The sequence below is a fragment of the Aliivibrio fischeri genome (genome assembly GCF_009727955.1).
In the GTDB taxonomy this organism is placed as follows: domain Bacteria; phylum Pseudomonadota; class Gammaproteobacteria; order Enterobacterales; family Vibrionaceae; genus Aliivibrio; species Aliivibrio fischeri_A.
In genome coordinates, this window is the sequence record NZ_WOBR01000010.1 from 1 (window position 1) to 57671 (window position 57671).

Genomic DNA, 57671 nt, shown 5'->3' on the forward strand with positions numbered 1-57671 from the left:
TACCTCCTTTGACATAACGCCTGCATAACACGTTTGCTACTATGCAGACTTAGCTGAATTTTAACGCCTTAACCACTGAAACTAAAGGCAAACTGACAACGCCGAGTGTAGCAAATCGTGTTGATGCATTTGTTATATTTATATCTGTAAATTAAAATATTCGTATAACAAGCAATATACATTCATAAATTGAAAGAAATTACTTTCTTATTTAATGACTATTTTTATAAATTCTATTACCTTTCACTATACTAGCTAGACCCTCTGCGATACCCTCCGCATCCCAATTTTCAGCGTAAAACTCAATGCGTATTATATTATTTTTGTTAACTTTACCCTTACTCTCTGCTTGTATATCACCACATTACTGTGATGATGATAGCTTAAATGAAGATTACGGCACACTAAAATGTACATTAGCTATTTGTGGCGACGTTGTTTTAGCCGCCGGTATCGTCTTAGTCGCGGTAGCCGCTGCTGAGGGTTCAAACAGCTCATCTAGTTCGTCTGGCTACAGCTATGAAGACCCTAATTGTGATTGCCCAAATGACTATGATAAAAACGGTAATCAATGCGGCGAAAGAAGTGCTTGGAGTAAGCCTGGAGGAAGGCAACCAGTTTGCTATGGTGTCATAGGTAACTGATAACTAATTTGAGGCAATGACTTAATGTTGATGCCTCTTAATTCAAATAAAAATATAACGCCTGCATAACACGTTTGCTACTATGCAAACTAAGCTGAATTTACCACTTAATACGGTAAACTCAAAGAAACCTAGAATGCCGAATGTAGCAAATCGTGTTGATGCGATTGTTATGTTTTTATATGTATATCGAACTTGTTAATTAACCAGTCTTCTGTTTTTGGTCTACTGACAACCAGTCCAGCAAGGCTATCATAATTTTTCAGTATTCTTTTTGACTCTGCGTCCACCAATGATGAAGCTAAAAATAATTTCATTTCAACAGAGCTTAGTCTTGAATAAACGTGCTGAATATAATATTTTTTCTCTAAATCATTAAACGATGAATCCTGTTCAATTACACTTATAATCAGTTTAATGTTGTTAACTAACGGCTGAATTTCACCATAGTTTTTTTCGATTCGCTCAATCAAATTCTGCTCTGAGGAGTCTGCGACTACATCCCATAACCAATTTAAGTATTTGTGACCAGTGTATGAACTAGAGTATTGAGTTTTATAGTTGGTTGCATACTCAACGTGAGCAGTTAAAGATTGTATAAATGTTTGTAACGCACCTTGCTTACTGCTACGTTGGTAAGAATCAATAAGAAATAATAACGTGATTGCAGCAACTATTGGACCTACAACGCCTCCCATATAGCTACCAAAGGCTCCCCAGTCGACTTGTTTCTCTGAGAAACTCACTTCATGATGAGAAAAGTAGAACAAAAAAGGAATAACAGGGGCTAACAATATAGCCGCTAAGTACTTAGATGAACTCATAATTTTACTCTTTACTCCAATTGAAAAACATAACGCTGGCATAACACGTTTATTACTATGCCAATCAACCTGAATTAACCGCCTTAATCACAAAACCCAAGGCAAACCCAGAACGCCGAGTGTAATAAATCGTGTTGATGCGATTGTTGTGCGTGCTTACTTTCGGCTTGGTCAACTTGGCAAAGAACTGCCCTGCCAAGATTTTCTAAGCCTTGATTCTAATTTACCGATGGCAATTAAGCGAACAAAATGTTCTTAAATTGCGAGATAAAGTAAATGGAAAACAGATACATTTTTTACACCATTTGAACGGCTTGGTTTCAGCTAGTTTGGAACTAATAAACCAAATATCCTAACCACAATTGGGATTGGAAATGCTGCGAGCAAAACACTGGTGCAAACTAAAATGAGGCATAACCAAAGAACAATTGAAGCGTAAAATAGCCGCTGAAACGCCTGAACTTAGGAAAATAAGGGCTAATTTGCCGAACCTGATAATACGGAAACCAAAAGGCAATAAAGAAGAAAGGAACGCTTACTAAGCCGAAACTAAAAAAGCCTCGATTCTATTGACGAACCGTGCAAAAAATTTCGGACTCAGTACGCACAACGCTTGCATAACACGTGCTGACGACCAACTTTCCAAACCAATTACACTTCAAACCAAAAACGCCGAATGTTATAAGCATCGTGTTGATGCGATTGTTGTGCGTACTTACTTTCGGCTTGGCTAGCTTGGTAAAGAACTGCCCTGCCAAGATTTTTTTATGCCCTGATTTTAATTTACCAATGCCAATTAAGCGAACAAAATGTTCTTAAATTGCGAGATAAAGTGAATGGAAAACAGATACATTTTTTACACCATTTGAACGGTTTGGTTTAAACAAGTTTGGAACTGATAAACCAATTATCCTTGCCACAACTGGGATTGAAAATGCTACGAGAAAAACACTGATACAGACTAAAATGAGGCATAACCAAAGAACAATTGAAGCGTAAATTAGCCTCTGAAACGCCTGAACTTAGGAAAATAAGGGTTAATTTGCCGAACCTGATGATACAAAAACCAAAAGGCAACAAAGAAGAAATTTACACTTACTAAGCCGAAACTACGAAAGCCTCGATTCTATTGACGAACCGTGCAAAAAATTTCGGACTCAGTACACACAACGCCGCAATAACACGTGCGAACGCCTTACTTTCCAAACCAATTATACTTCAAACCACAAACGCCGAGTGTAATTAGCATCGTGTTGATTGCTTTGTTACACGATCTTTGTCAACGCTTCGCTTTAATTGGTAAAGAACTGATTTACCGAGATTTACTGTAAACTGAGTTTAATTAGACTCGCTCAATTAAGCGAGCAAAATATCACTTCAACAGCAATAACTGTGAAACGAAACAATCCTTTTTCTTACACCATTTGTACGACTTGGTTTCAGCAAGTTTGGAGCTAATAAACCAAATATCCTCGCCACAATTGGAATTGAGAATGCTACGAGGAAAACACTGATTCAGGATAAAATGAGGCAAAACCATGAACAATTGAAGCGTAAATTGGTTTCTGAAATCCATGAACTTTTGGCAATAATGGTTAATTGCCGAACCTGATGAAACGAACACCAAAGGCAGCAAAGAAAAAGGAAATCCACCCTACTTTCACGTCTAAAAAACTAACGGCTCAATCGCTGAACTGAGCCAAAAAACTGCAATCTTTAGTTCGTGTAACGCTTGCATAACACGTTTATTACCATGCAAACCAACCTGAATTTAACCGCACTAATCACAAAACTAAAGACAAACCCAGAACGCCGAGTGTAATAAATCGTGTTGATGCATTTGTTAGGCATTTAATTTCTAATGACTATCATTATTTGACCATGATGCCGTCGCATGCTTTCCTTCACCTTTAGGTAAATCTTTTCGAGCAATTAATTGGGATTCAAAAGTGAAATCTTCGGATATCTTTACAATTAAAAGTTTATTAAAATTTCCTGCACGTTTAACTTTTACTTGTTCTTTATTTTTTTCAGGAGAGATTGTTTTTATTTCAATAAAATCATTACCAAGTCTACCATCTGAACCCTTAGTATGTGGTTTATGTCGCTTTATACCATACTCGATTTCAGCAAATAACTCCCCTAACTCTCCCCAAATTTGCAAATAACGATTTGTTAATTTGTAGAATGATTTTGCACTACCAACTAAATTCTCAAAAATTTCTACCAACTCAGAGTTAACTTCAGTAGAGTCCACATTTAGACAAGTATGACCAATTGCTTCCCATTCATCATTCGAATAACCGTAATCTTCAAGGTCGATTTCATATACGTTATACCCACAAGCTGCAGCATCTGCTATTTGGTCTGCACTATATCCTTCATTACGCATATCATGTAAAAAATCCCATTCACTCATATTACACTCCATTAATTTGATGCCTAACGCTGGCATAACACGTTTATTACTATGCAAACCAACCTGAATTTAACTACTTTAATCACAAAACCCAAGGCAAACCCAGAATGCCGAGTGTAATAAATCGTGTTGATGCGATTGTTGTGCGTGCTTACTTTCGGCTTGGCTAGCTTGGTAAAGAACTGCCCTGCCAAGATTTTCTAAGCTCTGATTCTAATTTACCGATAGCAATTAAGCGAACAAAATGTTCTTAAATTTCGAGATGAAGTAAATGGAAAACAGATACATTTTTTACACCATTTGAACGGCTTGGTTTCAGCAGGTTTGGAACTAATAAACCAAATATCCTAACCACAATTGGGATTGAAAATGCTGCGAACAAAACACTGATACAAACTAAAATGAGGCATAACCAAAGAACAATTGAAGCGTAAAATAGCCGCTGAAACGCCTGAACTTATGGAAATAATGGCTAATTTGCCGAACTTGATGATACGAAAACCAAAAGGAAACAAAGAAGAAATTCACGCTTACTAAGCCGAAACTACGAAAGCCGCGATCCTTTTGATGAACCGTGCAAAAAATTTCGGACTCAGTACGCACAACGCCTGCATAACACGTTTGCTACTATGCAGATTAAGCTTAAATTTACCACTAAACACGGTAGACCCAAAGAAACCTAGAATGCCGAATGTAGTAAATCGTGTTGATGCATTTGTTAAACCGTACTGTTTAAGGCTACAGACAAGAAATCTTGACCAAAACTAGTTAATGACAATTCTTGCCTTTTATTAAACGCTACGTTGTCCTGAATTATATTATTTTTTAATTTTTGGACATCATTGATTAAATCAACAACGACTCTATTTGTATCCTCAATTCTTTTTGGCGCCGAATAGTGTCTTTTACCAACGAATCGTTCAAGTTCTTTCTGGTTATGATCTCTTTGTTTCCAAGTGAGTAACCCAAGTCGAAGTAAATTTGATAATGATCTTTGAACATATGCTGCCTCATCAATCGCATACGTATTTTCATTTTTCGAAATAAACCCTTTAAGTACTTTTGCATCCAATGTTGTAAGTTCATTAATAACAGATGCATAACCGGGATGAACTTTATCAGCTAGATCTGAATCACTGGAAGATATTAATAATTGAGCAAATAAGCGCTGGATTTCTGGTTCTTCTGCAGAATATGCAACATTTTTTAATATCGAACAGCCAATTCTAAAGCTTGGTTCTATTCTTCTATTATGAGGAATTTTTTTATACCCTTCTTTATATTGCTCTCTAAATGGTTCAAGAAAACTACTTATAGCATCTACTGGCAAGCCTATAACATTATCAAATAATCGAAGTATGCTATCTGCTGTAGATGCAGCCCTCCTCATTGGCTTACGTAAATCTTCTACAATTTCACCTTTTAGTCTTATACCTTCAGAACCAATACTTATTTCATCATTATTACTCATTTATACCTCCCGACGGTTTAACGCCTGCATAACACGTTTACTACTATGCAATTATACTTAATATTGACGCCTTAAAACGAGAAACACCCGGCAAACTGAGATGCCGAGTGTAGTAAATCGTGTTGATGCATTTGTTATATGCAATGCGATGATATTAATTATTTCTTTTCTAGGTTAAGATTTAATAATAACATTTCAGTTAGCTCTAATATAAAGTTAGTTGCTGTTTGATAATCACCAAATTCTTGTAAACTATATACATAATTCCATGAACGGTTAACTGGCGCATTATGGACATAGATTACATTAATATTCATTGAGGTTGCTATATTTACCATAATTGCTTCAAGTTTAAGTCTTTGAGATTGAGAATTTGGCCTAATATTAATGACATTACTCTTAGGACGTGCCGCATAGATAATTTCTGTTTTCATTTCAAATCAACAATATAATAATTTTCGTAAATAATAGCATAATTTAATTATATAAATAATGCATATAACGCCGCAATAACACGTTTATTGCTATGACGACTTAGCTGAATTTTACTGTCTTAAACACCTAAACCAAAGACATACCTACAACGCCGAATGTAATAAATCGTGTTGATTGCTTTGTTATGTGAATTGCCTAATTGATCCCATGAGCCTTTTTAAAACGTCTTACTTTTGTTCTCATATTTTTCATTGGTGACGACGTATTAAATTGGATCATTCGTCCTAACGGCCATTGCTCATACCACAGGATTTCATATAAAGCATAATTATCAAGGCTATTAATTAAATCTAAAATTTCTTTAGTTGTCGATTTAAACTCAAGCTGTAAATCAACGAAATCCCAGTCTTTATAATGAGCTTGGAAGCTTTTAGCTAATTCACCTAGTTGATTCCATTTATAACCGGTTTCAGGGAAATCTACAGGCTTTCCATCTGATTTTAGCTGATACCATTTAAGAACAAGCTTACCCCAACCTATTAAATACGAAAGAGTATCGCAAACACTAACTTTTGTATTTTTTACGTTCCCTTCAATTTCCAAATCGCGAGATAACTCCGATGGAATAGATTGATAATCAATTAATAATTTAGATGAAATAGAGCTAATCGCATCAACTAACTCATCTTTATTTTTTGGGACTGAGGACATTTTAGACTCCATTCACATAACGCCTGCATAACACGTTTGCTACCATGCAGATTAAGCCCAAATTTACCACTTAATACGGCAAACCAAAAGAAACCTAGAATGCCGAATGTAGCAAATCGTGTTAATGAATTTGTTATATTGCCTATTGATAAACAACATGAAATCGTTCCAATACAAGAACCATGTCCTCACTAGGCTTAATATTTAACTCTGAAAGGAACGCCAATGAGCTTCACGCCACCATTTTAATGAACGGTCACCCTCGCCTTCTGCATGAGCGAACTCAGCCGTAACGTCGCTATATTTACACGTTTCAACTGAATCAATTTCAATGATACAAATTGGTTTCCCATTCCAATCAACGACCACTTGTAAGTGACCAACGGTTGGCATTGGTTCTTCACCAGATTCATACCAAACATTTAAACTACAAGTTGCAGTCTTTTGACCAATTCGGATTAATTCAGCACATAGATTTGCATTATGCTCATCAGCATAGAAATAGTCTGAACCGAATGATTGATACTTTTTACGCTCAGTTTCAGATAGTGAGCTGAGATACTTATTCAAGTAGATTTGAGACTGTTCTTCCATGAAATCCTCTTAACTATTTTCGCAATATAACGCCTGCATAACACGTTTGCTACTATGCAGACCTAGCTGAATTTTAACGCCTAATCACTGAAATTAAAGGCAAACTGACAACGCCGAGTGTAGCAAATCGTGTTGATGCATTTGTTACACGATCTTTGTCAACGCTTCCATTAACTTGGTAAAGAATTGATTTACCAAGATTTACTGTAAACTGAGTTTAATTAGACTGGCTCAATTTAGCGAGCAAAATATCACTTCAACGGCAAAAACTGCGAGATGAAACAATCCCTTTTTCTTACACCATTTGTACGATTTGGTTTCAGCAAGATTGGAGTTGATAAACCAAATATCCTTGCCACAATTGGGATTAAAAATGCTGCGAGTAAAACACTGATGCTGACCGAGATGAGGCAAAACCATGAATAATTGAAGCCTAAATTGGTTTCTGAAACCCATGAATTTTTGGCAATAATGGTCAATTGCCGAACCTGATAACACGAATATTAAAAGGAAACAAAGAAAAAGGAAATCCACCCTACTTTCACACCTAAAAAACTAATGGCTCAATCGCTGAACTGAGCCAAAAAACTGCGATCTTAGAGTTCGTGTAACGCCTGCATAACACGTTTGCTACGATGCAGACTTAACTGAATTTTAACGCCTTAATCACTGAAACTAAAGGCAAACTGACAACGCCGAGTGTAGCAAATCGTGTTGATGCATTTGTTATGTGTTTGAACTCATTGTATATTCCATATGTCCTGTATGCTCGCACACTTGCTCACTGATTACAGCAAAACCTTGAGATAAATAAAATTGATAGCTTGCCACATTCTCAGAATATACATTTAGAGTAAGCATTGGGCATTGCCCTTTGGCATGGGAAATTAACTGCTTACCAATCCCCTTACCTTGATACTCTGGTGATACAAAAATTGCAGCTAACATATTTTCATACAAAGAATAGAATCCAACAACTTTTGAGTCTACCTCGGCCACATAAGTTTTAGATGCAGGAATGTAAATATCACGCATATTATCAACTTGCGATACCCAAAATTCAGCAGATACGAAATCATGCGCTTTAATTGAGGAGTTAAGCCAAATATCTAAAACTGCATTGATATCTTGCGGAGTATATTGTCGTATCATTTCACTCTTAACCTTTTGTTTAATTGATAATAAACCTACATTATTTTCTATTGAGCAATCAACGTATTGAAGATTTACGACAAAATAAGCCTATATTTCCATCGGAAACACATAACGCCTGCATAACACGTTTGTTACCATGCAGATTAAGCCTAAATTTACCACTTAATACGGTAAACCCAAAGAAATCTAGAATGCCGAATGTAGCAAATCGTGTTGATGCATTTGTTATATTGCCTACTAAAAATTACAGTGCTGACTTTCACAAGGTACACCATCGCCATCTCCATCCATTTTTGTATTTGGACAATTAGCAATGTAGAACTTAGCTTCGTCACATGACCTCATTTCGCTACAGTAAGTTTTTCCATCACAGCTAAAACCCATATTTTCATATGCAGGCGTTGTAATAAGTAAAGGTGCTGAGTCGTTTTTAGATACGTTACTTTTTGACAAAAATTGATAGCCAAGTATGCCGATTGTGATAACAGCTAACACTAAAATTTTTGTTACGAAAGAGCTTCTAGATTTAGATGGTTGAACACCGATTAGTGAAATAGATTTAGCATTCGTTTTATCATTTTTATATTCAATTAAAAATGCTACCTCATCACCAACTTGTGGCCGACGGTAACCTTTTTTAAATTGAGAGATGTGAGCGAATATATCACCTGACCCATTGTCACTTTGAATAAACCCAAAACCACGATCATCAACCCATTTTATGATTTTACCTTTCATACCTTTCCTTTTCACTGGCAATATAACGCCTGCATAACACGTTTGCTACGATACAGACTTAGCTAAATTTTACTGCCTTAATCACTGAAACTAAAGGCAAACCGACAACGCCGAATGTAGCAAATCGTGTTGATGCATTTGTTATGTTTTGACTATAATTTTGTGAGTTTGCTTAGACTGATTAAATACAATATTTTCGCCTCTAAAAATACGAGCAAACGACTTTAACGAAAACCATGCATACATACCAAAACATGGGAATGCTATACACTGTGCAATTATAACTTGGCTTAATTGAAGACCTAACATTTTGCCAAAAATTAACGGTGTGAATGCTAAGAAAGCGAATGTACCATAAAGTACTATATGTAATATTTTTCTCCACAACCTAGACCATTTACTTACGTATTTTTGTTTAAATGAAATTTTATGATTACCATCAACATTTATCTTCTCTAAGTAGTGATGTGCCAATACATAATCTCTTAAGCATTTAACTGGGTCTTCTAGGGTAAGGATATATTCAACCTCACTAGTAGATACAACTGTGGAATTAGCTAATGCCTGATAACCTTTTTCAATGGAGTAAGGGTGAAGCTCTCCCTTTTGAATATCACTTAAAAACTCTCTAGAAAAACGATAATCATCACGTAATCGGACACTCTTACCTGCTATTAAATCATAGTACGCTTTTCCTGCACCAACCAAGGTCGCAATAGCTGCAATACTCTTAATTATTGTTGAAATATCCATCTTTATTATAGAGTCCTATAAAAACATAACATTTAATTATACCCACCACATTCGTAATCTCTACTGAATATATTTCTGTACGTATAAATTCAATATTCTATTTCAAAACCAATAACCTAGCACCTAAAACCACTGAAACTTCAAAAGAATTATACGTAATTGGTTCGTATATCTCACTTTTAGCCTTGCATACATGTAACTGATTAAATAGACAATTCCATCAAAATTTAATCTAACCTTCAAATATACGAACCCAAATTGAAACTCTAGTGAAGTGACTTACACTCAATACACCATTAACCACCACATACAAAGCAACATGGATATCCCATTAGATCTAAAACCAGATTCACAACGCTTTACCGACCAACTTCGAATTTTCATTCGAACACGTGCACTAGCCTATAATACAGAGAAACAATACATTTATTGGATAAGTTGTTTCATTCGTCATAACAACTACACATCAAAAGACGAAATTAATGCCTTTGATATACCAGCCTACCTTGAGCACTTAGTCGTAAAACAGAACGTATCACCAAATACACAAAAAACCGCTTTAAACGCACTCATATTTTTATGTCGTGAATACCTTCAACAATCAGTCGCTAACCTTGAATTTAAACGTTCGAAAAAAGCAACTAAACTCCCTACAGTTTTTACACACAGTGAAGCCATCTCCGTTATAAATGAACTTGACCACCCCACGAAACTAATTGCACAACTTATGTACGGAAGCGGCTTACGAATAAACGAAGCATTAAGGTTAAGAGTAGATGATATCGATCTTATCCATAAAACCATCACCATAAGAAATGGTAAAGGTAATAAAGATAGAACCACCGTACTGCCCGAAAGCATCATTCCAGAGCTGAAAACGCAACTCGCGTTTGTAAAACAACAGCATAAAATGGATGCAATAAATGGGGATGACGAAGTCTATCTACCTAATGCCATTGCAAAAAAATATCCTCACAGAGCGAAAAGTTATGGTTGGCAATATTTGTTTCCTTCGAAACAGATCAGCAAAGATCCACGTTCTGGACAACGTCGTCGACATCACATGTTAGATAGAAGCGTTCAAAAGCAAGTAACCAATGCGATTAAAAAACTCGAGATAGATAAAAAAGCCAGCAGTCACACATTTAGACATAGTTTTGCGACACGAATTTTAGAGCGAGGTGGAGATCTGAGGACAATACAAGAATTATTGGGTCATTCTGATATCAAAACGACCCAAATTTACACTCACGTAATAGGCTTACATTTCTCTGGAACAAAAAGCCCATTAGATTTTGACTAATGTTGACTACATTTCATATTGGCGATGCTTTAGCGAATAGAAAATGGCTCTAATCGCTTTCGCCAAAAAGAAAACTGCAACAACAACAAAAAACTTACTAACAACAAAGCCCGGAGTTAAATAAGAAACAATCGCGCAAAAAGCACCAATCAGTGCCGATAACATCCACTCTTTTTGCATGATTACACAACTAATCGAGCCATTTCGACACCCGAACCTCTTACTTCATCAATGTGCTCAATCACATTCTCATTCACAAATAAAATATCTACTTCGATCTGCTCAGAAAGCCATACTTTTTTAGCATCACGTGTTTCAAGTTTATCCCATTCACGATTAATCGCATTCGCCAAACGCACTGTCGCTGCCAGTGGAGAATAAATGTTATCAACTTTTGGCTCGTATTGTTCAGAAATAGCAAAAACTAACTCTTTAGAAAAACTCCAACTTTCAGCCAATTTAGCACCTAAAACAGCACTATCTGTATTGATTGTTGAACGTTGCGCATTAACTTTAGAGTCGCCTGCTTCCATTTTCTCAAAGATCTCAGGAACTTTATCTGCCATAACAGTATAGATCATTAAATCACCGATGTTATGAAGCATACCCGCCGTAAAAGCATCATTAGGGTTAACTGAGCAACTTTCACCAATGGCTTTGCTTAATACAGCAACTTCAAAAGTTTCTTGCCAAAAGCTTTCTAGATCAATCACTTCAACATAAGGAAAAGCACTTACAAGTGAAGAAGCAATAATAAGAGTCTTAAGCGGTTCAAGACCTAAACGTACAACAGCTTGATTAACAGATGATACGCTTTTACCACGCGAGAAATGCGCAGAGTTAGCCAAACGTAATACACGACCACTCACCACTTGCTCAAGTGAAATTGTTTTTGATAAATCTTGCAACTCAACGTCAGGATCATTTACCAATTCCATCATTTCACGGATCACTTTCGGAATTTTTGGTAACTCGTGAGCATGACTTAAAATTTCATTTTGTTCCATATTCTTTCTCCACAACAAGTCGCTACTTTTTCTTTTTCATCACAGCCACAGTAAAGCGGCTTGTGCAGACTAAGCGGTCTCGTTGATCTTTAATATCAATCACCCAAACTTGGGTAGTTGCACCTAAATGTAAAGGCTTGGCCGTGGCGAAAACAGTTCCTTCACGTACAGCTCTAATATGGTTGGCATTTATCTCTAAACCAACACAATATTTTGATTCATCAACACACCAATTTGCCGCAATAGAAGCAACAGACTCAGCTAATGCAACTGATGCCCCACCATGCAACATGCCTAATGGTTGATGAACCGTCGATGTCACAGGCATAGATGCAGTAATCGAATTATCATCATATGCACAATATTCAATGCTTAACGCTTCCATTAAGGTATTACGAGACGTCGTGTTTAAGACAGTTAAATCCATCTCACGTTTCCAAATACTCATTTTCACTCCTAATGTAATCGTTAATATATATATCGACAGTTTACACCCAACCTGTACGTTGAAAAACATATTTTCGCTTGTTGAACGCTTTTACTAACTGATAAACTTCACAAAAATATTTGGTTTAACTCATGTAGGATAACTATGTTAAATAAAAGCATGATTACTAACTTGATTTCGTTAATCTTGTTAGGTGTTGGTTATTACACGCAACAAAACACACTCTATTATATTGGCCTATTCGCTTTCTCTGGTGCGTTAACAAACTGGCTAGCTATTCATATGTTGTTTGAAAAGGTTCCAGGTCTTTATGGTTCAGGTGTCATTCCTGCACGTTTTGAAGAGTTTAAAGCCAGCATTAAACGTTTAATGATGGATCAGTTTTTCACCAAAGCGAACGTAGATAAGTTTTTATCAAATGAAATGAGCTCTGCTACGAACATTAATCTAAAGCCTGTTATTGATAAAATCGATCTTTCACCAGCCTTTGATTCTTTGGTTGAAGTGATCATGAACTCTCAATTTGGTGGCATGCTTGCGATGTTTGGTGGTCAAGAAGCCATTGACCCAATGCGTGAACCGTTTATTGAAAAAATGAAGGCATCAATTACTGAGATCAGCCAGCAAGAGCAATTTAAACAAGCACTAAAAGAAGAGCTTGAAGCGCCAGAAATGATGGAAGACATTCAATCGACGATTGAGGATATTATTGACCAACGCCTAAATGAATTAACTCCTAAGATGGTGAAAGAGATGGTTCAGGATATGATCAAAAATCACCTAGGATGGCTAGTGGTTTGGGGTGGTATTTTCGGTGGTGCTATCGGAATGCTTTCCACTCTAATTTAATCCATAAATATCTCAGATACCAATTTTTAAAACCAATGCCTTAGATACAAAAATGCCAGCATCAATTCGCTGGCATTTTTTATGGATTCAATCTCAAATTAATGGATTGGCGCGCTATCGTCAGCACTGAATTTACCAAAGTGTGCTTCAAGTACTTCTGGTGTTAACTCACCCGCTTCTTCAAGACGTTTTAGCTCAGCAACAATGGCTTTTTGCTCTTCAATTGATGGCAACGCTTCTTCTGGTTTATCCGCTTCTTGTTGAACCATTTCTTGAAGTTCTTTTTCAAAATCACTCATGATTATTTTCTCAATTCATAAAAACAATTAGGGGGATTCTACAAGAGAACCCCTCAAAAGGTAAACCTAAAGCCGTCTGTTAGACTTTAAAAGCACCAACTAATTGATCTAATCGTTGTGAAAGTGCGTTCAATTGTTGACTTGAATCCGCAAGTTCTTGTGCTGTAGCGGTGGTTAACTCATTAATACCATTAATTTCTTCGATATTTTGGTTAATCGTATAAACCACAGTAGATTGCTCTTCTGTTGCCGTTGCCACTTGCGTATTCATATCAGAAATATCTGTGATACTTTTTGCAATACCCGCTAACACTTGTGTTGCACTATCTGCTGATTCAACACCACGAGCCGTTACACTGTGACTTGCTTCCATCGCATCCACCGCATTTTTCGCTTCGTTTTGCAGTTGATCAATCATCTTCTGGATTTCATCCGTCGATTCTGATGTACGACTTGCTAGTTGACGAACTTCATCTGCAACCACAGCAAAACCACGACCATGATCACCAGCACGAGCAGCTTCAATGGCTGCGTTTAGCGCAAGTAAGTTGGTTTGCTCTGAAATACCACGAATAACGTCAAGGATAGAGCCAATATCTTGTGTTGTACCCGCTAATTGCTCCACCACATGGCTCACTTGAACTAAATCACCTTCAAGTTGGGTAATTGCATCACGAGAATCAATCACAGTTTGACGACCATCTTGAGTGCTTGCTTCCGCTTTACTTGCTGATTGTGCTGCATTCGCCGCATTGGATGCAATTTCGTTAATCGTACTGCCCATTTGGTTAATAGCCGTTACTACTTGAAGCGTTTGGTCACGCTGCATTTCACTGTTATCACGTGTTGATGTTGCTTTTAATGCTACGTTCTCAGCCGTAGTGTGTAATACATGACCGGTTTCAACCACTTCAGAAACCGTATTGTGAATTTTCTCGACAAAACTATTAAAGCCTTTTGAAAGTTCCGTGATTTCATCATTACCTTTCACTTCGATACGATGCGTTAAGTCACCTTCCCCCTCACCTAGTTCTTTAAAGCGATGTGCAAGCTCGTTCAGTTTATTAGTAATTGAGCCTGCGCCCCAAATCGCTAAAGAGACAAATACCGCAATAATCACCACAATCCACATAATGATATCTTGAGTAGAGGCATGCAAACTTTCAAACACTTCAGAAACCGGCACTTCAGCAACAATAAACCACTCCATTGAAGGAATGTAATGCGAAGCGATAAAGATCTCTTGGCCACCTTTTTCCATGCGACTTAGATTGAAGTTTTTCTTTGTCAGTAATACCGATGCTTCAGCAGAGCCAACCACATCCTTAATGGTTTGCTTGCCCATAATCGCTTTGTTTTTATGGATTTTGATATTACCGTCACCATCCATTAAATAAACAAAACCCGTTTGTTCAATTCTAAATCCATTTAACAAAGCAACCATATCATCTAATGATTTAGATAAACCAGCCATTGAAACGCCATTTAGCTGTTGGAAATTAACAAACAGTTTTACTTCACCGTTTTGTTCGGTAAATACATTCAACATACGCTCAGGGCCACTTTGTGTGAACCCAAAAAACCAAGCGTCTTGTTGTTTGTTTAGTTGACGTAAAAAACCATCCTGATTCCAATAGTTTGCTGTTTGACGGTTAGCAACAGATGCATCATTTAGATTATGTTGTTGTTTTAGTTTATTTAATTGACCAATAAGAACATCTTGGTCTTCAGGAGAGATGTAAGGATCAGAAATAGCATCGATAATGAAAGGGTTATTAGACATTTGCTCAGCAGCAGCAGAAAGTACAGCCACCTCTTTATCTACTTCTCCACCAATTCGGTCGAGAATGGTAGGAAGCTCAAGCGTGGTTAGCCTTTCATCTAAAGTTTCGTACGCTTTTTTTTGGGCAACAATACCCACAAGAGAAGTTGAAGCAATGATAGCGATAACGATACCGGCAACGAGTTTCTGTTTTATTGTTAGATTAATCATAATTTTTCCACAGCTAAAATAGACCCTTCATATAACGACCGTACATTTCATAACTTTAATAAATAATTATAAAAACATTCATTAATTAAATAGTTGAATAATTTCGAACTAAACCCAATCTTATTAGGAACTAATGTGGCTTTATTGAGTCACAGACAATAATTACTAAACAATCCAGACATTGGGTGAACTATGCCAGCGTTAAAAATTCAACAATTACAAACTTACCTTGAATCTCAAGTCATTGGTCAACCAGATTTAGTAAAGCAGTTATTAATTGCCCTACTTGCAGATGGTCATATTTTAGTTGAAGGTCCTCCGGGTCTTGCAAAAACGCGTGCAGTTAAAATTTTGGCAGACTCTATTGAGGGAGATTTCCACCGTATTCAATTCACTCCTGACTTATTGCCATCAGACTTAACCGGTACCGATATTTACCGTCAAGAGACCGGTGAATTTACGTTCCAACCGGGTCCTATTTTCAACTCATTAGTATTGGCTGATGAGATTAACCGTGCGCCAGCCAAAGTCCAAGCGGCGATGCTAGAAGCCATGGCTGAAAAACAAATTACAGCAGGTCGAAATACCTATCAACTGCCTGAGCTATTCTTAGTCATGGCAACGCAAAACCCGATTGAACAAGAAGGGACTTACCCACTACCAGAAGCGCAGCTTGACCGTTTCTTAATGCATTTGGATGTGGATTACCCTGGCGCACAAGACGAACTAGCCATTCTGCGTTTAAATCGTGGTGAAGCCTTGGGTGAGCAAGCACAAAGACCACAACCATTAGCGCAAAGTGAGATTTTCAGTGCTCGTAAGGAAGTGTTATCCATTTACATGGCACCTGAAATCGAGCAGTACATTATTCGTATTACAATGGCGACACGTAAGCCTGCACAATACTGCCAAGAGTTAGCAAACCAACTTGAGATGGGTGTTAGTCCACGAGCGACATTAGCGTTAGATCGTTGTGCTCGTGCACACGCATGGTTAGCAGGTCGTGATTACGTAAGCCCTGAAGATGTTCAAGCGATGGCTTATCCTGTATTACGTCACCGACTGCTATTAAGCTTCCAAGCGCAAGCAGAAGGCACAACGGCAAATAAAGTCATTGAGCGTTTATTACAAATGGTAGCGGCGTCTTAATTCAATCAAGACACATTGCTAAACGTTAATTCGACATAAGCAGATATTGTGAAGAAAACAAATACACTAACACTGCCACCACACAGCAATGGCGTTACCTTGTCACTTAATGAGTTGGTTCACTACAAGAACCACTCATTACAGTGGTTACCGCCAGCACAATCTGTATGGTCAAAAATGAATGGCAGTCATCAAAGCCGTCAAAAAGGCCGTGGCATGGATTTTTCTGAAGTACGCCAGTATCAACCGGGGGATGACATTCGCTCTATTGATTGGCGTGTCACTGCACGTACAGGAAAACCACATACCAAGCTCTACAGTGAAGAGCGAGAACAACCAACCATGCTTTTTGTGGATGTCAGTGACACCATGCGTTTTGGTTCACAGCTTCTATTCAAATCCGTTCAAGCGGCGCATTTTGCCAGTTTACTGAGTTGGATAACCTTAGCTGAAAAAGATCGCGTTGGTGGGATCATCTTTGATGGTAAATCGACACTCGATTGTAAGCCCTCTTCTCGTCAGAAAGTGGTCTTACAATTTCTTCAAAAGATCATTGAGCGTCATAACACCACGTCATCAAATACAGAGCAAACAACAACGCAACAAACGGATTCTTTTGTTAAAGGGTTGCAGCAGTTACAACGTTTGTGTCCAAAAGGCAGTGAAATCGTCATCATCAGTGATTTCTACGCACTTACGGACGATTGTAAAGCGATATTCAGTCAATTAAGTAAACACAATCGCATTCAGTTTGTGATGATAAACGATCCATTAGAGCAAGGGGTGACCCGTTTTAATGGCGTAGAGCATGTGTCTGATAACAAACGTTCGGCATGGTTAGACTTCTCCTCTCTTTCCACTAAAAATGCCTTACAACAACAGGCGAATCTACATAAAGCGTATATACAAAACATGGCAATGCAATTGGGCATTCATTTACATACCCTATCGTCAGGTTTTCCTTTATTAAATCAATTAACCACTGCACAGGATAAAGGAAGTAACTAATGTCTTTATCTTCAACAGCAGCACCAAATGCTGCATCACCGTCCGCCCCATTGCCTTTAGCGGATTTACATTTACCAGAAGCACCGAGCTTTTCGCTGTCATGGCAAGGTTACGGATTAATTTTTCTTATTATTGCTTGTATTGCTCTTCTTGTTTGGGCTTTTATGGCTTACAGAAAAAAACGACGCCTTCAACGGGTCGCTTTATCGGAATTAGCGAAATTAAAGCCGGAACAAACTCGTGATGTAGCAAAGCTATTAAAACAAGCGGCATTGAGTCATTTCTCTCGTCAGCAAATTGCAGCACTGCATGGACTCGCTTGGTGGAATTTTATTGAACAAAAGCTTCCGACAAAAAAACAAGCCAATGTTCACTTTGCTACTCGCTCAGAAATGCTAGAGAAAGCCTTATACGGCAAAGTGCCTTTATCTGAAACCAATCAAAAACGCTTTTATGATGATGTGCGTTACTGGTTGATTCATGCATTGCCTGCAAAACAAAAAAAAGCAGTGCAAGGAGCAAAACATGATTGAATTTATGTGGTGGTGGGCATGGTTTTTATTGCCAATCCCATTGGTGATCTATTTCTTAATGCCAGAAAAAGAAGCTGGCGAAGCGATTCATTTGCCTCGTTTGCCCGATCAAGGTGAATACAAACAACCAAATAAACGCATTAATATTGGCTTATTATCATTGGCTTGGCTTTTATTGATAGTGGCACTTGCACGTCCTGTCTGGTATGGCGAGCCTGTGGATATTCAGCCTGAACACCGAGACATGATGTTGGTGGTGGATTTATCCGGCTCTATGGCAGAAGAAGACATGAAAACCAGTAATGGTGATTTTGTTGACCGCTTAACCGCCGTTAAACAAGTAGTGTCCGATTTTATTGACCAACGTAAAGGCGATCGCCTTGGCTTGGTGCTATTTGGTGATCACGCTTATCTTCAAACGCCTCTCACCTTTGATAGAAACACAGTACGTGAACAATTAGATCGTACCGTGCTAAATCTTGTAGGCCAACGTACCGCAATTGGTGAAGGTTTAGGGGTGGCAACCAAAACCTTTATTGAAAGTAATGCACCACAAAGAACCATTATTTTATTAAGTGATGGTGCTAATACGGCAGGTGTACTAGAGCCATTAGAAGCGGCACAACTGGCAAAAGATAATCATGCCAAGATTTACACCGTTGGTATTGGCGCTGGTGAAATGCAAGTACGTGGATTCTTTGGAAAACAAACGGTAAATACCGCTCGTGATCTGGATGAAGATACCTTAACCAAGATTGCAACAATGACTGGCGGACAATATTTCCGTGCTCGTAACGCCGATGAACTTGCAGAAATTTATCAAACCATTGATGCATTAGAGCCTGTGACTCAAGCAACACAAACTTGGCGTCCCCATGAAGAGTGGTTCCGTTACCCACTAATGGGCTATTTGTTTGTTCTTTTCATTATTGTTGGAGTAAGAAAACGCCATGGCTAATTTTACTTTTCTCTATCCAATGTGGTTTTTAGCCCTCATACCATTAGTGGCTTTGGTTGTTATTCAACGAAAAAACCAACATCACGGTGGCTTAATCGCCCCACACATAGCAAAACAACTTGGCATGGTTCAAAAAAAGAACGGCCATGGCTTTTTATACGGACTCAGCGTTATTTGGTTTTGTGTGACAACAGCACTTGCTGGACCAAGTTTTGGCTATAAAGAAACACCGAGTTTTCAGCTTTCTGGCGCTCGAATTCTTGTCATGGATATGTCTCGCTCTTTATATGCGACGGATCTTAAACCTAACCGTTTAATCCAAGCAAAATACAAAGCCAAAGATCTTCTTCCTTACTGGAAAGAAGGCATGACAGGGTTAGTAGCTTATGCCAACAGCAGTTATTTAGTAAGTCCGTTAACAGGTGACAGCAAAACGTTAGATAATCTCATTACTAACCTATCCCCTGAAATTATGCCTTATAAAGGGAAAGGAAGTAATTTATCGGCAGCGATCAATCAAAGTATTGAGATGATGAAAAAATCTGGCCATCAACAAGGCGATATCGTTGTCTTAACCGACGGTATTTCTTCATCACAACTTGAAAAAGTGACCGCATTAGTTGATGGCACTAAATGGCGTATTAGTTTATTGGGTGTCGGTACCACTAATGGCGCACCTATCGAGCTGCCTAATGGACAATTATTAACAGACAAGACGGGTAAAACGGTCGTCGCAAAACTCGATCCACAACCATTACAGCAAATAGCGACGAAAACGAATGGTGTAGCACAGCTTATCCAATCGGATAACAGCGACATTGATGCTATCGTTCGGTTAACCAAAACACCTTTAGAGCAAGTAACAAAAAACAGTGATACACAAGTGAACAGTCGTGCAAACCACGGATACTGGTTACTCTTCCCTATTGTATTACTTTCATTATTTGCTTTTCGAAAAGGAATGATTTTAGCTTTATTGCTTGTATTGTTGCCTGTAGATAAGTCCATGGCGAATACGTTATTATCAAACGATTACAATGCTCACCAGCAATATGAACAAAAAGAATATCAAGCGGCCAGTGAGCAATTCCAATCCAAACAATGGAAAGGAGCTGCTCAATATAAAGCGGGAGATTATAAAGGCGCTATTGAAAGCTTAACTGGCCTTAGTGATGTTCAATCGCAATATAATCTTGCGAATGCATTAGCGCAAAATGGACAACTTGAAGACGCTAAAGCTCAATATGAATCTTTATTGCAAGCCCATCCCGACATGAAGGATGCTGAAGATAATCTGAATTTAGTAAAAAAAGCTTTAGAAAAACAGCAAGAACAAAAGCAGAAAGATGATAGTTATAAAAAAGACAAAGATGGTGATACATCCTTAAAGAAAGATTCGAATGGCGACAAAAAACAAAGCCAGGATAACAAGGACGGCTCTGATCAATCTTCAGATTCTAAAGACTCACAATCTCAAGATTCACAGCAGAATCAGCAGAATCAGCAGAATCAGCAGAATCAGCAGAATCAGCAGAATCAGCAGAAGGATAAATCTCAATCTGAGAATGAGTCAAAATCAGATAAACAAGAAAAATCCGATGCATCTTCTCAAGAGCAAAAACAGCAAGCTCAAGATAAAAAGAAACAAGAACAGAAAGAAAAATCAGCACAAGCAAGCGATAAGCAAAAAGAGCAAAGCAACGCTGACAAAGAGAAGAAACAAGCTCAAATGCAGTCTCAACAAGGTCAAGTTGATAGCGATGCAAAAACAACTGATCCACGTTTACAAAAACTAGAGCAATCTGGTGCTAAAGAAGATGAACTGCTTCGTGCACTACTCTATTTACAAGCTCAACAACAAGAGCCACCACAAGCTTCTGAGAACGAATGGTAATACCGATGAAAAGACACTTAAACTACCAATCTTCAATAATGAAAACATCACTGATGAAGAAAATACTATTACTGCTTACCCTGACTATCAGCGGGATTTCGTACGCCAACGCCCAAGCGATTGCAACCGTTAGCAAAAACAACATAACCGAAAACGAAGTTATCCAACTGATGGTATCAGTAGATAAAAGCGCAGACCAAAGTAAGTTTGATATTAGCCAGCTCGGACCGGATTTTCGTTCAGGCCAAGTCAGCTTTGGGAGCTCTCGTTCATTAGTTAATGGCGATTACAGCGTTCAAAGCCAATGGACTGTATCGATTGCACCAACCAAAATGGGAATATTAACCATTCCAAGTATGGAGGTTGCAGGTGAACAAACAAACCCAATCAATATTCGCGTAAATAAAGACGCAACGGCACCAAAAAGCAGCGATATTATCAAAGTCAGCGGTGAGTTAAGTAAAAACGAATTGTACGAAGGTGAAACGGCACAATTTAATGCCAAAATAGCCATCTTTGCTGATATTCGTCGTTTAAAAGATCCAAATATCATTACTCCTCAAGGAAATGGGGTTGAATTTTCTCCTATTGGTGAAAGTAAACAATATCAAACGGTTATTGATGGTTTACAAGCAACGGTGGTTGAACAGGTATTTAGTCTAAGCGCAAACAAAGCAGGTAAATTAACCTTTGATGGCTTGGCTTTTACGGGTGGATTAATACAAACCGATCGTTACGGTCGTAGCACCAAGTTAATTCCATTAAACATAAACCCAAAACAATACTCAATTAATGTATTAACTAAACCATCTGATTACAAAGGAACATGGTTACCAACCAGTGATTTGAAATTAGGTCAGCAATGGCTCGTTGATGGCAAAGTCCTAACCAACACAGAGGTTGAAGCTGGCACAGCCATTACTCGCCAAATCACCCTAATGATGGCTGATGTACCACCAGAAAGGTTGCCATCTATTGATATCAACTATCCAAAATCAGTTCGTATGTACGACGAAAAGCCGACCATTGGTAAAGACAGCCAAGGGAATAGTGTTATGACCATTAAACAAGTGATCATTCCACATACATCGGGCCAAGTTGAATTACCAGCGGTATCGATTCAATGGTGGAACAGTAAAACGCACAAGGCAGAAGTCGCAAAATTAGATTCATTAGCGCTAACCGTGACACCAAACAGTCAAAAAAGCGAACAAATGATCGAGCAACAAACAAATGAGCAACCGAAAACCGTAATAAAACGAGAAGTTGATCACGGTATTTGGCCTTATACCACCCTAGGTTTTGCTATTTTATGGCTATTAACACTTATTGCTTGGTATAAAGCGCGAAACAGTGTGAGCAAAGAAACATTAACGGTTACATCCAATCATGCTATATCAAACAGTGATATTTCTGTATTAATTACGGCACTTAAATCAGACAATACCATACTTGCACACCAGATCATGCAAGACCATGCTGATGACTGGAAAGCAAAAGGAATCGATACAGATAAAGTCAAAGTGCTCATTGAAAAATTAAGCCATGCTAAATACTCAAACAATTCAGAAAACCCTGATAAAGAAAGGCTTATTAAAGAGATAACTCAACAATTAAAGGTGAGTAAAAAATCAAAATCAAGCCCAACTGAACTTGAAGCATTATAGACTTTAACTGCATAAATGAATTTATGGCTGGCTATGTGTCAGCCTTTTTTATGTCTCACCACACCTCAGCACTTCCGCTCTTTTTTAATCTCATCCAGATAAGTACTTTCTTCGTATTTTTAATTAACTTTTTTAATTTTTCACTAATGGTTTGCGCAAACGATCACGCTCAAATATTCAGATAAAAATGGATGTATCTTCACACAATGTTCGATTTACCATTGACTTATTCGACGGAAAGCTCAATTATCACCTTATCAAATGTTCACTACCATCGCATTTGCTCAATTAAGCACAGATGGAAGCGAGACGGACTTTAAAAGAATGTGCTAAATCGCATATGACAAGTAAGGGTAAGTAGTATGACAACTAAACTAGAACAACTTCGTAAACTAACAACAGTAGTAGCTGACACGGGTGACATTGAAGCAATCGCAAAATACACGCCTGAAGATGCAACAACGAACCCTTCTCTAATTCTAAAAGCGGCAGAAATTGCTGAATACGCACCACTAATCGATGCGTCTATTGAATACGCTAAAGCGCAAAGCAATGACAAAGCACAGCAAGTTCAAGATACTTGCGACATGCTTGCAGTTAACATCGGTAAGGAAATTCTTAAAGTCGTTCCTGGACGTATCTCAACAGAAGTAGATGCTCGCCTTTCTTACGATACTGAAGGCAGTGTGGCAAAAGCACGTCAACTGATCAAAATGTACAACGATGCTGGCATCACTAATGACCGTATCCTTATCAAACTGGCTTCTACATGGGAAGGCATCCGTGCTGCAGAGATCCTAGAAAAAGAAGGCATCAACTGTAACCTAACTCTGCTGTTCTCTTTTGCTCAAGCTCGCGCATGTGCTGAAGCAGGTGTTTACCTTATTTCTCCTTTTGTTGGCCGTATTATGGACTGGTACAAAGCAAAAGAAGGTCGTGACTTTGAGCCAAGTGAAGATCCAGGCGTTATCTCTGTTGCTGGTATTTACAACTACTACAAAGAGCACGGTTACAACACAGTTGTGATGGGCGCAAGTTTCCGTAACATTGGCGAGATCCTTGAATTAGCAGGTTGTGATCGCCTAACAATTAGCCCTAACCTACTTCAAGAACTTGAAGAAGCAACTGGCGAAGTGGTTGAAAAACTGGTTGATACAAACGGCAACAAAGCGCGTCCTGCTGCAATGACTCACGCAGAGTTCCTATGGGAACATAACCAAGACGCAATGGCTGTTGAGAAACTGGCTGAAGGTATCCGTAACTTTGCGGTTGACCAAGGTAAGTTAGAAGCGATGATTGCTGCTAAGCTATAAATTTTAGGTTTCAGATCGGTCGCAAGCTCCCTTGCAGAATTCAGGGGAGTCTGCGGTTAGTTTAGAAGTCACCACAAGCACCTCTGAACCCTTTAAGCGAAGCGATCTGAACCCTTCTCTTTTCCTTTTTAATATTCGAGTTAAACATTATGAACCGACCTTCTCTAACAAATAAGTATTTAGCTAATGCAATCCGTGCCCTAAGCATGGACGGCGTACAACAAGCAAACTCTGGTCACCCTGGCGCTCCTATGGGCATGGCTGACATCGCTGAAGTTCTTTGGCGTTCTCACTTAAATCACAACCCAGCAAACCCGGAGTGGGCTGATCGCGACCGTTTCATCCTTTCAAACGGCCACGGCTCTATGCTAATTTACTCTCTGCTTCACCTTTCAGGTTACGAGTTATCAATTGATGACCTTAAAAACTTCCGTCAACTTCACTCTAAAACTCCAGGTCACCCAGAGTATGGCTATGCGCCAGGTGTTGAAACAACGACAGGTCCTCTAGGTCAAGGTATTACCAATGCTGTTGGTATGGCGATGGCTGAAAAAGCATTAGCGGCACAATTCAACAAAGAAGGCCACGATATCGTTGACCACTTCACTTATACATTCATGGGTGATGGCTGTTTGATGGAAGGCATCTCTCACGAAGCGTGTTCACTTGCTGGTACATTAGGTCTAGGCAAATTAATCGCATTCTGGGATGACAACGGTATCTCTATTGATGGTGAAGTTGAAGGTTGGTTCTCTGATGACACACCTAAACGCTTTGAAGCATACGGTTGGCATGTAATTCCAGCGGTTGACGGTCACGATTCAAACGCTATTAATGCCGCAATTGAAGCAGCAAAAGCAGATCCTCGCCCTACTCTTATTTGTACGAAAACTATCATCGGTTTTGGTTCTCCAAACAAACAAGGTACGCACGATTGTCACGGTGCTCCACTAGGCGCTGACGAAATTAAAGCAGCAAAAGCACAATTAGGTTGGGAGCACGGCGCATTTGAAATTCCGCAAGAAGTTTACGCAGAGTGGGACGCGAAAGAAACAGGCGCGGCTAAGGAAGCGTCGTGGAACGAGAAATTTGCAGCTTATGAAGCAGCATACCCAGAACTTGCAGCCGAATTTACTCGCCGCGTAAACGGTGATTTACCAAAAGAGTGGGAAGAGAAAGCATCGGCAATCATTGCTGATCTTCAAGCTAACCCTGCAAACATCGCATCACGTAAAGCATCTCAAAATGCACTAGAAGCGTTTGGTGCTATGTTACCTGAATTCATGGGCGGCTCTGCTGACCTTGCACCATCTAACCTAACGATGTGGTCTGGTTCTAAGTCGCTTGAAGCTACTGACTTCTCTGGTAACTACATTCACTACGGTGTGCGTGAATTTGGTATGACAGCAATCATGAACGGTATTGCTCTGCACGGTGGTTTCGTACCATACGGCGCAACCTTCCTAATGTTCATGGAATACGCTCGTAACGCAATGCGTATGGCTGCACTAATGAAAGTGCAAAACATCCAAGTTTACACGCACGACTCTATCGGTCTTGGCGAAGATGGTCCAACTCACCAGCCAGTTGAGCAAATCGCGTCTCTACGTCTAACTCCTAACATGAGCACATGGCGTCCATGTGACCAAGTTGAATCTGCTGTAGCATGGAAACTGGCTATCGAGCGTAAAGATGGTCCATCTGCACTTATCTTCTCTCGTCAAAACCTTGCACAACAAGAGCGTGATGTAGAGCAATTAGCGAACATCGCTAAAGGTGCTTACATTCTTAAAGATTGTGAAGGCCAACCTGAACTTATCCTTATTGCAACAGGTTCAGAAGTTGAGCTAGCAGTTGAAGCAGCAGCACAACTGACAGCAGAAGGTAAAGCAGTACGTGTTGTTTCAATGCCATCAACAGATGCCTTTGATAAGCAAGACGAAGCATACCGTGAAACAGTACTTCCATCAGCGGTAACTAAACGTATCGCAATTGAAGCTGGCATTGCTGACTTCTGGTACAAGTATGTTGGTTTCGGTGGCAAGATCATCGGAATGACAACATTTGGTGAGTCAGCGCCTGCTGATGAGCTATTCAAAATGTTTGGTTTCACTACTGAAAACGTAGTAAACACAGCAAAAGAATTGTTAGCTTAATAATAGACGCTTTTATAAACAGAACATCTTAATAGACAAAAGCCTCGCTAATTCAGCGAGGCTTTTTTTATATTAGTAAATAGTTTTGAATTAAATACAACTTTTATGCGTATCGATTCATCTCTTCTGAATCTTCTGGTAACGTTTTGAAGCGTTTATGTAGCCACATCCATTGTGATGGTTCTTTCTCAATTAAACGTTCGATCTCTCTATTCAATACATTTGCAGCCGTTACAGCATCACGGCGTGGAATATCATCACTAATGTCATCCCCTATTTCTAGAGTATAGTGGTTGTCAGAACGTATACTAGTACCCGACATAACAGCGCACTTTGTCATATCAATTAAGAAACTAGAACCTGTAGTTGTTGCCGCTTCTTTAACAGCAAAAAATGGAACAAATACTGAGTTACGACGGCCATAGTCATGATCAGGTAAATACCACAAACGATTTCCAGACTTAAGCACCTTAATCATACTTTTAACATCATGGCGGTCAATCATCTTATGACCTTTACGTGTTCGTCCACGATGTTGAATAAATTCATAAACAGGATTGCTATTAGCACGATACACGCCATAACCAGGAGCAAAAAGACTAAAGATTCGAGCGGTCATTTCAAGATTTAAAAAATGACAACACAGCACCAATACACCTTTACCTTCTTGCTCTTTTTCTAATATTTTTTCTTGGCCAACAATGGATATATGACGCTTCACTCGCCAATCTGGCCAAAACCAAGCCATACCCGTTTCAATTAAAGCTAACCCGGTATTTTTAAAATTTTCATTCACTAATAGTTCAATTTCTGTTTGTGAATAATGAGGAAAACATAATGCTAGATTTTTTCGAGCTACGTTCGCACGCTTTTTTAAGCAAAGTTTAGACAAACATCCGATTCCATTCCCTATTCTTTTAAGGAGCACGAACGGAAGTACATTAACCAATACAGCAAGAAAAGAAAAAGATAGCCATACAAGCCAGTACTTTGGAGACAACAGCGCCCATGTAAATTTAGGACTTGGAACTGTTTTCATTTTTTCACCCATCAAAACTAAGACACCTGTCTCAGAAATATAATTAAAGTGAAATTTTAGTTGAAAAGTTTAATAAGCTCAATCAAGTTTGATTAAATTATTTTCAAAAATATCAATTATTTTGATTGAGGCTTATTTATTATAAATAGTTACGTTTTGAATCATTATTTCATTAGATAAATTAGAACCGTGTCGAATAACTTGAAAAATACAGTATTAATTATAATACTTCATCACTATTAATTGTTTCATAAAGTTCTTTTAACAAACCTGATTCAATATTAATCAAGCCATCAGATAAATGTATATAATTACCTTCAGTTACATTTAGCAATATATTCTTTCTGATATCTTCACTTTCTTTTGACTCTTTATTTTGAAAATGAAAATGTTGTATTTTCTCATAAACCATTTCTGAAACCTGATCAATTTGTTCTTGGGTTAAACAAACTCGAGACATTCCTACTTCTGGTCTTTTTGCTTGTGATAATACTTCAAGCCTCAACTTCTCTGTAAACAGAGTATCTAATTTAGAACCTTCAAAAAAAGTATAATATGGAGGAGTAAGAAAACATGGTGAACCATCACTTTTTAGCTCAACCAAACCCATAATCTCCAATGCTCTCAAATAGATATAAACACTCTGCTCATTCAGGTGATTCTCATTAGCCACCTCTTTTACATCTCTACCTTTAACGTGAATTTCATAGAAAAAATCATAGAGATAAGGGTGATTATAAAAGATTTCATCAAGAACTTCGGTTCTCGTTCCCTCTTCTTTATTGTGAATATCACGTGCAATTTGCGAAAGCTCTTCTAGATTGGTATTTAATACGGTAGCGTATTCCATTAATTTATCAATACCAATTGAATTACTATGAAAATGTCTTTTTAATGTCGAAATAGGTACATTTACTTTTAATGACAATTCATTATAAGTAAGATCATTTTCTTTTAATTTAACTCGTAATGCATTTAATAATAAACTAGCACAAAATCCCATAACCACTTCCTTGATGTTATTTATTATTTTTCAATTTACTTTATATCATTCTAAATTACTAGCTCGGTTTCATTTTTTGAAGTGAAGCAACTCATAAATTAAAACCCTCTTAGTTATAAAACTGTAATCATTGCACCACTTTCGCGCAAAGGTTACAAATATGTAACAACGTCAATTTAATGACAAATAATAATCACAACGTCAGTTATCGCTCATGATGAGCACTTTATCGACATGGAAGTCATATATGCGGACAAAACTATTAAAACAGTCAGCACTATCGAGCTTCATTTTTTGTACTTCAGCACTAGTTCACAATGCTTTTGCTGAAGATGCAAACAAAGAAGAAATACCTGCTGAACCCACAGAGCTAGAACAAGACTCAAATTTAAAATGGGGCGGATCATTAAGCCTTGGTTATGACAGTAATCTTTATTCGGCTTCTGATTACCGCTCAAGCCGTGCAATTTCATTTCATGGTTCACTTTATTTGGCATTCTGGGAGCACTACTCTCTTTATTCCAATACAGGCGGCTATCGTACATTACAAAATGCTGAAGGATTCTATTCTACAGATACTGTTGTTGGTCTATCTCGCTCATCACTGCTCACTTTTGGCGATACTGGACGTATGTCTATCAGTGGTCAATTTTCAATCCCAACATCACAAGCGTCTCAAGATAGTTTTCTTAATACCGCTTTTCGTATACAGACCCCATTTACTTTCAAGTTAGCGGACGTTGGTTTCCTTATTGCACCTCGCGTTCGTAAAAACTTTCACCAGTACACTACCTCACCATCAGGCAACGTAAATATATCGTGGGGATTATCTTTATTATTAGGAGCAAATTATAACTATGGCGATGCTTTCTTCTCAGTATCGGCATTAGGAGGAACCTCTATCAACTATAACGGTCGCTGGGCAGATGGTTACAGCTATGGTGGTAACGTCAGCGCCGGTTATAACCTTTTAGAGGACCTTTCTATTTCATTAACACTGGCTTCTTCCGGTGTATATACAGATGCAGCACAAGGAACATTAGGCAGCTTTGATCTTTTTGATGAAGCAAAAGCAACCTACTCGCTTGGCATGACTTATTCATTTTAGGGATAAAATAATAAAAACAGGATGTGAACAATATGACATATAAAAAGCTTACATTAGCTGCAGCGGTAACCGTTGCACTCACTGGTTGTGCGCCAGAAGAACAAGAATATGACACTCTTGATAAAGACCTTACTGAAGTTAAAGTACAAGATTTGCGTGTTGAAGGCCGCTGGTTTTATGCTCCAACTACCGGAGCTGCACCTCGCTTTGCTGTAACTCAATTTCCATTTTTACAAGGTATGGGACGTTATGTTGAGCTTTGCTTTTCAGATGAAGGCTTAGAAGTTCGTGGCTATGACAATAATAACCCTGATCTTTTATTACCAAAAGATAAAAACGGCTTCTGTTTACCGCAAGATGAAAGCAATATCGGCTCTGATGACCAAGTTAACTTTCCTCATGTTATGACCATCCCTGGTAGTTATGCGAAATACCAATGTCGCGAAGATAACTACGGAGATTGTACTAACGTCGAAGAAAAAGATTCAGATCCAAACCTTGGCAACACCACTTTTAGAAACAATACCCACTTTACGCCAAGCCCTGAATCAACATTAGTGAGTGATTTAAACTGGGACGAACTCTATGGCACTAAAGATGGATTAACACCACAAGGATCACCAGAAGTGATCTCTTGGGAGTTTGACCCTAATAAAGGCGTATTAAACTTTGAACTTGAACAAACATTTAAGATTAATTTTTCTAAATTATCGCGTTATATGGATTGGTCAGCAATGGAAGAAGAGTTGGCTAAAGGCTCATTTAAGTCCCGCTTCTATTACTCCCTTGTACATGAAAGTCACATAGCATCAGAAAATTATCAACCTGTCTTATATCCGGTGAATGATGAGAATGACATTGGTTTCTTTACCACAACAACAAAAGTAAGAGATCCAATCACTAACAAATACGATGCTGTCACTTATTTGAACCGTTTTAATCCAGCTCAAGGATCAATCAAATATTACTTATCAGATAACTTTTTTGAAGAGAAAAATAAGCTTTTCTTAGACTCGACGATCAAGACCGTTAATAAAATGAACGAAACTCTTCGTTTACTTGAACCAAACTCAAACAAACCTATGATTGAGATTGTTAATAAGTCAGAAGGAATGGGAATTCATCCGGGTGATCTTCGCTATAACGTCATTAATCTCGTCGATGAACCGCTTGATAACGGGTTACTTGGTTATGGCCCATCTATTGCGCACCCGAGAACTGGTGAGATCATTAAAGCACACGTAAACCAATATTCTGGCGTTGCACGCCGTGGTGTTCCATTTTATTGGGATAATATGGCGCGACTGTATAACCGTGGACAACTTGAGATGAATGGCTTAGTTGCGGAAGAGTCAGCATCTGCACAATCAAGATCAGAACTTCAAACTAATAGAGCCGTCTCTGAATCGCTTTACGCCAATCACAATCAACATGCTCATAATACAACTTCCATTTCAATTAATGAAGAAACAGCAATTGAGTTTTTAGCCCAACAAAGCTTAAAACAAAAATTGGCGCAAGGTCCAACGATATTGAAACCTGTCAATGATGACATGGATCTTGAAGATATTGTTCGAGCAGAAGAGGAGCGTCTTGCATTTTGGAGTGAAAACAACGCCTACCCTATTGAAGCGTCATGGGTGTCGTCTTCAAGTAAAGCCGTTATTGATAACTTACCTCTTGTTGACGAAGGTTACTTTACGAATATTACGGATCCAGAAACCGGTATTGTTACTAAAACGCTAAAACCATGGGCTTTACTGCCAGACCATCTTCAGACGGTTGCAGCAGATGCCATCACCGTAACAACCTATGCGAACACTTTAGTTCATGAAATTGGTCATAATGTAGGTTTACGTCATAACTTTAAAGGCTCAAATGACATTGATAACTACTTATCAAAAACACAATCTAAACTACTTGGCTTAAGCAACGTTCCAGCGTACAGCTCAACAATGGATTACGCACCAAGTATGCTTGATGAAATCCCAACTTGGGGTCTATATGACTTAGCTGCATTTAAATTTGCATACGCTCGTAAACTTGATCTTGTTGAAGCATCACCGATGAGCGCTGAACAACGGGCGTCTGAAGGTGGTGAAGCTGCATATGCTAACTCTTTCTACAGTCAATACGGTGCAACCGCTGAAAATGAATCTCTTATGGTTTGTACAGAACAATCACAAGTACTTGATGAACAAGGCCAAGCAACAGGACAATCAAACTACACCTGTGATTTCTCTCGTTTAGATACTGCAGCACTAAATGGCAATCCACTTGCTGAACATGGTGTAGTTTACTACCTAGATGACATACTCGGTTTCACTCGTAAGTCTTATGCTTTCTGTACCGATGGTAATGTTTCTGGCAATAGCGATTGTAACCGTTTTGATGAAGGGACAAACCTACAAGAAATTGCCACTTACAAATGGCAGCAATACTTAGACAGCTACGACTCACGAAATGCTGGGCTATATAATGATGGGCTTTATAATTCTAATTACCCATCTTATATTATTCGTCGCTTCCGTGAAATGAACACAATACGTGACATGATTGAAGACAATGAGCGTGTCGACCAACTATTTCACGATTATGGTGACGCATCACCTGCAAATAAGCCGACCGAATTTTTACAAATGGTTGCAGCCAATCCGAGTACCTGTGTTTATTCAGAAGATAGAGATGAAAGAGCTGGTAATTCGTGGTTATGTGATTATGCCTTTGGTGCGAAAAAAGCTTCTGAATTTTTCTTAGATGTATTACGTACACCAGAAACGCAATGTATTATCACTGACCGTTCGGGAACTATGCGCAGTATTTCTCTTGGTGAGGCATTAACAGCACAAAGTTATACTATTCCAAGTGAATACGATATTACTCGTGCAGATTGTTTCGATGAGGTTGCTACTCCAATTCTTGAATCTTTATATGGAGCAACTGAAATTCATGCCAAATCAATTAACTCTAAGTTCTTAAACTCGGTAGGTTCGTTTGACCCATCAAACCCGTATTCAAATGCAGTTTCTGTATTAGGTATGTGGCCAGATAAAGGATTAGCAAGTTACCAATTGGCTCGTCGTTTCTCTTTCCGTTACACAGATGAAACTGCGTTTGCTTCTTTACTCGACTTACCTGGGGTTAAAGCCGAGTACGATGCCATTATGGCGCACATTGTTGCAAAAGAACCACTAGCCAATGCCGTTGAGTTTGTTGATAGAGCTGGTGCACCTTATGAACCAACCATCGATGTTAACTTACACGTTTCACAACTGGTAGAAGCACTACCACCAATGCCACGCGGTATCGAATCATTCTATGGTTTAACTCGCACTGGTAGAACCGATATGTCGAGCATGATTGTGTATATGGGTACTCGACAAATGCTGACTTCTGATTATAAATTTGCAGAAACAGCCCTACAGCAACGTAACAGCTTAACAAAACAGCTTGATCAATATGGTTTGCTTGGCGGTGATGGATTAACGGTTTCAATTGGAGGCATTAATTACACCATCACTAAGGACAATACACTAGCGAATCGTGTTGCTTCAAAACTGTTTACAAGTGAAGGTTACACAGCAAAAATTGCACTAGACAATACATCAGCTGAAACATTAACGAATATTCTTAATGCATGGCAACCAGTAGCAGGGTTTAAATCATCGTTCCATACGCCAATTCTTGCCCTTGATGCACCATTTATTGAATTGATCATTAATTCATATAAAGCACAAATTGCCTCTGGTGAGATTGATTTAAGCAATGGTATGAACAACCAGATCTTTAACGCAGTTATTAACGGGGTTCTATCACAACCTGATGTTACTTATAACCCAGAGACCGGTACCGTTACATCGAATACAGGTAAAGAGCACAGTATAAGCAATGTAATTTCTATCATTGATTATACAATGGCATACGTAAATGCTGGACTTGATCCAACACTTCTTACGGCAAGCTATGCCCTATACGACGGCTTTACTGGAGCAGAATCGACCAATCAGTTTGCTTGGACGCTCACATTAGAAATGATTAAAGCCTATCAATCGGGTGATTATACAAACATGGTTGGCGAACATTACGAAGCACTTCGTAGACTCCCAGTACATAAAATTTATTAACCTCCCCAATAAAAAAGCCAGCATAACCGCTGGCTTTTCTTTATCTCAAACATTAAGAATCTAAAGAATGGTAATTACATCTTCAAATGCTTTGCGGGATTTAGGTAAAGAAGCATTGTAATCTTCGCTTGGATGATGATAACCAATGGCTAAAGCAACATGACATTCATACCCTTTTAATTCATCAGCAAAAATTTCACTGAGTAATTCAGGATCAATCCCTTCCATTGTTGTTGAATCAATGTTCAGTCTAGCTAATGTATGCAAAGCATTACCAAGAGCTAAATAAGCTTGAGGTTTCGTCCATGCTTTATGCTCACCATTTTCATCGCAATTCAATTCTACAAACTTAAACGAAGCAAAAGCAGCTTCTTTTTGCTCTTCAGTAATACGCTTGTCAGCAACCGCTTTAGATAAAACCACATCATAATCATCTCGTGTATACGAAAGCTTATTTGCAAATAAAATCACATGAGAACACGCTTTGATGTGAGGTTGATTAAACTGGTGCATATTTGCAAATGAATCATGCATACGTTGCTTTGCTTCATCAGACTCAATCACAATGAACTTCCAAGGCTGTGAGTTAATTGAAGAAGCAGATAAACGCAGAGCCTCAAGTAAAACCGCTAAATCTTCTTGAGATACTTTCTTTGATGGGTCATATTTTTTTGATGTATAACGATTTTCAAGATCATGAATAATTGGATGCGTCATAATAATAAACCTTACTTGTTGAAATTTTAATCCACAGACATTCTTGTCTGCACAACTTATGATGTCAACAAGCAAGGCACACTCAATATTTAATTTGCCATAGTGACACGGTTTCGTCCGTTATTCTTAGATTGATATAGAGCAGCATCGGCACGTTTGTATGCATCTGAAAACGTCGTGTCATCATCTACAACACCACCAATTGATACTGTTACATGCAGATCTGCAATTAACTCTTTTTCTATCTCTGCTCGTATTCTTTCGGCTTTTTCTTCTGAATTCGTAACGCTAACCGAGTCCAACAAAATGATAAACTCCTCTCCCCCCCAACGAATACAATAATCTTGATTACTTCTTACTGAGGCTAAAATACGTTGCGCAATTTGTTGAATAACTTCATCACCTTTCTTATGGCCATAGGTATCGTTAATTTGTTTGAAGTTGTCTATATCAATAATCAACAATGAAAATGCCTTCATTTTTTTTAGGCGTTTTTCATAAAAGTCACGACGATAAAACCCTGTCATCGTATCATATTGCAACAAAAACTTACTACGCTTTACATTATAACCAATTGCAAACAAAACTAAGGTAATGAATAACGAAGGAAAAATTATTTTCTTTATTAAATCAACAAGGTTTATCCCTAATGTAAATGGGTCTAACTCAGAACATGGGAGATAAGCCGATTTTTGATATAAATTATTTTTGTTTTGACTGTTCACGACCATATTTTTGATCTTGTTATAGTGCTCTATTCTCTCATGTAAAAGTGATGCTTTAATATCAACGACTAACAGTGCATCTAAATGTCGTTTATTATAGATAGGATAATATATCGAGCGAATATTCTCACCCGTACCATCTTCTATGTACTTTTCCGTCAACTTCAGGTTACAACCATAAAAAGATTGATAGGTTTGTTTTAAATTTTCATTATCTACAATGCGTGCGATAACGTTATCTTCCTCTATCTTCTCATAAAATTGCTCATAGCTATCTCTGATCGGATCTAAATGAAAATAACTCGATGGGTTCTGGAAGACAGCGATTGTCCATAAATTATCGCCAATGAGCTTCTCTAACTCAGTTCGTAATTTACTTATCCCTTCAGATAAAACCTTAACTTCTGTATCTCGAGTAACAACAACAGTGACATCATTCCTAAAATAACGCCCTTCATCTAATGTGATAGCTGTTGCATTATTATAATAAGATGAGAAACGTCGACTTATCGAATAGACACTTTTGTAGTCATCTACAATTTCACGCTCTAATCGATTCACTGAAATGACATTGAAGAAAAAATAGCAAACTAAACAAACGCAAAAGATCAAAGTCCACATTTTCAAAATAATAAAAATATAGCTTTTTAATTGTGGCAACATTAATCGTCTTAGCATTGTCATTCTTTGAGTAGTAAAAGGTGCGAAATATATAGCAACAATAAAAGGAATCAATCTTTGTTTTTTATAAAGTGAGACATTGTCTCCAATTAGAGAAAACCTAACATAACCACCCACAAAAACATTCATTTAATTTATATAAACATAAAATTAATTCATTAAAACAACAATTAAAAACAAAACTTACAACATAAGTTAAAATTCTCATCGAAACATCACGATACAAAAAAGCGCATTTTTTGTGATCTAAGTTGCCATTTTAGCTGAAAATGTATGCTAGGGTTTTAATGTATTGTTATCAAAAGGAGAGAAGTAATTATGAAACCTGAATTTGTTTTTAAAGTACCTGAGGAGTTTGGTGCTACAGGTTTAGCAACAGCAGAGAAAGAAGCAGAGGCTTTATATTCTGAGTTACTAGGTAAAGGCGCAAGAAACATGACGGAAGTGAAAATAGAATTGAAAGATTCTAATGTCATTGGCAGCTGGGTTATTGATGGCGAAAGATACTTCATGTAACTAATATAACTGTAGCAAAATGGACCTATTGTTTGATAGGTTCACCCATTTTTTAAAACCTCATATCAAATACCGCTACACGCCCTATTGTTTCTTCATCGCTCACATTTCATATGTTTTTTATAATTTTATTTTAACAATGCCATTATTCATAATATAATGTGAAGCATCTCGCATAATTGACTTTATATATGTTTAAACGTGTAACATTTGGTTTCAGAATAAGAAAACAATTTAAAAACAATAGAGTAACTCTTCCTCCGAGGCTATCTCTATTCCAAAGAGTTAGGCTACCATCCTCGTTAAAAATAGAAGAAAACGTTGCGTTTCGTGCCGGCTATTTATTATGGAGTATGGGAGCATACTCGTATAGTTATAGTCAACTTGAAAGAAGTACAATCGTTGGACGTTACTGCTCAATCGCTAAAGATGTGACTATTTTAGGCTACCAACACCCTCTACATCGTTTTACGACAAGTACTGTAACCTATTCTAATGATGAGTTTGCACTATCTGGTTTACAACAAGGGTCATTAAAAGAAAATAAAGACTACGTTCCACACCCCATCATCATTAAGAATGACGTTTGGATTGGAGCTAACGTAGTACTAAAACCAGGAATTACAATTGGTAATGGTGCTGTTATTGCCGCTAATGCAGTCGTAACTAAAGATGTTCCTGACTACGCTATTGTTGGCGGGATCCCAAGTAAAATTATAAAGTACCGTTTCAAAGAAGAAGTGATTAACGACTTATTAGATATAAAATGGTGGGAATATGACTTTTTAGACTTCCAATCTATCCCATTAGACTCTGATATTAATGACTTTATTCGAGATTTTAAACAGTTAGTTGATAGTAATAGCATCAAAAAATACCATCCAAAAACGTTTACCATATAATTTTATTCTACGTACACAAAAAGGGCCGCAAACTGCGACCCTAACTTATCCATTATTTCAGAAAAAATGAGTTATCACTCTTTACCGCTTATTCTTTACCGAAAACGTTGTTCTCTTGCTCTCATTTATTAGGACACCAAATTACTAACGCTTTTATGTGCTTTGTCAAACAACTCATTTAATTAAGGTTTCTTAGCCTGCATTTAGATCGACTCTTGCACCAACCATATTGAGACTAAGCAAAAGGCTATTAATGATGCAGTAATTACCGCTCTCTTCCGTGATAGCGATTAACTCCCCTACTGTTAACTTGTGTGGTTGTTCAGGGTTCAATTTGTTGCGCAGTATTGTTGGATTAATTCCGCAACGCTTCGCAACTTGTTCCATGTTTTCAGAATCAGCAAACGCATAGCATGCGTTGTCAAAAGCATTTTGTTTAGGCTCACGTAAATCGCACATTGAGCTATTCCTCTATCTGTCCGATACTCAAATGACAAAGCCAAGAGAAAACAAAACCACAATTGCAACGGTAATTTCCAAAACTGTTGGTTTGTTTTCATTTGATTGATTAGTCATAGCGTTAACTCAAGTAGCTAAGAGCTTCACGAGTAGCAAGCTCTTGCATTGCAATTACGTTTACTAATGGGGTTTCTTTAGGTAAGGCTTTCTTTTTAAGGATCAATTTACCTTGTGCAGCCCAATCTTTAAGAGTGCGTTTCGGCATACCTGAATGACGAGAATATTCATCTAACGTCATAAAAGGTGCAGGAATAACTATTTGAAATGACAACATGATGGTATCCTTTGTGGTTATCGTATTGTTTAACTTTGTTTGCAACCGTACAACTCCGCCCGAGTTGATAATGCAACTTTAGATCGAGAATGCAACTTATGCAAGCTAAAATTGAAGCTCCAGAGTATTTATCTGGTCGAGATGTCGTAGAAAACCTAAAAAATGTGACGAAAAGTAGAGATTTACTAGCTCTTGCTGACGTAATAGGCGTACCAAGATCTACAATCTCGACATGGAATACGCGCAACATGACTCCTTTTGAAGTGCTAATTCGCATTCATTTGGAAACTGGTGTGTCAATGAAGTGGCTTGCATTAGGTATTGGCGAAGCTTTTCCTGAAAGTGAAGAATCCAAAATTGCAAATGCAACATCGATTAAAAGCTTTAGATTACGTTCAGGAATCTTAGAAGAAACAAATCCATTTGTTTTAGATATGAGCATCAGTGAAGAATTAGAGACTGAAAATCTAATATTAGTAAAGGAAGACTCTCAAAGACTGCTTATTGATAAAGAGTCTACACATGCAACATCTGGAAAGTATTTAATTGATATGGATGGTTCGTTCTCAATCAACGAATTACAACGTCTACCGGGTAAAAAGTTAGCGATCAGTTTTAATGGCTCTACTATCAATGTTGAAGAAGATGATATTAAGGTAGTTGGCCGTGTGGTAATAGTAATGGGAAAAAGATAACACTAAAAAATTATTAATTAATATCTTTAATTAATAAAAATGGGAGGCTTATGCCTCCCATAGACTTTATTTTTGATATTGCCTACGTAACCATTCGACTTCATCTGTACCAATACGATTCAAATTACCAACAAGGTTACTAACTCTTTTTTGTATATCTAAATCTTCTAGATCACCAATCCAAATATATTTTTTTTCCACATTCTTTGCAGAAAACTCTATAAGACCATCTGAATTTCTAATAGGCATTACTCGATTAACCGTTGAACCTTCAAATTCAATATGAATTAAATCATAAAAAGACACTTCGGTTTTTACAAAAATTCTTTTATCATCAAAATAATTATCAATTTTTGATAAAGATTTCATCAATTCTTTATGATTCGAACTATTAGTTAAACTAATATCTAAATCAGTTGAATAAACATCATAATCAACGCTAGATATTAATTCTTCTTTATTCGTATTAAAATCAGAATTAATTTGATCTTCAATACTTTCAGGGATTGGTAGGATCAAATCAAATTCTTGCGTTTTTGATAATCTAGTCAATTTTGAGAAGGAGAATAAACGAGAGCTTTCAACCCTTGCGGTATCACACTTAGGTGTAACACATACTAAGAAATCATTATTTGTAATGTCATATATAATAGAACCTTGAGTCAAATAAGGAAGTTCTACACTTGAAATCAAATCATCAAAACTTCTTCGGAACGAAGTTAATATCGATAAAATTTTCGAACTATCTTCAATAGATATACCATCTTTAATTTTATTTAAAATTTGGATTAAATTTAAAGTATTTTTTTTACTAGATATTACGTCTAACGCTTTTTTTTCTGTCGATAACACCTCAATTAAAGTGTCTTTCGCATTCATAGAAAAACCGTTCTTTAATAGTTTTTTAATTTGCTCTTTGCTACAAGTATAATCATTATTTTTATAATTAAAGGTCTTAGTTAGTTGCTCATGATTATTATCAATCCAATTTAAGACCATTTCTTGGTTAAGAGTTAGTTTATCAACTTTATTTATTGCTAATAAATTTCTTAAATAAGAAATGAAATTTTCCAGCATAAATACTTCTGCATCTTCGTGATTAGGTAACAAAGTTCTATGGGCTAAATATCCAGTGTCTAATTGATGATTAAAACGATTAATAATTCTACCTGTATTTTGACGAATTACAGCAGCCGATTTCATAGCAAAAGCAGGAATTAAGCCATTAACTAAAACTGAAAATTCTTTTAAAGCTACATCAGGTAAATCTGCTTCGTTTGTTTCTCGAGTAACATCACCACCAGAATCGGATTTATTATAAAATGATATTAATAAATTATCTGATGAAATCTGATAGCTATCCTTAGCATTTAAGCTTGAATCATCCAAAAAAGCTAATAATCCATCCTTTAATTGGTTTAAATCTCTTTCTCCCGTATAAACAATAATAGACCTCATTCTCCCACCAGAAGATCTATCTAACTCTATTATTTTTTTTATTATATATTGACTATAACGAGAATCATTATCCTTTAAAACCCAATCCAAAATAAGTATATCTGCTGCCGCTGCTACTTTTTCAACTTTACTAGCAAATTCATTTACATCTTCTCCATCAACGATAACTGGCTGATACAATCCTGCTATAATCCCCTTCTCATAAAACGCATTTGTTAATTCTAAAGCATTTAATTGATGACTCGAACCTGTATCGTTATTACTAGGTTCAGCAACGTGAACTAACGCTGTAGGTTGAGGCAATAAAGGGTCAACAACTTCTGGAATATCTAATACTTCGGAATTGTCTAGAGAACTGCTAAGCCCAGCCATATCATCTATAATTAAAACAGTTTGCACATACTCTTTGACAACTTCGCTACAATGTTCTTTAAAAGCGCTCATCATTCATTCTCCAACTTTATTTGCTTTATTACAAAGCATGGAGATGTTTGACTTTCTTCTCCATTAACCAACTGAATATCAAACTCTTCTTTATTGAGAGTTTCTTTACTTATATATAGTCCCATACCTCTGCCACTTTCTTTTCTTGAGAAAGTAAAGTCAAAGATTCGGTCTTTATCAATTGTAGCTATAGCTGGACCATTATTTGAAATCGTTAATCCATCAAATCCCACACCTAAAGATATCACCTTATTAGGGTTATCTTTAGATGATTGAGAGTTAAGCCAATATATAGCATTATCAACAACATTAATAAAAACAGGTAAAAATGTTGATGGAAATACTTTTGTGACACTTATAGTAAATTCATGACTAACATTCCAATTTATATTATGTCTTTTTAATCTTTCCTCGAATATATCTTTTAAGTAATTATCGATTTCCTTTCCAGATAAATCTACTTTGCTTCTATACAACCGTCTATTTAGAGGAGTAAACATTTTTAAATAGCCATCTAAATGAGAAAAACTATGTGATATATTCGAATAAAGTGAATTTAATTTAGGATTTTTATCTGCCCAAGGTTTTAACGATTTAATTGAATTACGTACATTTCGAGCTGTACTACTAAATTCATGTTGAATTATGCCTAAAGACATCCCTAACTGAGCAAATTCAAAATACTGATTAAGAGATCCCTTTACCTGTTCATTTTCATTCTCTAAAGCAATAAGTGTATCTATTGAATTTGTTTCACCAGACTTTAAATCATTTGCGATAAATTCAATGGCATCGCGCATTTTTATAAAATATTCATCAGTTTGAATATATATATCTTCAATTTCTTTTTCCCACTTTTCAATTAATATTGAAGATTCATTATCGGGTAAAATATCAATAGGAGTAGAGTTTATTTCAGTCATTACTGAGGATAGTGTATTACCTAACTCAACAGTTCGTTCTTTTGTTTTATTTTTTATAGCAGAATCAATCTCTGCAACATTGCTCGTTAATTCTTTTTTGTATCTTTTTATATTATTATTAAGTAGCTTTTTATCCTCATTTAAAATACCTGTAACACGTTCTCTTAAACTAAAAGATAAATCATTATCTCTGAGATAATTCCTAATTTTATTTTCAATAAATGTCTTTAATGGAATAATTACATCCTCATTCAATTTTTCTTTTGTTTGAAGGTAACTACTCCATTCCTTTGTAAGGGTTTCACTTAACCCAATATTTGGTTTAGTTATTTTTGATTTCTTTATACACTCAGTTAATTTTATGTCTAACTTTATTCTTAAATCACTAATAAATTTATATTTTTCTCTATCCGACCAAGATTCAGAAATTTTTTCTAGCTCTTTATGAGTAAAAGACTTAATATCATCGGCTAATAAAATAAAATCATTATTATCGTAAGCTTTAAAAAAATCATCAATTTCATTTTTAAAAATTATTTTCTTTTCTTTAATTGCCTCTTTTCTTTTAGCTAACGCAGCTTTTTCTCGATCATTATCACTTTTTAATTTCTCTTTTACTTCTGAAAATCGTTCATTAACTGAATTACTACGGAAAAAATCACTAGCAAGTTGAGAAAAGAAATTTTTTAAAATTGCTTTAAATTGATTATAAGCAATATTTTCAATTAACCCTTCTCGTCCAGCCTTCTCATTTAAATTGATATTAACATCATGAGAAATATCGATAGAACCAAACATTAACCGATAAGAGAAAAAAGCTGTTCCTGCATTTTTTGAGCGCTCTTCTTCGAATCTTAAAAAATCAAATTCAGGTTTTCCATAAGGTAGAACTCGAATACCATCTTTATATAAATACAAGCCACCATACATTCCTAATTTAGACTTTATATCGGTATAAACCTCAGTTGGAACTAATGTTTCTGATGGCAAACCTTGTATATAAGAAAATTTAATTTTAAATTTCCCACAGCGAGTTTTAGTACCAAAATTCTTATTCCAATTTATAATGTGTTCTTGAGGTTCTGATTTATAAACTGTTACAAAGCCTTTAAATTGACCATATTCATCAAACTCTCCTTCAACATAATGGTCTCCATTTTTCGCATCTTCGGGTGTAAAAAAACCTTCTTCAATAAGCTCTTCTGAAGAATTTGTATTGTTATGAATACGAAACTTCGTTTTCAAATTAAACGTCGAGTTTGTTGATAATGTATTAGAAAATCCAACAAGTATCTTTTGTAATTCAGTTGTCCCTGTTTTTTCATCTATTTGAATATCAAGATCAAGTATCTCTTCTGAAGGCATAATGATAAAATGTGTGCCTCTTCCAATACCATCAAGCTTCGGTAAATTAACATCTAAATTTTCTTTAGATGTTAATTTGGTCCAATTAGCTTCTGTTTCTTTTTGTAAATTTTTAAATAAAATCTCAGGCGAAAATGAAAAACGAGATAAATCATTTCTAATTAATTCAAAAACATTATCAGGAATAATATTTCCTAAACTTTTAAGACTATCAAGTAATTCATTTGTCATACTTTCAAGATCTTCTACTTTAGGTAAAACACCTTGTGGAAAAGTTCTAGTTGGTATAGTTATATCTGATAAGCTAATATCAGGTAATTCAAACTGGCTCCAGTGAATTAAAGCGACAACCAAATCATGTAAACCATCTTTACGTTCCGCACGACTTAAAACCAAAACTTGGCGGCCGATAGAAGCTATCGCTAATCTACCAATACCTTTTTCACCCATTAAAGGGCGTTCAAGCATTCCTTCAGGAATAAATTCTGATTTTCTATTCACACCATACTTGCTAGAAGTACCAACAGTAAGCCACTTTGTTATAAAATCATTCTCGGTCATTCCAATCCCATCATCTCGTAATGTTACGAGTTTTTGTTCTTGGTAATAATCAATTTCTACATTTTTTGCATACGCATCATGCGCATTCTTAAACAGCTCATGGATAGCTGTTGGGATACCTGCAATTTGCTGCCGACCTAACATATCAACAGCTCTAGCACTGACGGTCATTTTAGCCATTATTAATTATTATCTCAGTAAGTTATATACAAAAAAAAGTGCCTCACATTGTAGGCACTTTTTTCAATTCAATCCACAGCAGATAGTATTTATGAGGATTAGTCCCAATAATGGGGGGACCGCATTACCTATTTGCTTGGCCTGCTCTGTCGATGAACCATAAAACACAAAGTCATCGGGAAAAGTTTGAAACCTTGCTGCATGTCTAAGGGTTATACCGTGATTCTTCCACGGGTGAACAAAACGTCCTTTCGATGGGTTATTACAACCTGTAGTAATCGTATTACTTGGTTGGTGTATAAAGATTCGGCCATAGACATCTTTATGGCCTTTATATCCATTAGAGTGGCATCTAAGTCTGTGTTGCTCTCCTGCATCTTCACGACTACCGTTCAACGGAGTATCTGCAAAGCGTTTCACCATCATATCGCTTGGTTTCATAAACACATTACATGGATCGTTTTTATCAACTTCAAGACCAAACTCTAATTTTCGCAACGAATCTAAAGCTTCTTCTTCAGTTAATTTCGTTTTCTTTAAGAAATACTCTTTAACGAAACGTTTTAAATATTGTTCAGGTACAGCTTCAAAAACTGTTGACGCAGTTTTCCAATATGGTGCTGTGCCTGATGTTGGTGAAAAATGAGTTGCTTCTGGTGGAAAATTTGAAGTGATTTTTATATCTTTTCTAACACCATGTATAAAAACTCTTTTTCTATTCTGAGGCACACCAAAATCCTTGGCGTTTAAAATACCGCAAAACGTTATTTCGTAACCTTCTTTCTCTGCAAGCAGCAAAAATTTGTCTAAAAAATCTTTATGCCTCTTCCATAATAAACCTGCTACATTCTCAACTAAAAAAGCTTTTGGCTGAAACTCATGTACAAATTCAAAATAACGTAACAAAAGTGCGTTTCTAGGATCATTCACACCTGCATTATTAATTCGATGAGTTGAGAAACCTTGACACGGTGGACCTCCAAGTATTAAATCAAGTTCTCCAGCCTTTAAATGTAGAGACTCTCTCAAAACAGTTGGGTCAACTAAATTAATATCTTCATTAAGGAGTTCAATCTGTTTTTTATCTTTCAAGATAAAATTTTCTTTATAAGTATTTGCAGCTGCCTTATCAAATTCTATCGCGGCCACAACCTCAACTCCAGCATTGTGAGCTGAAAGAGTAAAACCACCTGCGCCGGCAAACAAATCTATTGCTTTTACTGTCATTAAAAATACCTACAAATTACTAGCCGACACATTCTACCGAGTTATTTTATAATTACCATTCTTACTCAAATTAAACGCTGATTATATGACCGTTTTATGTACTATTTATACGATATAAAACATTGTTAAACAATTAACACCACGTATACTGTATAAAAAAACAGCATTATAAGTTTTACTATGACTATCCGCAACTTAAAAGACAATTCAAAGAAACCTTGGTTATGCGAGTGCTACCCTACTGGCCGCGAAGGTAAGCGTATTCGTAAGCGCTTTTCTACCAAAGGTGAAGCGACTACCTTTGAGCAATACATAATGAAAGAAATTGATGATAAACCTTGGCTTGGTGATAAGCCTGAGCATCGCCGTTTATCTGCTCTCATTGAAATCTGGTTTACTATGTACGGTACAAACCTATCAAATGGCCAAGTTATCTATCAAAAATTTGAGCACATGGTTAAAGCTATGGGTGATCCTGTTGCCTCTACATTTACATCACGAATTTATGCAGAGTTTCGCTGTAAACGAATGGCTGGTGAAGTTATCTTTGTCGATAATAAATGGCAGAAAGGCGCACCAAGTATTGCCACATTAAATTCTGAATTAGCTCGTTTTAAAGCAGTATTTGAAAAGCTTAAAGAGCTAGGTGAATGGAAAGGCCCCAACCCATTAGATAGTATTAAGCCATTTCGTGATCATGAAAGACCAATGAGCTTTTTAGCAAAAGAAGAGATCGCCCTACTCCTTAGAAAAGTATCTGAACATAAACGCCAAGATATGCTGAAGATAGTAAAGGTGTGTTTATCTACTGGTGCGCGTTGGAATGAAGCAGCACAATTAACTGGTAATCAGCTTTCTAAGTTTAAGATCACTTATACCAATACAAAGAATAAGAAAATTCGCTCTGTTCCTATCAGTGAAAAGTTATATAACGAAATCCATAAACCAACATCAGGAAAACTGTTTGAAGAGTGCTATACCCCTTTTTGCTACATTTTAAAGCATAAAATAGGTATAGATTTACCAGCTGGCCAAGCCTCTCATGTTTTACGACATTCTTTTGCAAGCCACTTTATGATGAATGGTGGAAACATATTAGTTTTACGTGACATTCTTGGTCATGCTGATATCCAAATGACCATGCGTTATGCTCATTTTGCACCAGATCACCTTACTGAAGCGATAGCAAAGAACCCTATCTCAAATTTATAGTTTATGCATTTTTCTGATTAAAGAGTGCATATTCAATTTTAACTAGAAAATTAAAACAAAATAACTGTCGCCACTTTGCCGCCACTTGCTAATTTTAGATACAAAAAAGGGCCGCAAACTGCGACCCTAAATTATTCATTATTTGAGAAAAAGTGAGTTATCACTCTTTACCAAATACGTTGTTCTCTTGCTCTTGTACTCGGATGAAAGTAGTACGCTTAGTTAGCTCTTTAAGCTGCGCTGCGCCTACGTATGTACAAGTTGAACGCACACCACCAAGGATGTCAGAAATCGTATTATGAACTGAACCACGGAATGGTAATAGAACAGTTTTACCTTCAGCAGCACGGTACTTAGCAACACCACCAGAGTGCTTGTCCATCGCACTTTGTGAAGACATTCCGTAGAACTTCATGAACATCTTACCATCTTGTTCGATAACTTCACCACCCGACTCTTCGTGACCAGCTAGCATACCACCAAGCATTACGAAATCAGCACCGCCGCCGAACGCTTTAGATACGTCACCGGCACACGAACAACCACCGTCACCGATAATACGACCGCCAAGACCATGAGCAGCATCAGCACATTCAATAATTGCAGACAGTTGTGGGTAACCAACACCTGTTTTAACACGTGTAGTACATACAGAGCCTGGGCCGATACCTACTTTTACAATATCTGCACCAGCAAGGATAAGCTCTTCAACCATATCACCAGTTACAACGTTACCCGCAGAAATCACTTTATCAGGGAATTCAGCACGCACTTTTTCAACATATTGAACTAGGTGTTCAGAGTAACCATTCGCGATATCAATACAAATAAAGATTAAATCATCAGTTAATGCCATGATGTCTTTAGTTTTTTGGAAATCAGCTTCTGAAGTACCAGTAGAAACCATTGCGTTTTTAAGAACAGAAGCATCGTTCTCTTTAATAAACTCAGCCCAATCAGCAACAGTGTAGTGCTTATGTACAGCAGTCATTACACCATGCTCAGATAATGCCTTCGCCATTGCAAAGCTACCTACAGAATCCATGTTAGCTGCAATTACAGGTGTACCAGACCATTGACGTCCGCTATGTTTGAATGTAAAATCGCGGGTTAATTCAACTTGAGAGCGACTTTTCAGCGTTGAACGCTTAGGACGAAACAGTACATCTTTGAAGCCTAACTTTAATTCTTGTTCGATACGCATGATAAATTCCTCGTCTTATCGATAAGGCTCTACTATCTCTTGTTGCCTTTGGCAGAAGGCAGTTAACAAACCAAGATAGCAGGCACAAAAAAACCGGGGCGCTGGCAGGCGCTCCGGTTTTCAGTATTATAGGCCCAGAAACCTTTTTAGCAAGTCTGATAATTCTATTTTTTTTGTGATATCATCGATTAAAGTGCAAACAAAAACTACGAAATAGTTAATTGCACTACTCCACACTAAAAATTAGATTATTACCCTGAGAATTACCACTTATCTAGAGTTTTGTAAAAAAGTAGAATTAGCCAAAATACGTAACTTTATGTTCAAAAGTAAACGTTTGCTATTTCTAACCAAAGTCTACCTTGATCAACTTCTCATTTTTTTACTATTTTCATGAATGGATATCGAATTTAATGTGATATACTCACGGAAAATTCACTCATTAACTGATCTTTAATACATGAAGTTTCCTGGCCAACGTAAGTCTAAACACTATTTTCCAGTTCACACTCGCGATCCTCTAGTGAATCAAATCAACCAAACGCCTAAACTTGAACGCACTCATCTTATCGGTGTTGGTCAAACAATCGTAGATATCGAAGCAAAAGTAGACGATGACTTTCTAAACCGTCATCAATTAAGTAAAGGTCATTCATTAGTTCTTGAAGAATCAAAAGCAGAAGCTTTATATAAAGAGCTATTTGAAAGAAACTTGATCAGTCATGAGTATCCTGGCGATACTATTGGTAATACACTTCATAACTATTCTGTCCTTGCTGATAGCAAATCTATTCTTTTAGGTGTTATGAGTGAAGATATCAAAATTGGTTCTTACGCTTATCGTTACTTATGTAACACAACAAGCCGTATGGATTTAGACTACCTACAGCCAGTTCAAGGCCCAATTGGCCGTTGTTACACGTTAATTTCTGAAGATGGTGAACGTACGTTTGCGATCAACGAAGGCGACATGAACCAACTGTGCCCTACTCATGTTCCAGAGCATATTTTTGAAAAAGCATCTGCACTAGTGATTTCTTCTTACCTTGTTCGTGGTAAAGAAGGTGATCCTATGATGGATGCAGTGCGTAAAGCTATCGATTGTGCAAAATCTCATAACGTTCCAGTGGTTCTTACTTTAGGTACTAAATACGTTATCGAAGGCAAAGCAGAATGGTGGCAAACCTTCTTAAAAGAAAACGTAACTGTTGTTGCGATGAATGAAGAAGAAGCAGAAGCACTTACTGGTGAGAAAGATCCTCTACTAGCAGCAGATAAAGCTTTAGAATGGGTTGATTTAGTTCTTTGTACTGCTGGCCCTATCGGCCTATACATGGCTGGTTTCACAGAAGAAAGTATTAAACGCGAAACAAGTAAGCCTCTTCTACCTGGTAACATTCCTGAATTTAACCGCTTCGAATACAGTCGCCCAATGGTTAAAGCGTTATGTAAAAAGCCAATTAAAGTATCTTCTCACATTGCTCCATACATGGGCGGTCCTGTTGAGATTAAAAATACAAATGGCGCTGGTGATGCTGCATTATCAGCTTTATTGCATGATATGGCTGCAAACTTCTACCATAAAGAGAATGTGCCAAATTCAAGCAAGCATGATGCTGAGTATTTAACCTATTCTTCTTTCTCTCAAATTTGTAAATACTCTAACCGTGCAAGTTATGAAGTATTAACTCAACACTCTCCTCGCTTGTCTAATTCAATGCCAGAGCGTGAAGATTGCTTAGAAGAAGCATACTGGGAACGTTAATCCCATTAGTATGGTTTATTCATAAAAAATCCGACGCTTAAACGTCGGATTTTTTGTATATATAGCCCTAATATAAATTAAGTGCGGTACAATACTTTAACCACGTGCCAACCAAATTTAGTCTTCACTAAGTGCGGAACCAGAGTTTCACCACTGAAACACACTTTATCAAATTGAGGAACCATTTGACCTTTCTTGAATTCACCTAAATCACCGCCTCTTTTACCAGAAGGACAACTTGAATACTTCTTCGCTAATACGTGAAATTTAGCGCCTTTTTTAAGCTGTTGGATAATGTCTTCTGCTTGTTCTTTATGCTTAACAAGAATGTGTAACGCAGCTGCAGTATTCGCCATGAATGCCTCAATTAGTTTAAATAACGATTTATAGCAATTATATCGTTTATATCGCCATAATTGATAGTCTCACCTTTAAAAACCGTCTCAAAAAAACTACAATCCCCTTTATAAAAGAACATAAAAAGGCTATCACTTATGAAAAGCAAGGCGAATCAATCGCAAGGTATGCTGCTATTCAAACTCACGCTTTCACAACGGTTTGCTATTGGCACCTTGAAAGTTCGTGAGATCGTACCTTTCCAGCCTCTCACATCTATCCCCTATTCTCACCATCATGTTTTAGGTACCGCAACCATAAGAAATATGGCGATACCAATTATTGATATGGCAGCAGCGGTTGGATTTCGTCCGCTACAAAAAGAAGAGCTTGATAGCTGTTATATCATCATCACTGATTGCATGCGTACTGTTGTTGGGTTCGCAATCAGATCTATCGATAAAATAATAGAATGTGATTGGAAAGCAATTGAAGCCTCTCCACCAACCGCTGGTTCTAATGTTTTTGTTACTGGTATTACACGAGTTGAAGATAAAATCGTTCAATTACTCGATGTTGAGCTGTTACTATCAAAAATCTATCCAGAAGATACTTCTAATTTATATCCTATCTTAGCGGACGTTGAGAGAGAGAAGCTAAAACCGTTAAACATACTATTAGTTGATGACTCTTTTGTTGCACGTAAACAGCTTTCAACTGCACTCGACAGTATTAATATCCCTTATGATGTTGCAACAAACGGTTTAGATGCTTACGAAATACTTAAAAAAGCTTCGGATGAAGGAAGAGCATACAATATAGTCGTTAGTGATATAGAAATGCCCGGGTTAGATGGGTATGAATTGGCTTTTGAGATTCAAAATGACAATCGACTAAAAGATGCTTATGTCATTCTTCATACCTCACTTTCAAGTGAGATCTGTGTAGAGCAAGCACACCAAGTCGGTGCTCACGAAGCCCTAACAAAATTTGAAGCGACGGAATTAGTTCAAGCGATGCTGCGTGGTGCAAACCACAACAACCGAGCTGCTTAATTAACCTACGCATACAAAAATAACTTACACATACAAAAAACCGCATTACCTTAGGATAATGCGGTTTTTTATATTTTTGTTTATTACTTAAAATTAAAGAATTAAAAGTACAGACGAATTACCGATACAGCTACACACCCAGGGCGACGACACTTTTCGATTTCAACTTTAACTTCTGTCTCAATCTCTAAACCACGCTTGATTGGTGTCACTGACATCAGTGTGCTTCTTGCACGAATACGCTTACCCGCTTTAACTGGATATGGGAAACGCACTTTATTTAAACCGTAGTTAACAGTCATTTTCGCTGTTGGAAACAGTAAGTTATCACTACCAACGTTATCTGTTAGTTTTGATAACATAGAAAGCGTAAGAAAGCCGTGTGCGATAGTGGTTTTAAAAGGGGATTCTGCCGCTGCTCTCTCTGGATCCGTATGAATCCATTGTGGATCTTCTGTCACTGCACCAAAACTGTTAATTCGCTCTTGATCCATTAATGACCAATCGCCAACGTGAATTTCTTCACCTAAACGAGCTGTTAGCTCTTCAAAAACGGTTTGTGTTTCTAAATTCATTTCAATTGGCTCAGGCTGAACAGCTTCTTGCGCCTGTCCATTAACAGTACGTTTATGCTCTTTAACCCACGAAATAATGTGAATATTGTTGGCTTTATTTAAAAATTCAATCCAGTAATCATATATGGTCGGTGACATCCAGTCTTTCAACTCGAACGGATGTTTCGCAAGATATTCACGCTTATGCTTTAGAAAATCGACAACCTTCATAGAGAAACCTTATTTGATATCTAATCGTAAAAACAATGCTTAATAGCCAGATTGCGTAATTGTGTTACACATCACGTTTTTTTGCAAATCTTTTCCTAGCTTACACTTGTTCGCTGTAATCAACTTTTTCTTTATTAAACAAATAACTATCGATAATGAACACTGTTCAAAAAAAATCCATTATGAGAAGTAATGCTCATATTTCAGCAAAAACATCATAGAAAGGCGTTAAAATACACACTAATTCCACACTTATTTTAGTGGCTATTATGCTCTAATTATGAGTTTTCAATCGCATTTCTGATAATTCATGCAAATTAGTTTAGGTTAAACATTCTTAAAATCAATAAAAAACCTCAGCAATAAATACAGAGGTTTTTCAAGTAACTCGAACTTATTTATGATCATCAAACGATCAAACATTTCTTGTCGTTATTAATTATCCGCGATAATAACGCTGAGGAACAAATGGCATCTTCTCAACCGTCATTGGAAGTTTCTTTCCTCTTACATCAGCAAATACTTCAGTGCCAAGGCTCGCAAGATCGGTTCGTACATATGCCATTGATACAGGCTTCCCTGCTGTTGGCCCCGCTGTACCACTCGTTACAATGCCAATTTCATTATCATCCGCATCATAAAGCTTACATCCTTCACGCACAGGCGCTTTAGTTTGCCCAGCAAGACCGACACGTTTACGATTTACATCTTTTGTTTCAATCTGCTTTAAAATAACATCAGCACCAGGGAAACCAGCAGCACGTTCACCATCAGCACGACGGTTTTTACTTATTGCCCATAAAAGGCTAGCTTCTACTGGTGTCGTTGTCGTATCTAAATCATGTCCATACAGACACAAACCACATTCTAAGCGTAATGAGTCACGAGCACCTAAACCTATCCATTCCACTTCTTCAAATGAGGTTAAGGTCTCTGCTAATTCTGCTGCTTTATCATTTGGTACTGATATTTCATATCCATCCTCGCCAGTATAACCAGAGCGGCTGACATAGCATTCAATACCATTGATCTCTACCACAGCAGTATCCATAAATAGCATATTAGCCACAAATGGCTGAAGTCGTGACAATACGTCGGCAGCTTGTGGGCCTTGAAGTGCTAATAAAGCTCTATCTTCAATAACCTCTATTTCGACATCAGAAGGTAAATTAGCTGCTAAGTGCGCAATATCTTGTTCTTTACACGCCGCATTTACTACGACAAACAGATGATCACCAAAGTTGGCTACCATCAAGTCATCCATAATGCCGCCATTATCATTAGTAAAAAATGCATATCGCTGTTTCTGAGAAGGAAGATCGATAATATCTACAGGAACCAAAGCTTCTAATGCCGCGGCTGCATTTTTTCCTTTAAGTCTAAGTTGTCCCATGTGCGATACATCAAATAAACCAGCGGCATTACGAGTATGAAGGTGCTCTTTTTTTACACCAAGTGGATACTGCACAGGCATTTCATATCCTGCAAATGGCACCATCTTTGCGCCAGCTGCTACATGAATTTCGTAAAGTGCCGTTTTATGTAATTGTTCTGACATTCTTCTATCTCCATTTGCCGATGTATGGCTGAATTTGTCGTTATAAAAAGTGTTGAGCTATGTTTCTATTTTGCTGTTACCCAAAGAATTTGAGCATCTTCTTTACTGATTGATATTAATACGTGTCCCATACTTGCGTCGTAATAAACGCTATCTCCAACCATCAAATTTACTGGTTCATAAAATTCACTGTAAAAACAGACCTCACCTTCAAGTACTAATAAAAACTCTTCACCATCGTGACGAACCCATTCTGCATACGCATCAAAATCTCTAGCTCGAATTCGACTTTTAAAAGGCACCATTTTTTTATTAGATAATTGCGTGGCAAGTAACTCATGTTCATAGGTTGCTGTTGGATGAGGCTTACCTTGATCTGCTAATGTAATATCCCGTCGCCCTGCCGCTCCTTTTATTTTCGGCGGTTCAAAAATTTGTGGGATATCAATATCCAATCCCGTCGCTAATTTTTGTAACGCTTGAAACGTAGGTGAAATCTGTTCATTTTCTATTTTTGACAAGGTTGAACGCGCAAGTCCAGTTCGCTTACTTGCTTCTTCGAGTGTTAAACCAAGTTGAATTCGTATGTCTTTTAATCTTTGACCAAGATCTAATGGAGCAATCGGTTGCTCTTCGCCATTCTTCTCAACTTTAACGATTTTAGCTTCCTGCATGTTTATTTTTTCTGCGCTCACATAGCGCTCCTTGTGCTTATGAATCATCCAAATTGCTTTATTAATATTCACTTTACTGAAAGAAATTGCGAGATAAAAGGAAACAACAATGTCTAAATAGTGCGCTAGGTAGCAAAAAAGGAAACAAAGTTTCTTATTGGAAACTTCATCGTTGAATGTTGCATTTCACACTTGTATGTTTATCGAATGTAATGTGATGGCTGTTATTAATACAGATAACACTCTATTTGGTTTTATTTTATACAATTTCGCTTAACGCTATTTGCTTAATGCAATTCACTCTGGAGAAGTATCATGGAAAAAGATCTTAAATTTACAGCAAGCCACGAATGGGTACGTGACAATGGAGACGGTACAGTAACGGTTGGTATTTCCGATCACGCTCAAGGTCTACTTGGTGACGTTGTATTTGTGGACTTACCTGATGTTGATGATGAAGTAACCGCCGGTGAAGGATTCTCACTCGTTGAATCAGTTAAAGCTGCATCGGATATTTACTCACCAGTAACTGGTGTGATTGTTGAAATCAATGAAGAGCTTGAAGACAGTCCAGAGCAAGTAAACGAAGAACCGTACGAAAGCGGTTGGATTGCTCGTATTAAGCTTTCTGATTCATCTGAGCTAGAAAGCCTAATCCCGAGCGACACTTATCTTGAAAGCCTAGACGAAGAATAAAAATCACAAAAAGGATTAAGATAATGAGTCAGCTTCTTCAACAATTAGGCACGGATAACGAATTTATTCGTCGCCATAATGGACCTGCTTCTTCTGAACATCAGCATATGCTTAACACAATTGGTGCTGAAACGTTACAACAATTAATTGAAGAAACCGTTCCAAGCTCAATTCGTTTGCCTCAGCCAATGCAACTCCCTCATGGTTTATCAGAAAATGCCATGCTTGCTGAGTTAAAACAGATCGCTCAACAAAATACACTCAATACCAGTTATATCGGCCAAGGGTATTACAATACTCACACACCTAATGTGATTTTACGTAATGTTTTGGAAAACCCGGGCTGGTATACCGCTTATACTCCTTACCAACCTGAAATATCTCAAGGTCGTTTAGAAGCTTTATTAAACTATCAACAAATGGTGATGGATTTAACCGGACTTGAGATTGCTAACGCTTCCCTACTTGATGAAGCAACGGCAGCAGCAGAAGCTATGACCCTATGTAAGCGTGGCGGAAAAAGCAAAAGTAATCTCTTTTTCGTTGCTGATGATGTACACCCACAAACCTTAGCGGTTATCAAAACTCGTGCAAAGTTCATCGACTTTGATGTGGTTGTTGATAATGAATCAAATCTTGATTCTCATGATGTGTTTGGTGCCCTACTGCAATACCCGGGCACAACCGGTGAAGTAAAAGATCTTACTGATCTTATTGCTCAGGCTCATACCAAGAAAACACTCGTTGTTGTTGCAACCGATCTGTTAGCGTCTGTCCTACTTAAACCTGTTGGTGAGATGGGTGCCGATATTGCGATTGGTAGTGCGCAGCGCTTCGGTGTGCCAATGGGATACGGTGGTCCTCACGCCGCATTTATGGCGACACGTGAAAAATTAAAACGCTCAATGCCGGGCCGTGTCATTGGTGTCTCGATTGATTCTAAAGGCAATCAAGCACTTCGTATGGCAATGCAAACTCGTGAGCAGCATATTCGTCGTGAGAAAGCGACATCGAATATTTGTACCGCTCAAGCATTACTGGCGAACATGGCTTCTTTTTATGCCGTGTATCATGGTCCAGAAGGGTTAAAAACCATTGCTCGTCGTGTCCACCACTTTACGGCTATTGTGGCAAAAGCATTACAAACAGCAGGGTTTGAGCTAGAGCACCAACATTTCTTTGATACCTTAACCGTTAAAACTGAACAACAGACAGATATTTTGTATACAAAAGCGTTGGCTTCAAGTATTAACCTACGCAAATTTGATACAAAATTAGGGATCAGTTTTGATGAAACAACCACGGTTTCGGATCTCGTTACTCTATTAGCGGTATTTGGTATCGATAACGCGGAATGTGAAACTTTATCTGCTGAAGTAGGAAAAGATGAATTTGCTGCCATTCCTAAACATTGTCAACGAACGTCTTCCTTCTTAACTCATCCAGTATTTAATACGTACCATAGTGAAACACAAATGCTACGTTATTTGAAAAAACTGGAAAACAAAGACTTCTCTTTAACTCATGGCATGATCCCACTAGGCTCTTGTACCATGAAATTAAACGCCGTTGCAGAAATGCTGCCTGTTACATGGCCAGAGTTTGGTGGTATTCACCCATTCGCACCACTAAACCAAGCTGCGGGTTATACAACACTAGCAACGTCACTAAAATCCATGTTATGTGAAATCACAGGTTATGATGAGTTTTCATTGCAACCAAACTCGGGGGCTTCTGGTGAATACGCAGGTCTAATTGCGATTCAACGTTACCATGAGAGCCGTGGTGACGCTCACCGTAATGTTTGCTTAATCCCAAGCTCTGCACACGGTACTAACCCTGCCACTGCATCTATGGTATCAATGAAAGTTGTCGTGGTTAAATGCGATGAAAACGGCAATATCGATATGATCGATCTCGCTGAAAAAATTGAAAAGCATCAAGAGAATCTATCAAGCATCATGATCACTTACCCTTCTACGCATGGCGTATATGAAGAGCAAGTACGTGAAGTATGCGATATGGTACATGCAGCTGGTGGTCAAGTGTATCTTGATGGTGCCAATATGAACGCGCAAGTTGGTTTAACAAGCCCAGGTTTCATCGGCTCAGATGTATCTCACTTAAACCTACACAAAACCTTCTGTATTCCACACGGTGGTGGTGGTCCGGGTATGGGTCCTATTGGTGTTAAATCACACCTTGCACCTTTCCTTCCGGGCCACACTGAAAACGGTGTTCAGGGAACGGATTATGCTGTTTCAGCTGCGGATTTAGGCAGTGCCTCTATTTTACCAATATCATGGGCATACATTGCTATGATGGGTGAAATGGGTCTGACTGAAGCGACAAAAGTGGCGATATTAAATGCCAACTACGTAATGGAACGCCTACGCCCTCACTACCCTGTGTTATACCGTGGTACCAATGGTCGTATTGCACACGAATGTATTATTGATATTCGTCCATTAAAAGAGACGACAGGCATCAGTGAAGAAGACATTGCAAAACGATTAATGGACTTTGGTTTCCATGCTCCAACCATGTCATTCCCAGTTGCTGGAACCTTAATGGTTGAGCCAACGGAATCTGAAGACCTAGCGGAACTGGATCGTTTCTGTGATGCGATGATAGCGATTCGTGAAGAGATGAATAAGGTTGAGCAAGGTGAATGGCCATTAGACAACAACCCACTTGTTAATGCGCCACACACACAAGTCGATTTAATGTCTGATAGCTGGGAACATCCATATACTCGTGAAGTAGCATGCTTCCCATCATCACAATCAAAAGATTCTAAATACTGGCCTACCGTCAACCGTGTAGACAATGTATATGGTGATCGTAACTTGATTTGTTCTTGTCCAAGCATTGAGAATTACGAAGAGTAACACTCACCACTAACAACCTATCTATATAAAATAGACAAGCATATGTTTGTCTATTTTTTTATCTAAAAAATGAATAATTCCTTTCCCTTTTGTTACGGTGAAATAACAGTAATCATGATGTAACTCACTAATTTATAAACAAAAGATTTTATTTTTAAAAATAATGATAATGAGCACAAATTAATACTAGCAAGATGATAACCTGTATGTCAGAATCCATCGCTTTTTTATGCTTGTTTATTAATACTTTACATACAATTTATCTATTGATAGCATGATTTTTCATTGTTGAAACCGTTAGTTTACGGGTCTTTTCAATATCTCGACAATGTAATCAATTATTGGAATTTCTCATTTGAAAATAGCTTTAAATCTTAATTTTGTTAGTAGTGCGCTATCAGGGTTAACCTCTGTGTTTAAACGTAAGAATTCGCAGTCTTCATCACGCTCTTACATTTATGATTTATCCGCAATTGCATTACTTCTTTTACCTCTAACGTTATCGAACGCAACTGCAGTTCTACTCGGGCATTTATTTAACTTTTTTGAATTTAAAGAACTTTCAAGCCTCCTTTTTCATTTATCGAATTTATTAATTAACATCTACCCACTCTCATTTTGTGTCATTGCAGGGTATTACTTATCGCATAAAACAACCTTTAGTAGCGCGACGTTTATCATCTACTCTTTAGCTTTGTTTTATCTGCTTTCAA

The 57671-nt window shown here is 37.4% G+C and carries 49 protein-coding genes and 1 pseudogene (1 of these 50 running past the window's edge); 22 read left to right on the plus strand and 28 right to left on the minus strand.

Going from position 1 to position 57671, the window contains the following annotated elements:
• The first annotated feature begins 305 nt into the window (after positions 1-305).
• Positions 306-644, plus strand: coding sequence for a hypothetical protein (locus GNP81_RS13215; RefSeq protein ID WP_155673744.1), 339 nt, complete (start codon positions 306-308; stop codon positions 642-644).
• 170 nt (positions 645-814) lie between these two features.
• Here GNP81_RS13215 and GNP81_RS13220 read toward each other — a convergent pair whose 3' ends face one another.
• The 9 genes and pseudogenes from GNP81_RS13220 to GNP81_RS13260 all read right to left on the minus strand — a co-directional run bounded on the left by GNP81_RS13220 (position 815) and on the right by GNP81_RS13260 (position 9744).
• Positions 815-1468 carry a hypothetical protein gene (locus GNP81_RS13220; protein WP_155673746.1) on the minus strand — a complete coding sequence of 218 codons (654 nt, stop codon included), beginning with the start codon at positions 1466-1468 and terminating at the stop codon, positions 815-817.
• Between the two features lie 1858 nt (positions 1469-3326).
• Positions 3327-3887 (minus strand): hypothetical protein, encoded by a 561-nt coding sequence (locus GNP81_RS13225; RefSeq protein WP_063656868.1) that lies wholly within the window; start codon positions 3885-3887, stop codon positions 3327-3329.
• Positions 3888-4605: 718 nt separating this feature from the next.
• Complete coding sequence (locus tag GNP81_RS13230; RefSeq protein ID WP_155673747.1) at positions 4606-5358, minus strand: Abi-alpha family protein; 753 nt, start codon at positions 5356-5358, stop codon at positions 4606-4608.
• A 158-nt stretch (positions 5359-5516) separates the two neighbouring features.
• Positions 5517-5792 (minus strand): hypothetical protein, encoded by a 276-nt coding sequence (locus tag GNP81_RS13235; RefSeq protein ID WP_155673748.1) that lies wholly within the window; start codon positions 5790-5792, stop codon positions 5517-5519.
• A 196-nt stretch (positions 5793-5988) separates the two neighbouring features.
• Positions 5989-6504, minus strand: a complete 516-nt coding sequence (locus GNP81_RS13240; protein ID WP_155673749.1) for a ClbS/DfsB family four-helix bundle protein — start codon at positions 6502-6504, stop codon at positions 5989-5991.
• A 142-nt stretch (positions 6505-6646) separates the two neighbouring features.
• A pseudogene (locus GNP81_RS13245) lies at positions 6647-7098 on the minus strand (ASCH domain-containing protein).
• Between the two features lie 726 nt (positions 7099-7824).
• A complete protein-coding gene (locus tag GNP81_RS13250) occupies positions 7825-8250 on the minus strand; it encodes an N-acetyltransferase (protein WP_155673750.1) in 426 nt (141 codons plus the stop codon).
• A gap of 240 nt (positions 8251-8490) precedes the next feature.
• Positions 8491-8991, minus strand: a complete 501-nt coding sequence (locus tag GNP81_RS13255) for a cold shock domain-containing protein (RefSeq protein WP_155673752.1) — start codon at positions 8989-8991, stop codon at positions 8491-8493.
• 141 nt (positions 8992-9132) lie between these two features.
• Positions 9133-9744: a hypothetical protein gene (locus GNP81_RS13260; protein ID WP_017019246.1), complete on the minus strand. Its 612-nt coding sequence runs from the start codon at positions 9742-9744 to the stop codon at positions 9133-9135.
• A 319-nt stretch (positions 9745-10063) separates the two neighbouring features.
• Here GNP81_RS13260 and GNP81_RS13265 point away from each other — a divergent pair, with 319 nt between their 5' ends.
• On the plus strand, positions 10064-11047 hold the full coding sequence (locus GNP81_RS13265) for an integron integrase (protein ID WP_155673753.1): 984 nt from the start codon (positions 10064-10066) through the stop codon (positions 11045-11047).
• Between the two features lie 6 nt (positions 11048-11053).
• Here GNP81_RS13265 and GNP81_RS13270 read toward each other — a convergent pair whose 3' ends face one another.
• The 3 genes from GNP81_RS13270 to GNP81_RS13280 are packed head-to-tail and all read right to left on the minus strand — an operon-like array spanning position 11054 to position 12502.
• Positions 11054-11227: a hypothetical protein gene (locus tag GNP81_RS13270; RefSeq protein ID WP_155658698.1), complete on the minus strand. Its 174-nt coding sequence runs from the start codon at positions 11225-11227 to the stop codon at positions 11054-11056.
• Between the two features lie 2 nt (positions 11228-11229).
• A complete protein-coding gene (locus GNP81_RS13275; RefSeq protein ID WP_155672977.1) occupies positions 11230-12054 on the minus strand; it encodes an HDOD domain-containing protein in 825 nt (274 codons plus the stop codon).
• 22 nt (positions 12055-12076) lie between these two features.
• The gene (locus GNP81_RS13280; RefSeq protein ID WP_155672976.1) at positions 12077-12502 is read right to left on the minus strand and encodes a hotdog fold thioesterase; all 426 of its coding nucleotides are present in this window, start codon (positions 12500-12502) and stop codon (positions 12077-12079) included.
• A 144-nt stretch (positions 12503-12646) separates the two neighbouring features.
• Between GNP81_RS13280 and GNP81_RS13285 the strand changes: the two genes are divergently transcribed.
• Positions 12647-13351 (plus strand): DUF445 domain-containing protein, encoded by a 705-nt coding sequence (locus GNP81_RS13285; RefSeq protein ID WP_155673754.1) that lies wholly within the window; start codon positions 12647-12649, stop codon positions 13349-13351.
• A gap of 98 nt (positions 13352-13449) precedes the next feature.
• On the opposite strand, the gene GNP81_RS13290 is transcribed toward GNP81_RS13285, so the two are convergent.
• Together GNP81_RS13290 and GNP81_RS13295 are read right to left on the minus strand one after the other, a co-directional pair.
• The gene (locus GNP81_RS13290; protein ID WP_005422950.1) at positions 13450-13650 is read right to left on the minus strand and encodes a hypothetical protein; all 201 of its coding nucleotides are present in this window, start codon (positions 13648-13650) and stop codon (positions 13450-13452) included.
• Between the two features lie 79 nt (positions 13651-13729).
• On the minus strand, positions 13730-15643 hold the full coding sequence (locus GNP81_RS13295; RefSeq protein WP_155673755.1) for a methyl-accepting chemotaxis protein: 1914 nt from the start codon (positions 15641-15643) through the stop codon (positions 13730-13732).
• Between the two features lie 192 nt (positions 15644-15835).
• Here GNP81_RS13295 and GNP81_RS13300 point away from each other — a divergent pair, with 192 nt between their 5' ends.
• The 8 genes from GNP81_RS13300 to tkt all read left to right on the plus strand — a co-directional run bounded on the left by GNP81_RS13300 (position 15836) and on the right by tkt (position 26321).
• The gene (locus GNP81_RS13300) at positions 15836-16792 is read left to right on the plus strand and encodes an AAA family ATPase (RefSeq protein WP_054775819.1); all 957 of its coding nucleotides are present in this window, start codon (positions 15836-15838) and stop codon (positions 16790-16792) included.
• A gap of 48 nt (positions 16793-16840) precedes the next feature.
• Positions 16841-17800, plus strand: a complete 960-nt coding sequence (locus GNP81_RS13305) for a DUF58 domain-containing protein (protein ID WP_336495491.1) — start codon at positions 16841-16843, stop codon at positions 17798-17800.
• Entirely contained in the window at positions 17800-18333 is a 534-nt protein-coding gene (locus GNP81_RS13310) for a DUF4381 domain-containing protein (protein ID WP_155673756.1), read from the plus strand. The genes GNP81_RS13305 and GNP81_RS13310 overlap by 1 nt, the downstream gene beginning before the upstream one ends.
• On the plus strand, positions 18326-19291 hold the full coding sequence (locus GNP81_RS13315; RefSeq protein ID WP_155673757.1) for a vWA domain-containing protein: 966 nt from the start codon (positions 18326-18328) through the stop codon (positions 19289-19291). The genes GNP81_RS13310 and GNP81_RS13315 overlap by 8 nt, the downstream gene beginning before the upstream one ends.
• Positions 19284-21185 carry a vWA domain-containing protein gene (locus tag GNP81_RS13320; protein ID WP_155673758.1) on the plus strand — a complete coding sequence of 634 codons (1902 nt, stop codon included), beginning with the start codon at positions 19284-19286 and terminating at the stop codon, positions 21183-21185. Before GNP81_RS13315 ends, GNP81_RS13320 begins: the two co-directional genes overlap by 8 nt.
• A 5-nt stretch (positions 21186-21190) precedes the next feature.
• Complete coding sequence (locus tag GNP81_RS13325) at positions 21191-22852, plus strand: BatD family protein (protein ID WP_196587351.1); 1662 nt, start codon at positions 21191-21193, stop codon at positions 22850-22852.
• A 362-nt stretch (positions 22853-23214) separates the two neighbouring features.
• Complete coding sequence (tal, locus tag GNP81_RS13335; RefSeq protein ID WP_155672968.1) at positions 23215-24165, plus strand: transaldolase; 951 nt, start codon at positions 23215-23217, stop codon at positions 24163-24165.
• A 149-nt stretch (positions 24166-24314) separates the two neighbouring features.
• The gene (tkt, locus tag GNP81_RS13340) at positions 24315-26321 is read left to right on the plus strand and encodes a transketolase (RefSeq protein ID WP_155673760.1); all 2007 of its coding nucleotides are present in this window, start codon (positions 24315-24317) and stop codon (positions 26319-26321) included.
• Between the two features lie 103 nt (positions 26322-26424).
• Here the strand turns inward: tkt and GNP81_RS13345 are convergent, their stop codons facing one another.
• Together GNP81_RS13345 and GNP81_RS13350 are read right to left on the minus strand one after the other, a co-directional pair.
• On the minus strand, positions 26425-27360 hold the full coding sequence (locus GNP81_RS13345) for a Kdo(2)-lipid IV(A) acyltransferase (RefSeq protein WP_155673761.1): 936 nt from the start codon (positions 27358-27360) through the stop codon (positions 26425-26427).
• A gap of 220 nt (positions 27361-27580) precedes the next feature.
• Entirely contained in the window at positions 27581-28363 is a 783-nt protein-coding gene (locus GNP81_RS13350; RefSeq protein WP_065641523.1) for a helix-turn-helix transcriptional regulator, read from the minus strand.
• 247 nt (positions 28364-28610) lie between these two features.
• Between GNP81_RS13350 and GNP81_RS13355 the strand changes: the two genes are divergently transcribed.
• Together GNP81_RS13355 and GNP81_RS13360 are read left to right on the plus strand one after the other, a co-directional pair.
• Positions 28611-29471 (plus strand): hypothetical protein, encoded by an 861-nt coding sequence (locus tag GNP81_RS13355; protein ID WP_196587353.1) that lies wholly within the window; start codon positions 28611-28613, stop codon positions 29469-29471.
• 32 nt (positions 29472-29503) lie between these two features.
• A complete protein-coding gene (locus GNP81_RS13360; RefSeq protein ID WP_155673763.1) occupies positions 29504-33595 on the plus strand; it encodes a zinc-dependent metalloprotease in 4092 nt (1363 codons plus the stop codon).
• 60 nt (positions 33596-33655) lie between these two features.
• Here the strand turns inward: GNP81_RS13360 and GNP81_RS13365 are convergent, their stop codons facing one another.
• Both GNP81_RS13365 and GNP81_RS13370 read right to left on the minus strand, forming a co-directional pair.
• On the minus strand, positions 33656-34312 hold the full coding sequence (locus GNP81_RS13365; RefSeq protein WP_063662816.1) for an NAD(P)H-dependent oxidoreductase: 657 nt from the start codon (positions 34310-34312) through the stop codon (positions 33656-33658).
• A gap of 89 nt (positions 34313-34401) precedes the next feature.
• On the minus strand, positions 34402-35715 hold the full coding sequence (locus GNP81_RS13370; RefSeq protein WP_236798241.1) for a GGDEF domain-containing protein: 1314 nt from the start codon (positions 35713-35715) through the stop codon (positions 34402-34404).
• Between the two features lie 321 nt (positions 35716-36036).
• On the opposite strand from GNP81_RS13370, the gene GNP81_RS13375 reads away from it, so the two are divergent.
• Both GNP81_RS13375 and GNP81_RS19470 read left to right on the plus strand, forming a co-directional pair.
• A complete protein-coding gene (locus GNP81_RS13375) occupies positions 36037-36234 on the plus strand; it encodes a hypothetical protein (RefSeq protein WP_063647735.1) in 198 nt (65 codons plus the stop codon).
• 308 nt (positions 36235-36542) lie between these two features.
• Positions 36543-37136 carry a CatB-related O-acetyltransferase gene (locus tag GNP81_RS19470; RefSeq protein WP_186809326.1) on the plus strand — a complete coding sequence of 198 codons (594 nt, stop codon included), beginning with the start codon at positions 36543-36545 and terminating at the stop codon, positions 37134-37136.
• Positions 37137-37328: 192 nt separating this feature from the next.
• Here GNP81_RS19470 and GNP81_RS13385 read toward each other — a convergent pair whose 3' ends face one another.
• Together GNP81_RS13385 and GNP81_RS13390 are read right to left on the minus strand one after the other, a co-directional pair.
• Positions 37329-37595, minus strand: a complete 267-nt coding sequence (locus GNP81_RS13385) for a phage regulatory CII family protein (RefSeq protein ID WP_155673765.1) — start codon at positions 37593-37595, stop codon at positions 37329-37331.
• A 121-nt stretch (positions 37596-37716) separates the two neighbouring features.
• Entirely contained in the window at positions 37717-37929 is a 213-nt protein-coding gene (locus GNP81_RS13390) for a hypothetical protein (RefSeq protein ID WP_155673766.1), read from the minus strand.
• 98 nt (positions 37930-38027) lie between these two features.
• Between GNP81_RS13390 and GNP81_RS13395 the strand changes: the two genes are divergently transcribed.
• Positions 38028-38624 carry a phage repressor protein CI gene (locus GNP81_RS13395; RefSeq protein WP_196587354.1) on the plus strand — a complete coding sequence of 199 codons (597 nt, stop codon included), beginning with the start codon at positions 38028-38030 and terminating at the stop codon, positions 38622-38624.
• 66 nt (positions 38625-38690) lie between these two features.
• Here GNP81_RS13395 and GNP81_RS13400 read toward each other — a convergent pair whose 3' ends face one another.
• The 3 genes from GNP81_RS13400 to GNP81_RS13410 all read right to left on the minus strand — a co-directional run bounded on the left by GNP81_RS13400 (position 38691) and on the right by GNP81_RS13410 (position 44782).
• Positions 38691-40529: a response regulator receiver domain gene (locus tag GNP81_RS13400; protein ID WP_155673768.1), complete on the minus strand. Its 1839-nt coding sequence runs from the start codon at positions 40527-40529 to the stop codon at positions 38691-38693.
• On the minus strand, positions 40526-43555 hold the full coding sequence (locus GNP81_RS13405) for an ATP-binding protein (RefSeq protein ID WP_155673769.1): 3030 nt from the start codon (positions 43553-43555) through the stop codon (positions 40526-40528). The genes GNP81_RS13400 and GNP81_RS13405 overlap by 4 nt, the downstream gene beginning before the upstream one ends.
• A gap of 63 nt (positions 43556-43618) precedes the next feature.
• Entirely contained in the window at positions 43619-44782 is a 1164-nt protein-coding gene (locus GNP81_RS13410; protein WP_155673770.1) for a DNA cytosine methyltransferase, read from the minus strand.
• Positions 44783-44962: 180 nt separating this feature from the next.
• On the opposite strand from GNP81_RS13410, the gene GNP81_RS13415 reads away from it, so the two are divergent.
• Positions 44963-45994: a phage integrase gene (locus tag GNP81_RS13415; protein ID WP_155673771.1), complete on the plus strand. Its 1032-nt coding sequence runs from the start codon at positions 44963-44965 to the stop codon at positions 45992-45994.
• A 160-nt stretch (positions 45995-46154) separates the two neighbouring features.
• On the opposite strand, the gene GNP81_RS13420 is transcribed toward GNP81_RS13415, so the two are convergent.
• On the minus strand, positions 46155-47198 hold the full coding sequence (locus tag GNP81_RS13420; protein WP_155673772.1) for a GMP reductase: 1044 nt from the start codon (positions 47196-47198) through the stop codon (positions 46155-46157).
• A gap of 460 nt (positions 47199-47658) precedes the next feature.
• Here GNP81_RS13420 and GNP81_RS13425 point away from each other — a divergent pair, with 460 nt between their 5' ends.
• A complete protein-coding gene (locus GNP81_RS13425) occupies positions 47659-48963 on the plus strand; it encodes an inosine/guanosine kinase (RefSeq protein ID WP_005422987.1) in 1305 nt (434 codons plus the stop codon).
• Between the two features lie 77 nt (positions 48964-49040).
• Here the strand turns inward: GNP81_RS13425 and ppiC are convergent, their stop codons facing one another.
• Entirely contained in the window at positions 49041-49319 is a 279-nt protein-coding gene (gene ppiC / locus GNP81_RS13430) for a peptidylprolyl isomerase PpiC (protein ID WP_005422988.1), read from the minus strand.
• 138 nt (positions 49320-49457) lie between these two features.
• Here ppiC and GNP81_RS13435 point away from each other — a divergent pair, with 138 nt between their 5' ends.
• A complete protein-coding gene (locus GNP81_RS13435; RefSeq protein WP_155651938.1) occupies positions 49458-50354 on the plus strand; it encodes a chemotaxis protein in 897 nt (298 codons plus the stop codon).
• A gap of 101 nt (positions 50355-50455) precedes the next feature.
• On the opposite strand, the gene GNP81_RS13440 is transcribed toward GNP81_RS13435, so the two are convergent.
• The 3 genes from GNP81_RS13440 to GNP81_RS13450 form a co-directional block, all read right to left on the minus strand.
• The gene (locus tag GNP81_RS13440; protein ID WP_012535323.1) at positions 50456-51139 is read right to left on the minus strand and encodes a MaoC family dehydratase; all 684 of its coding nucleotides are present in this window, start codon (positions 51137-51139) and stop codon (positions 50456-50458) included.
• A 439-nt stretch (positions 51140-51578) separates the two neighbouring features.
• Entirely contained in the window at positions 51579-52697 is a 1119-nt protein-coding gene (gcvT, locus tag GNP81_RS13445) for a glycine cleavage system aminomethyltransferase GcvT (RefSeq protein ID WP_155673773.1), read from the minus strand.
• A gap of 65 nt (positions 52698-52762) precedes the next feature.
• Positions 52763-53371: a helix-turn-helix domain-containing protein gene (locus GNP81_RS13450; RefSeq protein ID WP_196582694.1), complete on the minus strand. Its 609-nt coding sequence runs from the start codon at positions 53369-53371 to the stop codon at positions 52763-52765.
• Positions 53372-53686: 315 nt separating this feature from the next.
• On the opposite strand from GNP81_RS13450, the gene gcvH reads away from it, so the two are divergent.
• The 3 genes from gcvH to GNP81_RS13465 all read left to right on the plus strand — a co-directional run.
• Positions 53687-54067, plus strand: a complete 381-nt coding sequence (gcvH, locus tag GNP81_RS13455) for a glycine cleavage system protein GcvH (protein WP_012534636.1) — start codon at positions 53687-53689, stop codon at positions 54065-54067.
• Between the two features lie 23 nt (positions 54068-54090).
• Positions 54091-56958, plus strand: coding sequence for an aminomethyl-transferring glycine dehydrogenase (gcvP, locus tag GNP81_RS13460; RefSeq protein WP_155673774.1), 2868 nt, complete (start codon positions 54091-54093; stop codon positions 56956-56958).
• Positions 56959-57370: 412 nt separating this feature from the next.
• Positions 57371-57671 carry the 5' end (the start) of an EAL domain-containing protein gene (locus tag GNP81_RS13465; protein ID WP_336495490.1) on the plus strand. Its footprint extends 1733 nt past the window's final position, so 301 of the gene's 2034 nt are visible here — the first part of the coding sequence; it begins with the start codon at positions 57371-57373; its stop codon lies off the right edge, out of view.

Excerpts from the sequence above, each read along its gene's own strand:
- GNP81_RS13215 (WP_155673744.1), top strand. The coding sequence starts at position 306 with ATGCGTATTATATTATTTTTGTTAACTTTACCCTTACTCTCTGCTTGT.
- GNP81_RS13220 (WP_155673746.1), bottom strand. The coding sequence starts at position 1,468 with ATGAGTTCATCTAAGTACTTAGCGGCTATATTGTTAGCCCCTGTTATT.
- GNP81_RS13225 (WP_063656868.1), bottom strand. The coding sequence starts at position 3,887 with ATGAGTGAATGGGATTTTTTACATGATATGCGTAATGAAGGATATAGT.
- GNP81_RS13230 (WP_155673747.1), bottom strand. The coding sequence starts at position 5,358 with ATGAGTAATAATGATGAAATAAGTATTGGTTCTGAAGGTATAAGACTA.
- GNP81_RS13235 (WP_155673748.1), bottom strand. The coding sequence starts at position 5,792 with ATGAAAACAGAAATTATCTATGCGGCACGTCCTAAGAGTAATGTCATT.
- GNP81_RS13240 (WP_155673749.1), bottom strand. The coding sequence starts at position 6,504 with ATGTCCTCAGTCCCAAAAAATAAAGATGAGTTAGTTGATGCGATTAGC.
- GNP81_RS13250 (WP_155673750.1), bottom strand. The coding sequence starts at position 8,250 with ATGATACGACAATATACTCCGCAAGATATCAATGCAGTTTTAGATATT.
- GNP81_RS13255 (WP_155673752.1), bottom strand. The coding sequence starts at position 8,991 with ATGAAAGGTAAAATCATAAAATGGGTTGATGATCGTGGTTTTGGGTTT.
- GNP81_RS13260 (WP_017019246.1), bottom strand. The coding sequence starts at position 9,744 with ATGGATATTTCAACAATAATTAAGAGTATTGCAGCTATTGCGACCTTG.
- GNP81_RS13265 (WP_155673753.1), top strand. The coding sequence starts at position 10,064 with ATGGATATCCCATTAGATCTAAAACCAGATTCACAACGCTTTACCGAC.
- GNP81_RS13270 (WP_155658698.1), bottom strand. The coding sequence starts at position 11,227 with ATGCAAAAAGAGTGGATGTTATCGGCACTGATTGGTGCTTTTTGCGCG.
- GNP81_RS13275 (WP_155672977.1), bottom strand. The coding sequence starts at position 12,054 with ATGGAACAAAATGAAATTTTAAGTCATGCTCACGAGTTACCAAAAATT.
- GNP81_RS13280 (WP_155672976.1), bottom strand. The coding sequence starts at position 12,502 with ATGAGTATTTGGAAACGTGAGATGGATTTAACTGTCTTAAACACGACG.
- GNP81_RS13285 (WP_155673754.1), top strand. The coding sequence starts at position 12,647 with ATGTTAAATAAAAGCATGATTACTAACTTGATTTCGTTAATCTTGTTA.
- GNP81_RS13290 (WP_005422950.1), bottom strand. The coding sequence starts at position 13,650 with ATGAGTGATTTTGAAAAAGAACTTCAAGAAATGGTTCAACAAGAAGCG.
- GNP81_RS13295 (WP_155673755.1), bottom strand. The coding sequence starts at position 15,643 with ATGATTAATCTAACAATAAAACAGAAACTCGTTGCCGGTATCGTTATC.
- GNP81_RS13300 (WP_054775819.1), top strand. The coding sequence starts at position 15,836 with ATGCCAGCGTTAAAAATTCAACAATTACAAACTTACCTTGAATCTCAA.
- GNP81_RS13310 (WP_155673756.1), top strand. The coding sequence starts at position 17,800 with ATGTCTTTATCTTCAACAGCAGCACCAAATGCTGCATCACCGTCCGCC.
- GNP81_RS13315 (WP_155673757.1), top strand. The coding sequence starts at position 18,326 with ATGATTGAATTTATGTGGTGGTGGGCATGGTTTTTATTGCCAATCCCA.
- GNP81_RS13320 (WP_155673758.1), top strand. The coding sequence starts at position 19,284 with ATGGCTAATTTTACTTTTCTCTATCCAATGTGGTTTTTAGCCCTCATA.
- GNP81_RS13325 (WP_196587351.1), top strand. The coding sequence starts at position 21,191 with ATGAAAAGACACTTAAACTACCAATCTTCAATAATGAAAACATCACTG.
- tal (WP_155672968.1), top strand. The coding sequence starts at position 23,215 with ATGACAACTAAACTAGAACAACTTCGTAAACTAACAACAGTAGTAGCT.
- tkt (WP_155673760.1), top strand. The coding sequence starts at position 24,315 with ATGAACCGACCTTCTCTAACAAATAAGTATTTAGCTAATGCAATCCGT.
- GNP81_RS13345 (WP_155673761.1), bottom strand. The coding sequence starts at position 27,360 with ATGAAAACAGTTCCAAGTCCTAAATTTACATGGGCGCTGTTGTCTCCA.
- GNP81_RS13350 (WP_065641523.1), bottom strand. The coding sequence starts at position 28,363 with ATGGGATTTTGTGCTAGTTTATTATTAAATGCATTACGAGTTAAATTA.
- GNP81_RS13355 (WP_196587353.1), top strand. The coding sequence starts at position 28,611 with ATGCGGACAAAACTATTAAAACAGTCAGCACTATCGAGCTTCATTTTT.
- GNP81_RS13360 (WP_155673763.1), top strand. The coding sequence starts at position 29,504 with ATGACATATAAAAAGCTTACATTAGCTGCAGCGGTAACCGTTGCACTC.
- GNP81_RS13365 (WP_063662816.1), bottom strand. The coding sequence starts at position 34,312 with ATGACGCATCCAATTATTCATGATCTTGAAAATCGTTATACATCAAAA.
- GNP81_RS13370 (WP_236798241.1), bottom strand. The coding sequence starts at position 35,715 with ATGCTAAGACGATTAATGTTGCCACAATTAAAAAGCTATATTTTTATT.
- GNP81_RS13375 (WP_063647735.1), top strand. The coding sequence starts at position 36,037 with ATGAAACCTGAATTTGTTTTTAAAGTACCTGAGGAGTTTGGTGCTACA.
- GNP81_RS13385 (WP_155673765.1), bottom strand. The coding sequence starts at position 37,595 with ATGTGCGATTTACGTGAGCCTAAACAAAATGCTTTTGACAACGCATGC.
- GNP81_RS13390 (WP_155673766.1), bottom strand. The coding sequence starts at position 37,929 with ATGTTGTCATTTCAAATAGTTATTCCTGCACCTTTTATGACGTTAGAT.
- GNP81_RS13395 (WP_196587354.1), top strand. The coding sequence starts at position 38,028 with ATGCAAGCTAAAATTGAAGCTCCAGAGTATTTATCTGGTCGAGATGTC.
- GNP81_RS13400 (WP_155673768.1), bottom strand. The coding sequence starts at position 40,529 with ATGATGAGCGCTTTTAAAGAACATTGTAGCGAAGTTGTCAAAGAGTAT.
- GNP81_RS13405 (WP_155673769.1), bottom strand. The coding sequence starts at position 43,555 with ATGGCTAAAATGACCGTCAGTGCTAGAGCTGTTGATATGTTAGGTCGG.
- GNP81_RS13410 (WP_155673770.1), bottom strand. The coding sequence starts at position 44,782 with ATGACAGTAAAAGCAATAGATTTGTTTGCCGGCGCAGGTGGTTTTACT.
- GNP81_RS13415 (WP_155673771.1), top strand. The coding sequence starts at position 44,963 with ATGACTATCCGCAACTTAAAAGACAATTCAAAGAAACCTTGGTTATGC.
- GNP81_RS13420 (WP_155673772.1), bottom strand. The coding sequence starts at position 47,198 with ATGCGTATCGAACAAGAATTAAAGTTAGGCTTCAAAGATGTACTGTTT.
- GNP81_RS13425 (WP_005422987.1), top strand. The coding sequence starts at position 47,659 with ATGAAGTTTCCTGGCCAACGTAAGTCTAAACACTATTTTCCAGTTCAC.
- ppiC (WP_005422988.1), bottom strand. The coding sequence starts at position 49,319 with ATGGCGAATACTGCAGCTGCGTTACACATTCTTGTTAAGCATAAAGAA.
- GNP81_RS13435 (WP_155651938.1), top strand. The coding sequence starts at position 49,458 with ATGAAAAGCAAGGCGAATCAATCGCAAGGTATGCTGCTATTCAAACTC.
- GNP81_RS13440 (WP_012535323.1), bottom strand. The coding sequence starts at position 51,139 with ATGAAGGTTGTCGATTTTCTAAAGCATAAGCGTGAATATCTTGCGAAA.
- gcvT (WP_155673773.1), bottom strand. The coding sequence starts at position 52,697 with ATGTCAGAACAATTACATAAAACGGCACTTTACGAAATTCATGTAGCA.
- GNP81_RS13450 (WP_196582694.1), bottom strand. The coding sequence starts at position 53,371 with ATGCAGGAAGCTAAAATCGTTAAAGTTGAGAAGAATGGCGAAGAGCAA.
- gcvH (WP_012534636.1), top strand. The coding sequence starts at position 53,687 with ATGGAAAAAGATCTTAAATTTACAGCAAGCCACGAATGGGTACGTGAC.
- gcvP (WP_155673774.1), top strand. The coding sequence starts at position 54,091 with ATGAGTCAGCTTCTTCAACAATTAGGCACGGATAACGAATTTATTCGT.